The following is a 57671-nucleotide window of genomic DNA, read 5'->3' on the forward strand; positions in this document are numbered from 1 at the left end:
TGGTCATCGACCTCGACCCGGGCCCGCCCGCAGGCCTGCCCGAATGCGTCGAGGTCGCGCAGCTGATCCGCGAGCGCCTCGCCGACGACGACCTGGACGCCGTGCCGGTGACCAGTGGTAGCAAGGGCATGCAGCTGTACGCTCCGCTGCCGAAGCGTCGACCGCCGATGGAGTTGCGCGACTACGCGTACGAGCTGGCGACCTCGCTGGAGAGCGACCATCCGGACCTCGTCGTCTCGAATATGAAGAAGGCGCAGCGCGGCGGCAAGATCCTGCTGGACTGGAGCCAGAACAACCCGGCGAAGACCACCATCACGCCGTACTCGCTGCGCGGGCGTACGCGATCTTGGGTGGCGACTCCCCGCTCGTGGGACGAGCTCGACGAGAACCTCCAGCAGGTGCACCGCACCGAGATCCCCGACCGTCTGGACACGTACGGCGACCTGATGCCCACGTAGCCCCGCCTGCCCACCCACCCCGCTGGGCCGCACGTTTCAGCCCCGAATCGGGCGAATTTGGGGCTGAAACGTGCGGCCCAGCGGGGTGGTCAGACAGACTTCCAGTCCTTGAAGCCGATGGCGATCACCCGCATCTGGCGCTTCGCCTGCTCGGCGACCTGCCGCTCGAGGTCGGGCCTGCCCGGCGGCACCTCGATGATCTCCTCGGCCGTGCCCACCATGTTGTTCACGAACAGCTTCGAGACCATCTGGACATCGGCCGGCGTCCACGCCTCGATGTACGGGAAGCGGGCGAGATCGACGGCGAGCTCGCTCACGAACAGGTCGAGCTCATGGCGGATCGCATCGCGAATCTCCTGCACTCCCCCGAACCGCTCCCGGGCGATGAAGGCGAAGTGCTCGGGACGCTCCTTGACGACCCGCACGATGATCTCGGCCGATCTCGCGATGACGTCCTCGTACGTACGCGGGTCCTGGCGCGCCTCGCGGATCATGGCGCGAAGGGTCTCGAACGACTCCCCGACCAATGCCAGTCCGAGCTCGTTCATGCTCGCGAAATGCCGATAGAACGCGGTCGGCACGATGCCGGACGCACGCGTCACCTGGCGGAGGCTGAGGCCGCCGAACCCGTACTCGCCGGTGAGCTCGAGCGCAGCATCCACGATCGCGCGGTGCGTATGCTCCTTCTGCTCCTGGCGGCTGCGCATGGCCGACACCATATCGATCCCCGTCGTCTGGCTGACGTTGCTCAGTGACCGACGTGATCCGCCTCGCATTGGCCACCTGCCTGTTTGACCACAGGCGATTCACTCGGCACTATTCTCAGTGTACAAATGTTCACTGTCGGAGGTGCATAGTGGCGCGAACCCGCTCGACGCGCGGAGTTGCCCGGCGCTTCCTCGCGTCCTCGTTCGTACACAGCCTGACGACGCCACACACCATCGACCGGTTCCTCGAGCACGTGCACCCGATGCTCGCCGTACACGAGGTACGCGCCCGGGTCATCGAGGTACGCCACGAGACCGGGCTCGCCAGCACGGTCGTACTCGAGCCGAACGACGCGTGGGACCACTTCCTGCCCGGCCAGCACGTCCAGTTCGGCGTCGAGGTCGACGGCAAACGCCGGGTCCGCTGCTTCTCCGTTTCGAGTTCGGCGTACCGCGACGACGGGCGCTTCAGCGTCACGGTCAAGGTGCACCCCGACGGGTACGTATCGCAGTTCCTGCGTAACGAGCTCCGAGCGGGCATGCTCGTGCACCTCTCGCCCGCCGAGGGCGAGTTCGTGCTGCCCGAGACCGTGCCCGACAACCTGCTGCTGGTGAGCGGCGGCAGCGGCATCACCCCGGTCATGTCGATGCTGCGCAGTCTGTGCGACGGCGGACACCGGCGCCCGGTGACGTTCCTGCACTACGCGCGTACGCGCGACGACGAGATCTTCGCCGCCGAGCTCGACGAGATCGAAGCGAGCCACCCGTGGGTACGCATGGTGCGCGTCTACACCCGCGACCCCCGCGGCGGCGACATCGAGGGCCGCTTCACCATCGACCACCTCAAGCACCTCGGCCATGATCCGACCGAGTCGCCGACCTACGTCTGCGGCCCCGCAGGCCTGATCGCCTCCGTGCGTGACACCTACGCCGAGGCGGGCGCCGACGAGCAGCTCCGCCTGGAGTACTTCAAGGTGCCCAAGATCGATCTCAACGCCGCCGACGCGACCGGCACTCTCACCCTCGACGACACCGGACGCGACGTCGACAACGACGGCAACACCATCCTCGAGCAGGCAGAGGCCGCCGGCCTGACGCCGGAGTTCGGCTGCCGGATGGGCGTCTGCCACAAATGCACGACTCGAAAGAAGTTCGGCGCCGTACGCAATGTGATCTCGGGAGAGGTGCGCGCCGACACCGACGAAGAGATCACCATCTGCAACAACGTCCCCGTGGGCGACGTCTCCGTGGCGCTCTGACTCCCCGGCATCGCCACCGCCAACCACCATCAGGAGCAATGAGATGAGCCTCGCTACCGACCACAACATGGCGCCGGCCCCCTTGGTCGCCGACGACGACCGCCGCGCCACCATCGGCCTCGAGTACATGACGTACGAGGAGCTCGAGGACTTCGGTCGTGAACTCGACGAGCTGCGCCAAGAGATCCTCGACGATCTCGGCCAGGAGGACGCCGACTACATCCGCCGGGTGATCAAGGTGCAGCGCGGCCTCGAGGTCGCGGGCCGCGGACTGCTGTACTTCCCGTTCATCCCGCCCCTGTGGCTACTGGGCGTCGGATCCCTGTCGTTGTCGAAGATCCTCGACAACATGGAGATCGGCCACAACGTCATGCACGGTCAGTACGACTGGATGAACGATCCGTCGCTGAACTCCAAGAAGTACGAATGGGACATCGTCGACCCTGCGCACAACTGGCAGTACCAGCACAACTTCCTGCACCACACGTACACCAATATCCACGGCAAGGATCGCGACATCGGCTATGGCCTGATCCGCATCGACGAGGATCAGGAGTGGACGCCGTACTACTTGGGCAATCCGCTTTACGCGTTCGTGTTGATGTTCATCTTCGAGTACGGCGTGATGTTGCACGACCTCGACGTCGATCGCGCCAAGGAGGGCCACGAGACGTGGGCCGAGTTCCGTGAGCGCAACCGGCCGGCCCTGCGTAAGGCCATGCGCCAGCTGGCGAAGGACTACCTGATCTTCCCGGCACTTTCCGGGCCGTTCTTCCTCTCGACACTGGCCGGGAACGCGATCGCGAACGTCACGCGCAATGTCTGGGCGTTCTGCGTGATCTTCTGCGGGCATTTCCCCGCCGATGTCGAGACCTTCCAGCAGGAGGACGCAGAGAACGAGACCCGCGGACAGTGGTACCTGCGCCAGCTGCTCGGCTCGGCGAACATCTCCGGCTCCAAGTTGTTCCATCTGATGACCGGCAACCTGAGCCATCAGATCGAGCACCACATCTTCCCCGACATCCCGTCGCGGCGTTACCCCCAGGTCGCGGAAAAGGTGCGCGAGCTGTGCGAGCGTTACGGCCTGAAGTACAACACCGGACCGCTGTCCAAGCAGCTGGGCAGTGTTGCGAAGAAGATCGTGAAGCTCGCGCTCCCGCCGCGTAAGCAGCGCGCGTAATCCGTCTTCGCGGAGTTCGCGGACTTTTCGGTGTTCTCGTCGCTCTGAGACACCCAAAAGTCCGCGAACTCTCTCAAGCCTGTGCCGTACGCCGACAGATCTCGCCCCACGGCGTCGGCTGCAGACCGAACCGCTCCTCGGCGGCCGACGAGTCGAGTACGTACGGCCGGGTGAACATGTAGCTCATCTCCATCAGCTCATGCACCATCGCGTTGAACCGGCCCACCAACCGCATCGTGCGCATCGGGAACGGCTTGACCGCCACCGCCGGCCGCCCCGCGGCCGCCAGCACATCGGTGAGCGCTTCACGCTGGGTACGCGGGGCATTCGTCGGCGCATGCCACACCCGACCCCACGAATCTTCGTCGTCCGCGGCCGCGGCGAGCGTACGTGCCATGTCGAGCACGTCGGTCCAGGAGTGCGGAACGTCGGGGTCTCCGATCACGCGTGCGACTTTGCCGGCGAGCGCACTGGGGACGTTCCGTGACACGTGTCCGTTCTGGCCGACACCGACGCCCATGTAGTCCGATCCGCGTACCTCGACGGCGCGGATGTCACCCGCCTGATGCGCGGCGAGCGCATCCGACCACATCTGGGCGCGCAACCGGCCCTTCTTGTCGGTTGCAGCGTCGGGCATCCCCTCGACCATGGGCACCTCGACCGGCCCGTACGGGTACAGGCTCGCGGCCGTCACGAGCACCGCGCCGGTCTTGCGTGCCGTGTCCAGAATCGACGATGCGAGCGGCGGCCACACCTCCTGCCAGCTGGTGTAGTCGCCAGGGTTGGCGCAGTTGTAGAGCGCGGCCGCGCCGTCGGCCGCGCTCACGAGCGAGCTCACCTCCGACGCGTCGGCGGCCACCAGCCGGATGCCCTCGCGCTGTGGTCCGCGGCCGGACCTGGTCACAACGGTCACCTGTTTGCCGGCCGTGGCCAGCAAGGTGGCCAGCTCGGTCCCGACGGGCCCGGCACCCACGATTACGTGCTTATCAGTCATCTCTGCTCCTCAGGAATTGGGAGAGCACTGCTCTCGTTTCAGAGCATGACACGCATTGACAGAAAAAGCAAGAGCACTGCTCACTTTTCTTGTCAGTGCTCACATCGTGGGGCACCATGGCAGCCATGAATGCGCCGTCCGCTCCTCGTACCGCCCGAGCGATCGCCCGCGAGCAGCTCACCCGGGCGATCCTCGACAGTGCCCGCCGGCAGCTCGCCGAGACCGGGCCGACGCAGCTCTCGTTGCGCGCAGTCGCACGCGAGCTCGGTATGGCGTCATCGGCGGTCTACCGCTACTTCTCCTCACGCGACGAGTTGCTCACCGCCTTGATCATCGAGGCGTACGACGAGCTCGGGGCCACGGTCGAACAGGCGGACGCCGGCGTGTCTCGCAGATCGTCGTACGCGCTGCGCTGGGAAGAGGCATGCAACGCCGTACGCGGATGGGCGATCGCGCACCCGCACGACTACGCGCTGCTCTACGGCAGTCCGGTCCCGGGCTACACGGCACCGGTCGACACCGTCACTCCGGCGTCACGGGTCACCCGCGTACTGATCGGAATCATCATCGACGCCGCCGTCGCCGGCGTACACCCGGCCGCACCGCAGGCGCCCGTCTCCCGCCGCCTGCACGGTGCGATCTCCGGCCTCCGGGAGTTCTCCGAAGGCGCTCTTGACGACGCCTCGGTGCTCGCCCTCCTGCGCGCGTGGTCGGTCGTGATCGGCACCCTCACGCTCGAGCTGTTCGGGCACATCGTCGGTGCCGTCGACGACTACGACGCGTACTTCGACCACGTCGTCAGACAACTCACCATCGAGCTGGGTCTGCGCTGATACCGTTGGCCCCATGGCGATCAGTCGACGCGAGATCAACAAGGACGTGCTGCAGCAGTCCGCCGAGGCGGCGACCCATACGGCCGCCGAGGTCGGGTCGATTCTGGTCAACGCCGTTCGCGACATCACCCGTTCTGTCGGTGGTCTGGCGACCGAGATCTTCGAGATCCGAGAGGCCGCGGCGCGCGCCGAAAATGACAACGCGGAGCTAAACAAAAACTCCGAATAAGTACTCGCGCCAAATCATTTCTCCGTCAGGTCTTGCACCTTCGTTGAGGTCTGAGTAAGTTCAGGGCTACCTCATCACGCGGGGAGGAGGCCATTCATGGCCAGCATTGCGCGATTGCCGATGCCACTCATTGAGGTGTACGAGTGGCAGTACGAAGGCGCTTGTACAGAAGCAGATCCGGAAACGTTTTTTTCTCCTGAATCCGAACGTGGCCCACGAAGACACGCCCGGGAAGCCGTCGCGAAGAGCTTTTGTGCGAGGTGTCCTGTGCGCAATGATTGCCTCGAACACGCACTTTCAGTACGCGAGCCGTACGGCGTATGGGGTGGTCTCACGATCGGGGAACGCAACAACCTACTGACCCGGCGCCAGGCGGTATAAACGATTTTTACACCGCCGTACTAACCCCAGAAGATTCGCTCAACCACGGCTCGGGCGTGCCGAGTGATGCGGCGGTACTCGTCGATCATGCGTTCGCTCTCGTCGCCATAACCGAGCAGGAATGCCACTCCGGCACGATCATCGGCGTGAGTGGGCAGTGAGTCCGAGGCCTTCGACCGCACCAAGACGATGGCGTTGCGTACGCGGCTGACGAGGCGCCACGCGGCCTCGAGCGCATCAGTGTCGTCGGTGTCGATCAGTCCGGCCTCGCGTGCCGCATGCAGCGCCGGAAGTGTCCGAGGCGTACGCAGCCCGTCGACGCGGTACGCGTGCTGCATCTGCATCAGCTGCACCGTCCACTCGATGTCCGCGAGCCCCCCGCGGCCGAGCTTGAGGTGCAGCGCAGGATCGGCGCCGCGCGGCAAGCGCTCGGAGTCGACACGTGCCTTGATCCGCCGGACCTCGCTCACGTCGTCGTCGCTCACGCCGCCGTCCGGCCAGCGCCGCGGATCGATCAGGACCCGGAAGTCGGCGCACAACTGCTCGTCGCCGATCGTCGGAGAGGCGCGCAGCAACGCCTGCGCCTCCCAAACAGCCGACCAGCGGTCGTAGTAAGCCCGGTACGACGCGAGCGTACGAAGCAGCGGCCCTTGCCGCCCCTCCGGCCGCAGGTCGGCGTCCAGGCCGATTCCCGGATCGTCGCCCGGCGCCGACAGTAGTTCGCGTACGCGCTGGATCACGCCGGTCGCGAGCTCGTGGGCACGCGTCGCATCGGCTTGCGGGTCGGGATCATGTACGAACATGACATCCGCGTCGCTGCCGTAGCCGACCTCGCCCCCGCCGAGCCGGCCCATCGCGACGATCGCGATCCGGGTGGGAAGCGGTCCGCCGTACTCACGCTCGGCGGCGGCAACGCATGCCTTGAGCGCGGCCGAGATGGTCGCGGTGGTGATCGCGGTCAGCGCGTTGCCGACGGCCTCGATCTCGAGGCGTCCGAGTACGTCGGCGATGCCGACGCGGGAAAGCTCTCTGCGCCGCAGTCGGCGGATCGAGCGGACCGCGTCGGCCGGGTTGTCATAGCGTCTGACCGCGGTGTCGAACTCCTTGTGCAGGCGCTCGGCCGTCCGAGGTACGAGATCCTCTGTCTCACCGAGCAACGCAACCGCCTCGGGCGCCCGAAGGATGAGCCCGGTGACGTACGTACTCGAGGCGAGGATCGTCGCGAGTTGTTCGGCGCCCTCGCCCTCGTCGCGCAGCTTGCGGAGGTACCACGGCGTCGTACCGAGCGCATCGGAGACCTTGCGGAACGCCAGCAGGCCGGCGTCGGGGTCAGGCGCCTCGGCGAACCACGCCAGCATCGCGGGCAACAGCTGGCGCTGGATCGCGGCACGCCGCGAGACTCCTCTGGTGAGCGCCTGCAGATGGGTGAGCGCACCCTTGGGGTCGTCGTAGCCGAGCGCGACCAGTCGCTGCTCGGCTGCGTCGGCGGTGAGCCGGAGACCTTCGCGCGGCAGCGCGGCAACGGTCTCGAGCAACGGGCGGTAGAAGATCTTCTGATGCAGCCGCTGCACCTCGCGGGTGTTGGCGCGCCAGACCCGGCGTACGTCGGTGACGGGGTTCTGGCGCATCTCGAGGCTCCGCCCGATGCGACGAAGGTCGGCCTCATCGGCCGGCATCATATGCGTGCGGCGCAACGCGTACAGCTGGATCCGATGTTCCAGTAGCCGCAGGAAGATGTACGCCTCGGCGAACGCCGCGCCGTCCTCGCGGCCGACGTACCCGCCCTGGATCAGCGCGTACAACGCGGTCAGCGTGTTGCCGCTACGCAGCGACTGGTCGGACCGGCCGTGCACGAGCTGCAGCAGCTGTACCGCGAACTCAACATCGCGCAGGCCGCCTGGCCCGAGCTTCAGCTCGCGCTCGATCAGATCGGACGGGATGTGGTCGATGACGCGCCGGCGCATCGCGCGTACGTCGCGTACGAAATGATCGCGGGTGCTCGCCTGCCAGACCAACGGCATGATCGCTTCGATGTACGCCTGACCGAGGTCATCGTCGCCGGCGACCGGGCGCGCCTTGAGCAGCGCCTGGAACTCCCACGTGCTCGCCCAGCGCTCGTAGTACGTCACATGGCTCTGCAGGGTGCGTACGAGAGGTCCGGCCTTGCCCTCCGGACGCAACGCCGCGTCGACCTCCCAGATCGTGCCCTCGCCTGTGTGCTGGGAGCAGATCTGCATCATCCGTGCGGCGAGCCGGCTCGCCGCACGCAACGCCGTCTCATCGTCGGTGTCGTCAGTGGGCTCGTACACGAACACGACGTCGACGTCGCTGATGTAGTTCAGCTCGCCGCCACCGCACTTGCCGAGCGCAATGACCGCGATCCGGCACGCTTCCCGGTCGTCGCCGAGCTCTCCGCGGGCGATCGCGAGCGCGGCGCTGAGCGTACCTGCGGCGAGATCGGCGAGCTCACCACTCGACTCCTCGAACCGCGTCGTGCCGATCAGGTCGCGTGCGCAGAGCTGCAGGAGGAGACGGTGATACTCGACCCGGAGCGCGTCGATCGCAGTCGGGCTGTCCATCGCCGAGACGACCAGCTCCGACGTCGGCTCGGTGCCGGTCGCCTCCAGCAGGGCCGTACGAAAGTCTGCGTGCGTCGCTGCAGCTTCACAGAACTGATCGGTCGACAGCGCGGCCAGCTGCTCCGGATGGTGGATGAGGTACTCACCGAGCGCCCTGCTGGTGCCGAGCACGGCGGTCAGTCGCGAGTTGAGCCCGGGGTCGTTCGCGAGGATCGCCACGAGATCGTCGTCGGACCGCTCGGCGATGCCGACGAGGGATCCGACCGCCAGATCGGGGTCGGCCGCACGAGACCACTCGACGACGAGTTCCTCGGTGACACCCGCCCCGAGCTCATCGAGGTTGGCGAGCGCATCCTGCGGCGCCTGGAACCCGAGTCTGCTCAGCCGGCCGGCGGACAGGCCGTGCGTACTGGAGTCGGAGGTCACGGGACGGAGCGTAGCCCAGTCGGGCGCGTACGGCGGGTACGACCGCCGTCCCGGCGTACCGCTCGGGGGCAAGTTGTCGCCTCTACCGGGCAAGTTTGCCACCGAGCGGCGTGAAATACCACGGGCCCGTGGTATTTCACGGGGCAACGTAGGCACCTTAGACGACCGGAATCGCGGGCGAGTAGGACCTCTAAGGTAGGCCCGCCACGCCAAGATAGGGCGGTTTGCCGATGTGTGGCGCGTACCTTAGCGACGACTCTTGTGGATGTCAGGAAAGAACGCCCAAGGAGTCATCGATGTACACCAGCACCCATCTCAATGCGGTGGCCCGCGAGGCGATCGAGTACCGAGTACGCGACGCCCGCCGGCTCACCAACCGTCGAAGCACCACGCGTACACCACGCACTCGCGCGTCGCGACCACTCTCCCTCGTCCGGCGCGCGGCACATCGACTCGCCTGAGCGCCCACTCAGACGAGTCACCCGGGGGGACAGCCCGTCGGGGTTCGGTTCAAGCCAATGGCTCCCACCTTCATTGGCCCGGATCGGATCCCGACGGGCTTAGAGGTCGCGACCTCTTACTGTGCGGAAGGGTTACAGCAGCGGTAGGAGACGATCGATCTCGAACTGCGTGACCTGACTGCGGTAGTCGTGCCACTCCGCGCGCTTGTTGCGCAGGAAGAAGTCGAAGACGTGCTCGCCGAGCGTCTCGGCGACCAGCTCGCTGCCCTCCATGATCCGGATCGCCTCGTCGAGGTTGCGCGGCAGCGGCGCGATGCCGAGCGCGCGTCGCTCGTTCTCGGTCAGCGCCCAGACATCGTCCTCGGCCTCCCGCGGGAGCTCGTAGCCCTCCTCGATCCCCTTCAGGCCCGCCGACAGCAACAGGGCGTACGCGAGGTACGGGTTGCAGGCAGAGTCGATGGCCCGGTGCTCGATACGTGACGAGGGGCCCTTGTTGGGCTTGTACATCGGCACTCGTACCAGCGCCGACCGGTTGTTGTGACCCCAGGAGACGTACGACGGCGCCTCGCCGCCGTAGATCAGCCGTTTGTAGGAGTTGACCCACTGGTTCGTGACCGCGGTGATCTCCGGCGTGTGCTCGAGGATGCCCGCGATGAACGACCTGCCCACCTTCGACAGCTGGTACTCGGCACCGGGCTCGTAGAACGCGTTCTGGTCACCTTCGAACAGCGACATATGCGTGTGCATACCCGAGCCGGGGTACTCGGAGAACGGCTTGGGCATGAACGAGGCGTAGATGCCGTCGCTCAGCGCCACCTCGCGTACGACGACCCGGAACGTCATGATGTTGTCGGCGGTCGAGAGGGCGTCTGCGTAGCGCAGGTCGATCTCCTGCTGACCGGGAGCGCCCTCGTGATGGCTGAACTCCACGGAGATACCCATCGACTCCAGCATCGTGATGACCTCGCGCCGGAAGTCTTGTCCGATGCCTTGCGAGGTGTGGTCGAAGTAGCCGCTGTCGTCCATCGGCACAGGTCGAGTGCCGGGCTCGGGTTTGCCCTTGAACAGGAAGAACTCGATCTCGGGATGGGTGTAGAAGGTGAAGCCGGCATCGGCTGCGCGGCCGAGCGCGCGCTTGAGCACGTGCCGCGGGTCGGCGTACGAAGCGCTGCCGTCGGGCATCGCGATATCGCAGAACATCCGTGCCGTCGAGGGCGTCTCACCGCGCCAGGGCAGGATCTGGAACGTCGTCGGATCGGGCTTCGCGAGCATATCCGCCTCGTGCACGCGCGCGAAGCCTTCGATCGCCGATCCGTCGAACCCGATGCCCTCCTCGAAGGCTCCCTCGAGCTCGGCCGGGGCGACCGACACGGATTTGAGCGAGCCGAGTACGTCGGTGAACCAGAGCCGGACGAAGCGGACGTCGCGCTCCTCGAGCGCGCGGAGCACGAACTCCTCTTGCTTACCCATGAACTCAGTGTGGACACCCCGTGTTTCCGGTGTGTAACAGGGGTCGGAGAAGTCGCATCCAGACAGTTGACAGATATCTGACATCTTACTACTGTCCCTGCTCATAACGCCTGGAGGAGATACGCCATGAGCAGAGCCCGCAACCCCCGCCGTCGACTCAGTGCGGCCGTCTCGATCGCCGCAATCCTGCCTCTCAGTCTCGCGGCTTGCGGAAGCTTCGGCGGCGGTGATGACTCCGCCGAAGGGTCGTCCGACGGCACGGTCACGTTCTGGCAGTACTACGGCGACGAGAAGATGCCGACCGGTGCACCGCTGTACGACGTGCTGGAGAAGTACGACTCGCGATCCGACGACGTCGAGATCGACATCCGTTACATCCCGTTCGAGGACTTCAACCGCACGCTCACCCAAGCCGCGGCCAGCGGTGAGCTGCCCGACGTCGCGCTGATCAACGCGTTCGACACCCAGAACATGGCCGAGGCCGAGATCATCTCCGACCTCAGCGACCGGGTCAAGAAGTGGGGCGAGCAGGATGCGTACTTCCCGACCAGCTGGGAGACGACGCAGGTCGACGGAGCGACGTACGGAATCCCGCACGTCGCCGACGCGTACGCGGTCTACTACAACAAGGACCTGCTGAAGGCGGCGAACCTGAACCCGCCGACGACCTGGAGCGAGATGGAGCAGACCGCCGCCGAGCTCGGCCGTGAGGGCAAGTACGGCCTCGCGGTCAGCGGTATCGAAGGCGCACAGGGAGCGACCGGTGTGGTCCTTCGTACGCTCGCGGCCGGAGGAACAATCGAGGACTTCGGTGATGGCGGCGGTGCGACGGCACTCGAGTCGTTCAAGACGCTGGTCGACGACGGCGGCATGTCGAAGGGCTTCCTGACGTGGACCGAGGAGGACGCGAAGAACCAGTTCGCGAACGGCGAGGCGGCCATGATGATCAACTCCGCAACGTATGTGAGCATCCTGCGCGATGAGAACCCGGAGCTGAACTGGGGCGTCGCGCTGTTGCCCAAGGACAAGACCCGTGAGACCTTCCTGTCCGCGGAGAACCTCACCATCGGTGAGGGAAGCGATGACGCCGACGCGGCCTGGGATCTCATCACCTACCTGCAGAAGCCGGATGTGCTCGCTGACTACCTGCCGGCACGCAACAAGCTACCCGCACGCGACGACGTACCCGGCACGGACGAGGATCCGGTACGTAAGGTCTTCGCGGAGCAGCTGCAGGACGCCTGGGCACCCCAAGGCGCCCTTGCGACGCACGCCGACGAGGCACTGACGATCGTGCAGGAGGCGCTACAGGCCGCCATCAGCGGCTCGGCGGACCCGGCCGATGCCGCGGGCACGGCACAGTCCGATATCGACGAGGCACTCTCCGCGTCGTGAGTGCCATGGTCACGACCGAGCGCAGCGACGCTTCGGCGGGGGCAGCGACGACTCCCCCGCCGAGGCGCCGCCGGCGTCGCATTCCGGCGGGATACCTATTCCTCGCTCCAGCCATCGCGTTCGTCGTACTCACCGTCGTCTATCCCCTGCTCTACAACATCTCGCAGAGCTTCTTCGACGTCGGCCTTCGCGAGGTGGTCTCAGGCGGAGCGCAGTGGGTCGGGCTCGACAACTACCGCGACCAGTTCGGCCGAGCCGACTTCTGGCACGCGCTGCAGGTATCCCTGATCTACTCCTTCGCGACCGTGATCCTGACCTTCGCGATCGGCCTCGGCCTGGCGCTACTGTTCAACCGCCCCTTCGCGGGCCGGAACGTGATGCGGGCACTGCTCCTGCTCGCGTGGATCCTCCCGACAGTGGTGAGCGCCAACGTGTGGCGCTGGATCCTCGACGGCAGCTATGGACTCCTCAACGCCGGACTGCGCGGCGTCGGCCTGCTCGACAAGGATCTCTTCTGGCTCGGTGAGCCGAACCCCGCCGTCGCTGCTGTCACCGTCGCGACAGCGTGGAGTTTCGCTCCGTTCGCGATGATCCTGCTATCGGCGGGTCTTCAGGGCATCTCGCCAACCTTGTACGAGGCAGCTCGTATCGATGGAGCCGGCGCCTGGCAGCAGTTCCGCCGAATCACGATGCCGGTGCTTCGGCCGGTGAGCCTCACCGCGATGCTGCTGATCTTCATCTTCACGTTCAAGACGTTCGACACGATCTTCCTGATGACCGGCGGCGGACCCGGCGGCGCGACCGAGATCCTGCCGATCTACGCGTACAACGAGGCGTTCGAGTTCTCCCGGTTCGACACCGCAGCGGTCGCGACCACGACGCTGATGGTCGTCCCCATCGTGCTCTCCATCGCGTACTTCCGCACGATGCGTCAGGAGGACCACGCATGAATGTCACGACGAGCCGGCGCCGCTGGCTGTTCGTACTCGGGCTCGCCGTGACGATCGTCTACCTCATCCCCGTGTACTGGATGGTCAACACGTCCTTCAAGGAGGCGGGTGACATCTTCGCCTCGCCACCCGACCTCGTGCCGCTGCCGCCCACCACTGATTCGTACGACAACGCGGTGTTCTCGAACTCCGATATCGCACGCGGGCTTGCCAATAGCGCCATCATCGCCATCGGTACGACGGTGGTCACGTTGCTCATCGCACTGCCCGCGGCGTACGGACTGGCGCGGCTGCGTGTGCGCTTCGTTTCGGTGTTCCTGATGCTGTTCCTGATCGTGCAGATGGTGCCGTCGGTGAACCTCGCACTGCCGATGTTCATCCTGTTCAGCAGCGCCGGTCTGGTGAACAGCTACCTCGGCCTGATCATCGCCAATTGTGCACTCGCCGTCCCACTCGCGGTCACGATCCTGCGACCGTTCTTCTTGAGCGTTCCGGGCGAGATCGTCGAATCTGCCAAGATCGACGGCTGCAACGAGTTCACCGCGTTCTGCCGAGTTGCACTGCCGATCAGTACGCCCGGTGTCATCACCGTGGCCGTTGTGAGCTTCCTCGGGGCGTGGGGCGAGTTCGTCTTCGGCCTTGCGCTCGCGACCAACGAGAAGTTCCAGCCAGTCACCGTCGTCCTCGCCGGGCTCACCAACGCCTTCGGCACGCGCTGGAACGACCTGATGGCTGTCTCCGCGATAATCGCGCTGCCGGTGATCCTGGTCTTCATCTTCCTGCAGCGCTACATCGTGGCCGGCCTCACCGAGGGGGCGACGAAGAGTTGACCACGTACCCGAAAGGACCACCAATGAGCCGACTCGAGATCTGGGCCGCAACAACGACACCGTTCGATGCGGACGGCAGGCTCGACGTTTCGGTGATCCCCGAACAGGCCCGCCACCTCAAGGAGAACGGCGTCTTCGGCGCGTTCGTGACGGGTACGACCGGAGAGTTCCCCGCTCTCTCCGCTGCGGAGCGCATGCAAGTCGTGGAGGCGTGGGCAGACGTACGCCCCGAAGGGTTCGGGCTCGGCGCTCAGGTCGGCTCGAACGACCTCGCGGAAGCGAAGTCCCTTGCCACGCACGCGGAGGAGCACGGCGTTGACCTGATCGCAGCGGTCGCCCCGTACTACGGCGAGGCACCGAGGATCGATCTGTCCGTGCAGCACCTCGGCGGTGTCGCTGCGGCCGCACCTCGTACGCCGTTCTGCTATTACCACATCCCGAGCATGACCGGCTCCACGCTGTTGCCGAGCCAGATCGCCGCCCGCGCAGCCGTCGACATCCCGACGTTCCAGGCGGTCAAGTTCACCGACGAGGACCTGATGGAGTTCGACCGGACCCGCCGGGCACACAACGGCATGACGGTGTTCTTCGGCCGCGACGAGCTACTCCCAGCCGGTCTTGCGTTCGGCGCGACCGCCGTCATCGGCAGCCTGTTCAATGGCCTCGCACCGGTTGCGCATCGCGTCGTCGAAGCATACGACCGCGGGGAACACGACCGCGCGTACGACCTGCACCGTCCGTTCCGTGACATCGCCGAGGTGAGCGGTCGACATGGCGGCCTCGGCTTCGTGAAGGAGCTGATGAACCGGCTGAGCCCGGACGCAGGTCGCCCGCGCCTGCCGTGGGGGCCGCTCGACCAGCCCGCACTGGCAGCGATCGACGACCTGCTGCCGTCGTTGAAGGACGCAGTCGCCGATGCCGTCAATGACGGGGGCGCGGTGTGAAACGCAGCCCGATTTACCTCGAGGCGCAGAGCCGGCTGCGCGATTTCATCCGCGAACGCGGTCTGCGCGCGGGCGACCGACTCCCGCCCGAGGCGACTCTCGCAACGGAGCTCGAGGTCAGCCGGCCGTCTCTGCGTGAGGCGACGCGCAGTCTGCAGACGCTCGGGGTGATCGAGGCACAGCCCGGCAACGGCCTGTTCGTCGCGGAGTTCTCATTCCGGCCGGTCATCGAGCAACTGCCGTACGGACTCGCGGAGCTCGGCCAGGGACTCGAGGAGATCCTCACCGCCCGCGAGGCGATGGAGGTCGGGCTGATGCCGGCCGTCGCCCGGATGGACACCCATGAGGCACTCGACCGTTGCGCCGCGCTCGCCGAGCAGATGATCGAGTTGGAACAGCGTGGCGAGTCGTTCGAGGAGATCGACCGCGACTTCCATCTCACGCTCTACCGGCCGCTGTCCAACCCCCTCGTCGACAACCTGATCGAGCTGTTCTGGGAGCTGTTCGTACGACTCGGCGACGCAATACCCGGCCGACCGGAGAAGGACCGCGGCGAGGCCCATCTGCGAATCGTCCGAGCACTGCAAGCCGGCGACGGCAGTGCCGCAATCACTCATATGCGCGAACACTTCGACGACGTGCGCGACCGCGCCGCGAAGCTCGGCGGCGCTGATTCATGAGCCGACGACCCAACGTGCTCGTAGTGATGAGCGACCAGCAGCAGGCGGCGACGGTCTCGTCGGGCGACCCATGCCTGACGCCACATCTCGACGCGGTTGCCGAGCGCGGCGTACGTTTCCGCCGTTGCTACTCCCCCAGCCCGGTCTGCTCGCCCGCGCGAGCGAGCTTCATGACCGGACTACTGCCCCACCAGCACGGCATGGTCGACGTCGAACACGCGGTCCCGCGGTACCGGGCGGATCTCGTTGACGACCTACCGATGTGGAGCCAGGTTCTGCGCAAGGCCGGCTACCACACCGGCTACTACGGCAAGTGGCACGTGGAGCGTACGTACGACATGCGCGCGTACGGATTCGAGCGGTCCGGCGCGTACCGCGAGCCCGGTGCCGACTACCTCGCGCATCGCACGTCGCTCGGGCTCGGGCCCAAGCCGGCCATCAGCGAGCCGAGTAAGACGGTCACCCAACCCGGCTATCGCGATCTGCCTCTGTACGGCGTCACCGACGAGCCCGAGGAGTCGACACTCGAGCACTTCACTGTGTCGAACGCGCTTTCGTTCCTCGACGACGCGGTCACCGGCGACGACCCGTGGGCGTTGATGGTGAGCACGAAGGCGCCGCACGAGCCGTACGTCGTGCCACGTCCGTACTTCGACCTCTACGAGCCGGGGGCAATCGAGCTACCGGAAAGCTTCGACGACGATCTCGCAAGTCGGCCGGCGATCTACCGTCGCCAACAGACGGTGTGGGCCGACCTGTCGCCGGACGAGTTCCGCACGGCGACCGCCTGCTACTACGCGCTGTGCTCGATGGTCGACGCCCAGGTCGGCCGCCTGCTGCGCCGTATCGACGACGCCGGACAGCTTGACGACACCCTCGTCGTCTTTACCTCCGACCACGGCGACCTGATGGGCGCCCATCGACTTCTACTCAAGGGCGTTCCCGCCTTCGAAGAGGTCTACCGCGTACCGCTCATCGTGTCCTGGCCACGAGGTATCTCCGGTGGTCGAGTCGTCGACGACATCGTTCAGTCCCATGACGTCGCCGAAACCCTCGCGCTGCTCGGCGGTGCGACGCTGGACGCCCACGCCGTCGACCTGATGCCAACCCTGCAAGGCGAGTCGACTCCGCGCGATTCGGCGATCGCGGAGTTGCACGGACAGCGCTTCTCATACACCCAGCGTGTGGTCTGGCACGAGCGTTACAAGTACGTCTTCAACGCGTTCGACTTCGACGAGCTCTACGACCTCGCAACCGACCCGTACGAGCAGGAGAACCTCGCCGACGATCCCGCGTACCGCGACGTGCTCGAACGCCTCACGATGTTGCTTTGGGCGACGGCCGAACAGACCGATGACTTCACCATGACCGGTGCGCAGGACGGCACCTACCGTTACCTGCCTCTCGGGCCGCAATCCGTATCCACCGAAGGGAATGCGCCATGAGATTCACCCATCGACCACTGACGCTCCTCGTCGTCGCGGCATGCGCACTCGCGGTGCCCGCGGGCACCGCGAACTCTGCGTCTCCGCCGACGCAGTGCACCGAGTCCGTCCCGTTCACCTCCGGCGAAGGCGGCTACGAGATCTACCGCATTCCGTCGGTCGTCCGCGCAGACGACGGAACGCTCGTCGCGTTCGCCGAGGGCCGCGAGACGCGCTCGGACGCCGGCTCGATCGATGTCGTACGCCGGCGTTCCCACGACGGCGGGTGCACGTGGGGGCCACAGCAGGTCGTCGCCGATCAGGGCGACAACACGATCGGAAACCCTTCCCCCGTTGTCGATCCGCGTACCGGTGACCTCGTCCTGCTCACGACACGCAACGCCGGTACCGCCAGTGAAGCAGAGATCCTTCGCGGCGAGGTCCCGCCTGAAGACAGCCGCCGGGTGTTCGTACAACGCAGTCGCGACAACGGGCGTACGTTCAGCGCGCTGCGCGAGATCACGTCGACCGCCAAGCGAGCCGACTGGCGCTGGTACGCAACCGGGCCCGGGCACTCGATCGCGCTGACTCGCGGCGAGCACCGTGGCCGGCTGGTCGTACCGGCCAACCACTCCAGCGCCCCGCCTGAGGGTTCGTCCGACACGGGTCAAGAGGCCAAGTACTACGGCGCGCACAGCCTCTACAGCGACGACGGCGGACGCACCTGGCAGATCGGCTTCAGCGACGACACGTTCGACGGCGAGCTGAACACCAACGAGTCGACCGTCGCGGAACGCCGCGACGGCAGTCTCTACTTCAACGCCCGCGACCAAAACGGCACCTCACCCGAGACTCGCGCGGACGGCATCTCCACCGACGGTGGCGAAACGCTCGACACCCCGTACACCCCGCAGGCCGGCCTCGTCGGCCCCGTCGTTCAGGGCAGCGTGCTACAGGTACGAGGAGCCGGGTGGCCGTTGCTGTACGCCGGTCCGTCCGACCCCGACAGCCGCGCCGCGATGGCGATCCGGGTGAGCGACGACGGCGGCACGACGTGGGAGAACCGTTACCCCGTCTCGGATGCGCCCGCTGCGTACTCCGATCTCGTGCAGCTGCGTGGGAATCACGTCGGTCTGCTCTACGAGACGGGCGAGAGCGACACGTACGAGACGATCACCTTCGAGCGCGTCGATCTGAGTGATCTGCGATGACCGCGCGACGTACCGTCCTGGCGGCGAGCGGAGTCGGGATCGGGAGCCTACTCGCGGGGTCGCCCACGTACGCCGGATCGAGCCACCGGGCACCGCACGGCCAACGCTGGGAGCGCCTGCCCGATGTGCCGGCGAACACGACGGACTGGTCGGAGAAGATCCCGGTCGGCGAGTCGTACTGGACCCAGCTCGGTCTCGCCGGCCCGGTGGCAGGCGCGCACGGCGACTATCTGATCGTCGGCGGCGGCGCGAACTTCCCCGAGCCGACACTCACGGCGAGTCGATCACCGGAGCTGGGCAAGGTCTACTGGAACGACGCGTTCGTACTGCGCCGCAAGGGTCGCTCGTACGAGTGGCTGGATGCCCAGCTGCAGCTGCGCGATGCGATCGCGTACGCGGCTTGCGTGAGCACACCGGACGGCGTCATAGTCATCGGCGGCGAAGGATTCCGCGGCGGGCCGAACGGCGCGGCAGTCGCCACCGTTGAGAAGTTCGCCGACGTCTTCCGACTGCGGTTCGACGGCCACGACCTCGTCCGCGAGGACCTGCCACCTCTCCCCCGGCCGTTGTCGTACGGCTCGGCCGCGCTGGTGGGCAGCACTGTGTTCGTCGCCGAAGGTTCGACCTTCTACGCACTCGACCTCGCGAAGCGGTCCGCTGAATGGCGCACGCTGCCGACCTGGCCCGGTGACCCGCGTACCGTCGCCGTCGCCGCATCCGACGGCAAGCGGTTCTATCTGATGTCCGGCCGGGCCAAGCACGACGACGGATCGTGGACGCTCTACCAAGACGCCTACGCCTACGACCCGCGCCGCGCGCGTTGGAGTCGGCTCGCCGATCTGCCGTGGTGCATCATGGCCGGCGTGGCCATCGGCGACCGGCACGGCATCACCGCGTACGCCGGAGACCGTGACGTCGAGCGGTGGAACGAGATCGAGCAACTCACCGCCGACGGCCGCAGCGACGCCGTCACCTGGATCTACGACCACCACACCGGTTTCAACACCGACGTGCTCCGGTACGACGTGCGGCGCGACCGCTGGACGGTCGCCGGGCAGTTCGCCGGACCGCCGCAGGTCACCACACCGGCGATCGAGTGGGACGGCGATCTGGTCATCGCAAGCGGGGAGGTACGCCCGGGTGTCCGCACGCCCGCGGTGTGGCGGATCGGTCGATGACACCACTCACGACGGCCTCGTTGCGCGGGGTGTGGGGCTCGGTGCTGCTCCCGATCGACTCCGGTGACGGTATCGACTGGGACCGGCTCGGCGGCGAGGTCGACGTACTCGCGGCGTCGGAGCTCGACGGTGTGTACGCACACGGCACGGCCGGCGAGTTCCACACCCTTTCGGAGGATGAGTACGACCGGGTCAGCGCGGTCCTCGCAGCCGCGTGCGCTCGTACGGGCAAGGCGTTTCAGCTCGGCGCCAGTCATCCGGTCGCACAGGTAACGATCGAGCGGATCAGGCGTACGCGCCACCTCTCGCCCGGCGCGTACCAGGTCGTACTCCCCGATTGGCTGCCGCTGACTGACGACGAGGTTGCGACGTTCGTACGTCGGATCGCGAAGGTCGCGGCGCCGGTTCCGATCGTCCTCTACAACCCGCCACATGCGAAGACCTCGGCGACACCCGCCCTGCTGACCAGGCTGCTCGACGCCGCACCGTCGCTGATCGGCATCAAGGTCGCCGACGGCGATGCGGGCTGGTACGACTCCATGCACGCGGTGCTCGAACGCTGCGCGGTCTTCGTACCCGGCCACCGGCTCGCGACCGGGATGACCCGAGGAGCGGCCGGCAGCTACTCGAACATCGCGGCCCTCTCCCCTGCTGGTGCGGTCCGGTGGTATTCGCTGCTGCGAGACGACCCGGCCGCCGGCCTCGATGTCGAGCGCAGGATCGCGACCCTGTTCGACGAGCAGATCGCCCCGCTGCAACGTCGTGGACTGTCGAACCCGGCCCTCGACAAGTTCCTCGCCGCGGTCGGCGAATGGGCCGATGTCGGCCTGCGGATCCGCTGGCCGTACGATTCCGCACCCGAGGCCGCCGTCCTGCCTGCGCGACGACGCGCCAACGCCCTGCTGCCCGAGCTGTTCGGAGAGTGATCGTCGTGTCCGTGTCCCATCTGCCCGGTTCGAAGCCGTGGCGCAAGGAGCAACTGGACGCCGTGCTGCGCTTCGCCGAACAATCGGCGCTGCCCGACGGCGGCTTCGGTTGGCTCGACGCCTCCGGCGCGGTCGACCCGTCTCGTGAGCTGGAGCTGTGGATCAACGCGCGTATGACGTACGTGTTCTCGCTCGCGTCGCTGCTCGACGAGCGTACGCATCCCCTTGCGTTGCATGGCGTACGAGCGATCACGGAGCTGTTCGCGGACAAGGAGCACGGTGGCTGGTACGAGTCGGTGACCACGAAGCACGAACCGTCCTCGACGACGAAGTCGTGCTACCCGCATGCGTTCGTCGTACTCGCCGCGGCGACCGCGGCGAGCGCCGACGTCGACGGTGCACACACACTCCTCGAGTCGGCGTTGGACGTACACGCTCATCGCTTCTGGGAGGAGACTGCCGGCCGCTGCCGCGAGTCGTGGACCGCCGACTGGTCGCAGCCGGAGTCGTACCGAGGCGCCAACAGCAATATGCACACGGTCGAGGCGTACCTGGCCGCCGCCGATGCGACGGATGACGGTGTGTGGCGTGACCGAGCGCTGTCGATCTGCGAGCACCTCATCAACAACGCAGCGCGTGCGAACTCCTGGCGCCTACCGGAGCACTTCGACGCCGATTGGAACGTCGATCTCGACTACAACCTCGACGCCCCCGCTGACCCGTTCCGCCCCTACGGCGCAACGCCCGGGCACGGCCTCGAGTGGGCGCGCCTCCTACTCCAGCTCGAAGCAGCGCTCGACGATCCGCCGGCATGGATGGTCGACGCAGCGGTGTCGCTGTTCACGACCGCTGTCAGTGACGGCGCGGTCGACGACACGTTCGTCTACACCACCGACTGGGCAGGCACGCCGGTTGTACGTGAGCGGTTCCACTGGGTGTTGGCCGAGGCCGTCGCCGCCGCGGACACCCTGGCGCGACGCACGGGCGGCTCCATCGGCCCCGAGGAGTCGAACCGGTGGTGGCGCGCCATCGACGAGCACTTCGTCGACCGAGCGACCGGCAGCTGGTACCACGAACTCGGCGAAGACCTGCGCGTGTCGACGCGTACGTGGTCAGGCAAGCCCGACGCGTACCACATCGTCAACGCGATGCTGCTGCCCGACGCACCCCTCGCGCCGACGCTGGCCGAGTCGCTCGCCTGACTCTGTCGGTCCCCGCCGAATCAACTTTGCTGTCGGCTTTCGGCTTCTACTCGTTCGGCCACCCGTCTGCCCGGCTCCGGTTCGCTGCCGACCTTCGTCGCTACTTCCGTTGGGTAAAGACGCGGCGACGCGCGGAGGTGCCACTTCGGTTCGGTTGCTTGGCGGCTTTCCCGCCACTTTCGCGTGGTTGAAGGGTAAAGTCGGGGACTTCCCAAGGACGGTTGGTACTGTCCACGGGAAGTGACCCTTGGGACCGTGACCGTTTGCATTGGGGCGTGCGTCTGCGGGCTGAGGTTTGCCTTGGTCCCAAGGCAAACCGCACGACGGTCGGCGCGAGCGAGTGGACTCCTGCCACGGCAGCCACGTACGTACCAACGAGCACGGCAACCGTTCACTTTGCACGGTGTCCCTGCCATGCAAAGCGGAGTTTCGCCATGTTTACTTGGTAAAGCACCACCCACCGACGCACCGCCCGTTACACCTGCCGACCGACGTAACCAGCGAGCCGGGTGTACGGGTCCGCGTCTGCCGGAACCGCGACGGGCTGGGCGAACGGCCCGCCCTCGCCTCGCCCCTCGGCGGGGACATTCTCGGCGTACCAGTCGAGTGCGATCTGGGCAAGAGTCGGGTCGAGCCGATCGTCGCGGCCCGTCGCTCGGGAGAGGTCCCAGGAGTGGACGGTGAACTCATGGGTGTACGCGTCCAGGAGCTCGCGACCGGACAGCGTGCCCCATGGCATCGTGCAGCTCTTGGCGAGCTCTGAGTCGGGAGCCCAGACGTCCTCGAGCTCGGCGCGTGTTTTGCCGAAGGCTTCGCCCTCCTCGCCGCTGAGGTCGTCGGCCGGGTCGGGCACCTGGGTCGTGTCACCCCCATGGTTCGCGCGGATCAGCTTGCGCATCACAGCGACGAGGTGTGCGAGGAGGGTCCGGACGTCGTACTCGGCGCACGGCGTCGGTCGACCGAGGTCGTCCGGTGTCAATGCCTCGATCTGACGCTCGACCTGGTCGAGCACGGCGGTGAACTGCGGCCGCGGATCAAGGCTGTCGGACGTGGCAGGCATGAGACTCCTTCGGTTCGTCAGTGGTGAGTTGCAGTCTGCAGGTAGGTACCGACAGCGCTTCCCGGGCAACCGTGCCGCTCACCGAGCGGTCATCCGCTGTGCACGATCTCGGTCGACCACTCGTCACGAGGTTGGGCGTGTAGGCGCCAGTAGTGTTCGGCGATGTCGTCCGGGTCGAATGCGGTTCCGGGCGCTACTGTCCCGGCCACCGTGACGGTCGCTGCGTGGATCCCATGGTCGCGGTGTTCCTGGTCGATAACCTCGACCAGTGCGCGGACCCCGGCCTTGCCGAGCGACAGCGAAACGTACCGGTGGTTCACTTCCGGCATGCCGCCGGTGATGATGAACGTACCGCCCCCACCGTCCTGCATGGCGGGTACGACCCGCGCCGCCGTGGTGATCGCGCCCGCGACGTTCACGGCCCATGCCGCTTGATGCTCGGCTATCGACAGGTGGCCGATGTCGTCCGCGCGGATCACTGCCGCGTTGTAGACCACCACCTCGGGCGGGCCGAGCTCCACGACGACGCGGTCCAGCGCGGTGCGCAGTGCCGGCTCGTCGCTCGCGTCCGCCGGCTCCGCGACCACCGTGCCGCCGAATCCGCTCAGCCGCCCCCGTACGGAGTCGAGGGTCCCCTGCGAGCGGGCGACCAACCCGACCGAGAATCCCTCCTTCGCGAACCGCACGGCCACCGAGGCGCCGATACCGACCCCCGCGCCGACCACGATCAGGCCTGCCATGGAACACCTCCGGGTACTGAACTGTTGTCAGTTGCGAACGTAAGCCGTCACATCGGTGTGAAGGTCAAGTACGAGTGGGGATCGCCATGCACATCGGAACGCTCGCGTCGCGCACCGGCGTCAGCAGACGTCTGTTGCGCTACTACGAGGAGCAGGGGCTGCTGCGGCCGGCTCGCTTGCCCAACGGATATCGCGAGTACGCGGAGAGCGATGTCGACGCGGTGCACCGGATCCGCCACCTGCTCGGCGCAGGGCTGCCCACCGACGTCATCGGCACGATCCTGCACTGCGTCGAACACGACGGCGATCGCGTCGTCGCGTCACCATGCCCTGGCGTGACCGCGCAGTTGACCCGCGAGCGTACGCGGATCGACGACGAGATCAGCCGACTGAGCGGATCTCGCCGTGCGCTGGACGCCCTGCTCGGCTCCGCGGCAAGCCATTAGGCTCAACTCGTGCCTCAGCTTCGTCTCGCTCTCGCCCAGATCGACACTCACGTCGGCAACCTCGATGCCAATGTCGAGTCGGTTGTCGCCCAATGCCGAGCGGCGTCCGACCGCGGCGCGCATCTGATCGTCTTTCCCGAGATGACGCTGACGGGATATCCGATCGAGGACCTCGCCATGCGCGCATCGGTGATCGAAGCATCGCGTACCCGGATCGAGGCGCTCGCCGTCCGGCTCGCCGACGAGGGCCTCGGCGATCTCGTCGCGGTCGTCGGCTTCCTCGACCGTGCGACCGACGTCGCCGACTCGTTCGGTATCCCCAAGAACGCACCCCAGAATGCCGTCGCCGTGATCCACGGCGGCCGGATCGTTGCGCGTCAGGCGAAGATCCACCTCTGGAACTACGGCGTCGGCGACGAGCTGCGTAACTTCGTACCGGGTGACACGATCAACGTCGTCCAGGTGCAGGGCGCCGACGTCGCGATCGCGATCTGCGAGGACCTGTGGCGCACGGGCCCTCTTGCAGCGGTACGTGCCGCCGAGGCAGGGCTACTGGTCGTACCGAACGGTTCGCCGTACGAGGCCGACAAGGACGACGTACGACTCGACCTCTGCTCGTCGCGCGCCGTCGAGGGCGAATGCGCACTCGCGTACGTCAATCTGGTCGGCGGCCAGGACGAGCTCGTCTTCGACGGCGACGCACTCGTAGTCGACTCGTCCGGAGAGCTGCTCGCGCGATCTCAGCAGTTCGTGGAGGAACTGCTCGTCGTCGACCTCGACCTGCCGGCCGCAACTCCTGCCATGCCGGGCTCGGACGAACGTTTCGGCGGCCTCAGAATCGCGCGTACCGTCATCTCGGCCGATCCCGTGCCTACCTACGACGCCGACATCGCCAGTGTCGCGCCTCGGCTCGACGACCACGAGGAGATCTGGTCGGCGCTCGTGACGGGCCTGCGCGACTACGTACGAAAGAACGGGTTCTCGTCGGTGTTGCTGGGTATGTCCGGCGGCATCGACTCGACGCTGGTCGCGGCGATCGCGGTAGACGCGCTCGGAGCCGAGAAGGTCTACGGAGTGTCGAACCCGAGCGAGTGGTCGACCGAGCACTCACGCACCGATGCCGCCGAGCTCGCCCGGCGCACCGGCCTGCACCTCGACACGGTCGCGATCGCGCCGATCAAGGACGCTTACGACGCCGCGATCGCCGTCGACGGACTCGCGGCGGAGAATCTCCAGGCCCGCATCCGCGCGGTGATCTGGATGGCGCTGTCCAACCAGCATGGGCACCTCGTGCTCGCCTGCGGCAACAAATCCGAGCTCGCCACGGGCTACTCCACCATCTACGGTGACGCGGTCGGTGGGTACGCCCCGATCAAGGACGTACCCAAGACGCTCGTCTGGCAGCTCGCGCGGTGGCGCAACGCTGCGGCCGAACAACGCGGCGAGACCCCACCGATCCCGGAGAACACGATCAGCAAGCCGCCGTCGGCAGAACTTCGGCCCGGGCAGCTCGACACCGACTCGTTGCCGCCTTACGACGTGCTCGACGCGCTGCTGGACGCGTATGTCGAGCGCGACCTCGGCACCGCCGCAGTGATCGCCGAGGGCTTCGACGCCGAGCTCGTCGAGCGCGTCGTGACTCTCGTCGACCGGGCGGAGTACAAGCGGCGTCAGTACCCGCCAGGGCCGAAGATCTCCCGCCGCAACTTCGGCCGCGACCGCCGCGTGCCGATCACGAACGCCTGGCGCGAGCAGGTCTGATTCTTCGCAACGCGACGTGGCACACATTCGCTTGCCCGCGCGGCGTACGTACGTGGCAGGCTGAGCACATCCGGGGACTCCACTCGGGAGCCTCGAGATGTGGAGGTTTCAGCCATGCCAGAAGCAACCGGTACGCAGGGCGAGGAGGCCGCACCGTACGGCGGCACTCCCAAACCCCGTAAGCGAATTCGGACCCACACGCTGCAGCAGCTGAAAGCACGTGGCGAGAAGTGGGCGATGCTCACGGCGTACGACCAGTACACCGCGCAGATCTTCGATGAGGCCGGCATCGAGGTGGTGCTCGTCGGCGACTCGGCGTCCAACAACGTATTCGGCAACGAGACGTCCCTGCCGGTCACGGTCGACGAGCTCATCCCCCTTGCTCGCGCCGTCGCGCGATCGGTGACCAGCACGTTCGTCGTCGCCGATCTACCGTTCGGCTCGTACCAGGGGTCGCCGCAACAGGCCTTCGACACGGCCGTGCGGTTCATGAAGGAAGCCCAGGTGCACGCGGTGAAGCTGGAGGGCGGCCTCTCGGTCGTACCGCAGGTCGAGATGCTGACGAACGCAGGCATCCCCGTGATGGCCCACATCGGCTTCACACCTCAGTCCGAGCACACCCTCGGTGGCTACCGGATCCAGGGGCGCGGCGACGCCGCCGCTCGTACGATCGAGGAGGCCGAAGCGCTGCAGGAGGCCGGCGCGTTCGCGCTGGTGATGGAGATGGTTCCCTGCGACGTCGCCGCCGAGGTGACCAAGCGCCTGACCATCCCGACGGTCGGAATCGGCGCGGGACCCGACTGCGATGCCCAGGTACTCGTCTGGCAAGACATGGCGGGTCTGCGCACGGGCCGGATGCCGCGGTTCGTCAAGCAGTACGCGGCGCTGCACGACGTACTCCTCGATGCGGCGAAGACCTACGCACAGGAGGTACGCGGCGGGTCGTTCCCCGGTCCGGAGCACACGTTCGAGTCCTGACCCGTCAGACGTTGACCGCGGGCACCGCCGCGGCAGGATTCGACCCGGAGAACGCGGCCGCGATCACGAAGCCCGCGACCTCCTCCAGCTGCCGGTAACGACTCGGCCCGCCGAACGCCATCGGCGTCGCGTTCGCATCCGTGACCAGGCGGGAGACGACGCGAACTGCGGCGCCGTCACCGGCAAGCGGCACGAGCGGCCGCGTGCCGGTGGGCGGAATCGGCACGGACCAGGTATCGGCCGGCAAGAGGTGGAACGCCTTCACCACATGGGATTCGGGAGCCAGGTCAGCGATGCGCCCCGCAGCGGAGACACCGGGTGGCGTCAGAATCTCACCGATGCCGTGCTCCACCGCGTTGGTCGGGTCTATCAGCGGTTTGCCCGCGAGCACGCCGTCGGACGCTCCAGCCGCGCCAAGGGCGTCCTCGACGCCGGGCCAGAGAACCGCAAGTAGCACGACGTCACCGAAAGCGGCCGCGTCCCGCAGCGTACCGGCGCGGCCGGTCTCGCCGAGTCTGTCGGCGAGGTCCCGCGCCTTTGTCGCACTTCGACCGCCCACGACGATCTCGTGACCGGCGCCTGCCCAGACAGTGCCCAACGCCGACGCCAGCGTCCCTGTGCCGAGAATGCCAATCCGCATAGCTGTCTCCCTTACCTCCGTGAATCTGGCTGGAGATGACTACGCTAGACAGCCCGTTACGCACCGATCGGTTCATAACGCACGGAGGAGGATCGAGCCATGGCACAGGAGCGACGGACGTCGGAGCCCCTCGTCGCAGACTGCATGGTTCGCGCGGTTGCCGACCTGTTCACACACACGTGGGACCCGGTCGTACTGGCAGCGCTGCGTGCCGAGCCGCTTCGGCGCCGCGACCTGCGCGCAGCCATCGGCGGGGTGAGCGACAAGGTACTCACACAGGCACTTCGACGGCTCACCCACGCGGGTTTGGTCGAGCGCCGCGCACTCGCCGGGGCACCGCCACGGGTCGACTACGCGACCACCGACCTCGGCAACTCCTTGGTCGACGGTCCGATCACCTCGATGGGTGACTGGGCCGTCGAGCACGGCCACCGACTGCTCCCGCCCGAGTAGCCCGCGCGAGATTCTCAGACGTCGGTGATGCGCACCCCCGCGTGTGCCTTGTACCGCCGGTTGATCGCGATCAGGTTGGCCGTGAGCGCCTCGACCTGATGCGCGTTGCGGAGGCGCCCGCCGTAGATGCCGCGCATGCCGGGGAGCAGGTCGACCAGCTCGATGATCTGCCCGATCGCTTCGCGGTCCTCACCCAGCACGAGTACGTCGAGCGCCAGGTCATCGATGGACAGGTCTGCGAGCGATACCGCCGAGACATGGTGGAAAGCCGCCGTGACCGTCGACCCCGGCAGCAGTGCCGCCGCCTGCTGGGCCGCGCTGCCCTCGGGTACGTCCAACGCGTACGGACCCTGCTTGTCGAAACCGAGCGGGTTGACCGAGTCGACCACGAGCTTGCCGCGCAGCGCGGGCTCGAGCTCGGCCAACGTGTCGGCGTGGCCGTCCCATGGCACCGTGATCACGACGATGTCCGCCTGTGCCGCGCACTCGACGTTCTCAGCCCCGCGTACACCGTGGCCGAGCTCGGCGGCAACCGACTCCGCGCGTTCCGCCGAACGCGAGCCGATCACCACCTCACGCCCCGCGACGGCCCAGCGAAGTGCGAGTCCGCGTCCTTGGGGTCCGGTGCCGCCGATGATGCCGATTGTCTGTGTCATGAAGGGCATCGTCTCGCGTCCGTCTGCGGACTCGGCAGGGAGGTCACTTCGCGGTGGGGCCCTCGTCTCGTACCCGCTCGACCTCGGACATCGCCTCCCGCAACTTTCCGAGCCACTCCTCTGTGTTGTCGCCGACCAGACGTACGCACCAGGCAAGCGCATGCGACCGGCTCCGCGCGACGCCAGCGTCGACAAGCGTGTCGAGCACGATTCGCTGCGGCTGTCGCAGCCGGGTCATCACCGGGACGGACAGGTTCGTGAAGACATCGCGCTGCGATCCGCACTCGACGCCCCACGCGACCTTGCGCTGGAAGCGTCGTTCGGCCTCGCGGGCGACCGCGATGCGGTCGTCGCGGGTGTCTTCACGAAAGCGCGAGATGCGGCCCGCGATCGCTTCCAACGCCTCGCCGCTGTCATCGTCGGCCGCAACGCCGTCGGGCGGCGCGATCGTACCGACGATCGTGATCTCCTCTCGATCTGTCGTCACCTCTGCGGGCCCGGTGAACCACTCATCGGGCAACCGGCCACGGACCCAGCCCGCGACCTCATCTTGACCAACCATGAAAGAACCTCCGTGTAATGATGTAATCATTACTCGGAGCGCAGGCGATCACAAGCCGATCGAAACGGTGCCGGAGCCGGGCTACTTGCGCGTTTCGTCGTCGTTCCAGTTCGGGTCGTGCTCCCACTCCTCGTTGCGCTCTTCGACCTTGTCGAGCGCATGCTCGGCCTCGGCTCGCGTGTCGTAGGGACCGAGGCGGTCGGCTGCCTTACAGCCGCGCTTGCCCTCGACGGCGTGGTGCTTGAGGCAGTAGAAGTACTTCTCGGCCATCTCGGTGCTCCTTGTCCGTCGGGCGTTCGTACGACCATCCTGCCTCAGTCACCGGCGAATGCGCGCGGGCGAGCGGCGCCGGGCGCTTTCCGGCTCACTCCGGTCGTCGGACCCGCTCGGCCACGGCTCGACCTCCGACCTAGACTCGCCGGGTGACCTCACTCGTCCCGTACCCGATCTCGCCGATGCGCGACGTACCCGCCTCGATCGAACGCCCCGAGTACGTAGGTAATCCCGGTCCGGCACCGTTCACCGGCTCGAACGTCCAGGACGCCGACACCATCGAGCGCATGCGGGTCGCGAGCCGACTGGCTGCACAAACCCTCGACGCCGTCGAAGCGGCGATCGCACCGGGCGTCACCACCGACGAGCTCGACCGAGTCGGCCACGAGTTCATGACCGAGCACGGTGCGTACCCGTCGACGCTCGGCTATCGCGGCTTCCCGAAGTCGTTGTGCACGAGCGTCAACGAGGTCATCTGCCACGGCATCCCCGACGCGCGCCCGCTCGAAGACGGCGACATCGTCAACGTCGACGTGACCGCCTACATCGGTCGAGTGCACGGAGACACGAACAAGACCTATCTCGTCGGAGCTGTCGATGAGGAGTCCAAGCTCCTCGTCGAACGCACCCGCGAGGCGACGATGCGCGGCATTCGCGCCGCGAAGCCCGGTCGCCGGATCAACGTCATCGGCCGGGTCATCGAGTCGTACGCGAAACGCTTCGGCTACGGCGTCGTACGCGACTTCACCGGGCACGGCGTGGGACCGGCATTCCATACGGGCTTGGTCATCCCGCACTACGACGACGAACGCTTCGACACCGTGATCGAGCCGGGCATGACGTTCACCATCGAGCCGATGCTGACGATCGGCACCCACGAGTGGGACATGTGGGACGACGACTGGACTGTCACCACCAAGGACAAGTCGCGTACCGCACAGTTCGAGCACACCCTCGTCGTCACCGACTCGGGTCCGGAGATATTGACGCTCAGCGACGCATGACGCGATCTGCCCACCGAGAGCAGTTTCGCCATTCATCTGCGCCTGGACATCGCCGTCGCTAGTGTCCTGTGTTTGAAGTGGCTTTACGGAAGGCGTCGTCCAGGTGGATGCATCCGCAAGAACGAGGAGGACAGTCATAGTCGGTCCTATTTCCGACGACGAGGACGCCGCGGGGCGCCGCCTGGGCGGCGAAAGACGTCAAGGTACTTCAAACGCAGGGCACTAGCATCCTTGCGACCGAGCCGACTCCCGAGAGGGGCCTCTGGTGGCCAACCCGTCCAAGTTCGCAGGAACCCTCGTCGCGACCGCATTGGTCGCCGCGCTGGCACCGACGGCACCGGCCGTCGCCAACGACCCCGAAGCACGCTTCGCTCTTCCCGGCACGTACAAGATGAAGAAGAGCAAGGGCCATCTGTCGTTCAAGGTCACCCGCAAGGGCAAGTACATGAAGGGGTGGAAGGCGATGCTCTTCACCTCCTGCGGCGGATTCCCTGACCCGATCACCTACCAATGGGCGTGGTACGACTTCCCGACCACGAAGATCAAGCGCAGCGGCTGGGTGCGGCGTACCTGGAAGAAGAAGAACTTCACGATGAAGATGCGTGTGCACTTCGTCGGCAAGCGCGCGAAGAAGGGCTACACCTCATACAGCGGGCCCGGACGATGCAGCGCTTCGGAGAAGTGGACCGCACGCCGCGTACACAAGTAGTGCGTACCGCCTCAGAGGGCCGAGACCAGCGCGATCACGAGGCATACAACGCCCGCAACGCCTGCTACCCCGGCTCCGATCGTGTACAGCGCGCCGGTCTGACCGTGTGACTCGCTGAGCTCCTCCTCCGTACGAGTGGAGATCAGCTGCTTCGAGCCGTCGGCCGGCCCGCCGACCACCAGCTCGCCGTCGCGATCGGAAGCCTCACCGAGTACGTAGACCCGCGCTCCGTCGGCGAGAACCCACTCACGACGGCGGAAGCCGATCGTGTTCTCGTCGTCGAACGCGTCTTTCGCGACTCGTGCAACGGTGGCAAGAAAGCCGCCTTCCTTGGGGGCCTTGCCTGCCTTGGGCTCCTCGAACTCGTCGAGTACCTTCTTCGGCTTGTCGACGATCACCTCGGGGCGGACCAGGACGCGACCGCTCGAATCCTCGACATAGAACAGATCCTTCGTACGGTGCGACGTCAGCGTCTCGGTCTTCGTACGAGTGCGGCGGTGGCCGTCCTTGTCACGGTACGACTCGCGATACTTCCGCTCGACCTTGTGCCGATGCCAGGCGCATTTCGTGTCACTCATCTGCGAGGACAGCGGTCCGCCCGGGCCGATGCGTACGACTCCCTTGACTTCGACGGTCGTCGAGAACGACCCCTCGCCTCCCGCAGAGACAGCCGCCTCGCGCAGCGACTCGAGGTCGCGCGCGAGCACCGTCTGTGTGCTCGTCATGCGCTGGATCGCCTTACGAGCGGTGAAAACCCGGTATCCGAGGAACCCCGCAACGCCCAGCAGTACGACGCCGACAATCCACATTCCCACACGCTCGCTCTCTCGACCCACATCGACCGGCGTACATCTTGCCGTATGGGGAGGTCGGTTCGCAGGCGATTTGGGCACACCGAAGTCACCTTGCCCAGGGTGCGGATGAGTCGGCTTGTAGGCCGGATCCTGTAAGTGCACGGGCACCCAGCGACCATCTATCTACGCGCACCGTTGCCGATGCGCTCCAGCAACCTACCCGCTGACTCGGGCGAGCAGCCCTCGAACGTCAGCGCAGACCCGCGTACGGGTCCTCTTGGTCTTGCTCCAGGTGGGGTTTACCAAGCCGCCTCGGTCACCCGAGGCGCTGGTGGTCTCTTACACCACCGTTTCACCCTTACCCGTTCCGTACCGGCGAACCGGCGCGGCCGTTGGCGGTCTGTTTTCTGTGGCACTGTCCCGCGGGTCGCCCCGGGTGGGCGTTACCCACCACCCTGCTCTGTGGAGTCCGGACCTTCCTCGTCGAGTGGCAAGCCACCCCACGCGGCCGCCCCGCCGACTCATCCGCAGGCTCAGCGTACCCTCTCCCGGGGATCAACTGACGCGAGAGGAGCCGGCACTGTCCGATGCGATCGCCGTCGCCGCACTCGTGGCGACGGTCTTGACCGCGATCCGCTGGCCGCACGCACGTGGTGAACTCGTCACCGGAAGTCTCGCCGCCGTCGCGGTACTCCTCGTCGGTGCAGTGTCGCCCGCCGACGCCGTCGCACAGGTGCGCGAACTTGCGCCCGTCGTCGGATTCCTGGTCGCCTTGCTCGTCCTCGGCGCGGCCTGCTCTGCGGCCGGGTTGTTCGACGCACTGGGGTGGATGCTGTCGGCTGCCGCCTGGAGGCGGCCCGCGTTCGCGCTGCCCGTCGCGGGTGGTGCCGCGGCGCTGACCAGTGTGGCACTCAGCCTGGACACGACCGTCGTCCTGCTGACTCCCGCACTCGCCATCGCCGCTCGCAGGATCGGCCAAGGTGCGCGGGCGTACGAGTTCATCTCGGTACGAATGGCGAACTCCGCCTCGCTGCTCCTCCCGGTGTCGAACCTGACGAATCTGCTCGCCATCTCGGCGACCGGCCTCGGCTACCTCCAGTGGGCCTGGCTGATGCTGCCGGTCTGGCTATGTGCCGTCGTGCTCGAATGCGTTGTCGTACGCCTGGCGTTCGGCCGTACCGTCGAGCCGACCAGGCTGCCCGCGACGCCCCCGAGCCCGCCCGACGTGGCACGCACGAAGCTGACCCGCGCGGCAGCGTTGGTCGTGGTGCTGGTCCTGGTCGGGTTCGTCGCAGGGTCGTACGTGGGCATCCAACCGGTCTGGGTCGCAGCGACCGGTGCAGTCCTACTCGCGCTCGTCGTGGTGCGCAAACGTCCGGTGGCGGCGCGCACCCTCGCGGCCTCCGCGGGCCTGCCGTTCGCGTACTTCGTAATGTGCTGGGGCATCGTGGTCGCCGCGGTAGCCCAGACCGACCTCGTACGCGAGGTCGAGACGCGGCTACCGTCCGGCAGCGGGTTGGGCTCGCTCATCGGCCTCGCGCTGATCGCGATGGTGGCGGCGAACCTGCTGAACAACCTGCCGGCGACGCTGCTGCTGGTGCCGCTCGTCGCCCCGGGCGGGACGGTCGCGGTACTCGCCGTGATCGTCGGCGTCAACGTCGGTTCGAACCTGACGTACGCGGGCTCGCTGGCGAATCTGCTGTGGCGCAAGGTCGTCCGTCGACTGCATGACCGAGATCCGACCGGTGACTTCCACCGCCTCGGGGTCTTGTCGACACCGCCGCTGGTCATCGCGTGCACCACGGTCTTGTGGGCATGGACCTCGCTGGTCCGCTGACCGTACCCGGCGCATAGAGTCGCCGTTATCGGCCGCGCGGAAGACGACGGCGGCCGCACGGGTCAGCGGCAGATCGAGGTGAGGCGTCGATCGTGTCCAGGTCGTGCGCGGCGTTCGGTGCTGAGCACGTGACATCCTCGCCCAACGGAGTCGACGCGAAGGTAGCCGCCCTCGCGCTTCGCACGGACTCGCCGCCCGTCGACGTAGACGATGTCGTGGCTCGGGCCGGAGGCAGGCACGTACACGGTCGCGGCGGTGTTGCCCGGTACGTCGACCGCGACGTCGGTCCGTCGCTCGCGGGTGTGGAACGCCGCGCCGATGTCGCCCTTGAGTGTCGGCACATTCACGTTCGCCCAATCGACGCCGGCCGGTTGCGGCCGCACCTCGTACGTCGCGTAGCCGGGTGTCGTCGGCGTGATGCCGAACATCCCCTGTGGCACGTTGTACGCCGGGGACGCGGCCCATGGGTGCGAGTACGTCATGTTGCCTTTCAGCGACGCGTCCCACGCTTCGGCAGTGGCGCCGGAACCGTCGGCGATCATGTTCATCCAGCTGCGGAGCCCGGTGTCGGTGAGCAGGTCATGGGCAAGACCGCCACGGTCGCCGTTGTACAGCGACTCGATCAGGAACGCTGCGCAGTACACACTGCACTGCATGCCGCGACTTCCGATGTAGTCGGCTGCCCGCTCGGCACGCTCCGAGTCTGCGACGCCGAATGCGCTGGCGAAGACGCTCGCGTGCACCGCCCAGTGCTCGACCGGCGTTCCGTCCGCATCGAGGCCGTCGCGGTACGCGCCGACCTCATCGTCCCAGAGCCGCTCATTCATCGCGGCGCGCAGTCGCGTCGCGGTCGCCTCGTACGAATTCGCGTCGGCGTCCTTGCCGAGCGCGGACGCGATCTCGGCCATGTCCATGAAGCTGCGGTAACCGATTGCGTTGATGACCGTGTTGTACGGCCGGTACACATATCCGTCGCGTTCGGAAGTCGGCCAGTCGACGATGTCGCAGTCGGTCCGGCTGCTGCAGCCGTCGGACCCGTGGTCTTTGCGGATCAAGCCCGTGCTCTGTTCGACCCATTCGGTCGGGAGCTTGTCGACGAGCTGGTCGTACCCTCGCTCCAGCGCAGCCATGTCGCCCGTCTGCTGGTAGCTGTCGTGCATGGCCAGGATGGTGTACATCGGCCACTCTGTCGGCCACGTACGCCGCGTCAGTAGGTAGTCGACCGAGTAGTTGCCCAATGTCGGGTCGGACGACGTGTAGAAGTTCGCCATCATCTGCAGGTAACTGTCCGCCTCGTACGGCTCCCGTTCGCGGGTCCACGAGTCGACGTACAGGTTGTGATTCAGTGCCTCCAGCGTGTCGTGCGAAAGCCGCCAGACCTTGTTCAGCGCGTCGTCGGAGGATCGGAAGCGCGCGGCGTCCGCGTCCATGGGATAGATCTGCGCCAACGCCGGAAAGTCCTCGGCGCTCAGCCCGGACGGCGCGCCGATCACCTCGGCGTACCGGAAGACCCGCATACCCCACGTCTCGAGGTGCAGCGGCTTGTCGGTCAGCGTCCAGCGGTCCTGGTAGTGGTTGCCCGTACGCATGGCATAGCGGACCTGCTGCGGGCCGGACAGTTCCTCACCGAAGCGCAACTCGACCACCTGGCCGGCTTCGCCATCGAGGTCGAGGCTGAGACCGCCAGCCCAGGTCCTGCCGTAGTCGATGAAGTAGTGCCCGGGAGCCTTCTCGACCACCTCCACCGGGTACTCGAGGCGTTGCGTCACCTTGGCCGTAGGGGTCGCGACCAATTCGTCGTACGCCGGTCGTGCGTCCGCCCGTGGCCACGTCGAGTCGTCGAAGCCGGGTCGTGCGAATCCGACAGGGTACGCAGCCGCTTGGAGGTTCTCCTTCGGCGCAGTGAAGAACCCGGTGCCGATCGAGCCGACAGACGGGTACACCGCGTCTCCGGGTAGCGCGCGCCAGTCACGGCCGGTGCCGAACGTCTGCCGGGTGCCGTCCGCGTACTCGACGACCAGCTGCGCCTGGAACGCTTGGTCGCGCGTAGACCAGGCGATCGCCCCGAGGGTGTTCTCGCGGCCCCGGCGCACCAGGTCCGTCACGTCGTACCCGTCATAGCGGGTCTCGCCACCGATCAAGCGCACGGGCCCGAGACCGACGAACCGTCCGTTGAGCCACAGCTTGTAGACGTACTGCCTGCCGGGCTCGGGTGAGCTGCCAGTGGCGTACACGTTCGCCCAGGCGATCGGTTTGTTGGCCGTGTCGAAGTCTCCGCGGAGGAACGCCCAGTCGTTCCCGCCGACGCCGTAGACACAGTTCTGGCTGGTACCGATGTGCAGGCGGCCTCCGTCGACGGAGCCACAGACGAAGTCGCGGGTCGGACCCTCGAAGTCATTGTCGTACAGCACCGTTCCGTCGGCCGCGGTCACGGTCAGATCGTCCCAGGTGTTGCGTTCACTGCCGCCGGTACGAAAGCCGATCGAGCCTTCGGTGAACGCCACTCCGTCGGTCGTATCGATGTGCCGGTCGTCCAGGTACGTACGGACCGAGTCGCCTTCCACCTCGATGCGCAGCCGGTAGTCGGTGTCGCGTTCGAGGTCGATGTCGAGCGGGACGGCTTTCAACTCACGGAAGGTCCCGTCGACGCGGTCGTGGGGAGCGAGCTCGTCCACGCCGTCGCCACGGAACTGCCACATCAGGTAGTTGTCCCGGTCTTGGGCGTTGAACACGATGGTGGCGTTCTGCGAGGTGATCCGGAACGTGGTCTCGATCGTGTAGTCGTGCCATCGCACGCTGTCGGGATCGCCCAGCCAGATCGGCTCGCTCGCACCCCACTCGGCGCCGAGCGCCGTTCCGAACGTGGCGGTCCGTGACCACGACGAGCGTCGTCCGTGGTCGTTCCAGGTACGAACGCGCCACACATAGCGTTCGCCGCGTTCGAGCTTCGGCCCGGCGTACGCCACGTTGGTGCTGGCGTCGGACACGGACTTGCCCGAGTCCCACGTCCGCGACCTGCCCGACATCAAGTCACGGTGGCTTGTAGCGACCTGTACCTGGTACGCGGTCTGCCGATCCGATGCCACCTGCCATCCGAGCAGCGGGGCCACCACGTCGTCGACGTCTGCGGGCTCGGTGCGCTGGCCGACGGTCAGATCCGTCGGTCGCCAACCGAAGGCGGGTTGCGTCGCTTGTGCGGCGGTGACGGTCTGCCCGGCGCCGGAGGTCGGGGCGGTACGTCCGGTCGCCGTCGGCGCAAGGAGGCCGAGTACGACGGCGACCGACGCGAGTAGCGGGAACGTAGGCCGGTGGAGGAGCGACATCGGCAGTCCTGTCGTCGAATGAGCTATATGAAACGATTCAGATAGCGAGACGTTAAGCCACGGAGGCCATCCCCACAACCCCATGTCCGGATCCGGCCGCCTACGCATAGAGTCGCCGCATGCTCGTACTGCTGCCGCCCTCGGAAGGCAAGACAGTTCCCGTCAGAGGCAACCCGCTGGATCTGAAGCGGCTGGCTCTCCCGGAGCTGACTCCCGCTCGCGAGCGAGTGCTCGATGCGCTGGTCGAGCTGTGCGAGTCGGATCCCGAGGCGGCCGCCACCGCACTCGATCTCGGGCCGACCCAGTCCGATGCGATCGCGCGCAACGCCGTGCTGCCGTCGTTGCCGACCGCACGCGCCGACCGGATCTACACCGGGGTGCTCTACGAGGCGCTCGATCTGGCGACCCTGGACGCATCAGCCAAGCGGCGCGCCACGAGCCGGCTCGCCATCGCCAGTGGGTTGTTCGGCCTCGTACGAACCGGTGATCGGATCCCGGCGTACCGACTGTCCGGAGACGTCACCCTGCCCGGGCTGGGCCCGGTGGCTGCCGTATGGCGCGACGCGCTTGCCGAGGTGGTACCGCAACTCGTCGGCTCCGGCCTGCTCATCGATCTCCGCTCGCAGACGTACGCGAGCTACTTCCGGCCGAAGGGACGACTCGCGGATCGCACCGCGACCGTGCGGGTGATCCACGAGCACGCGGGCGTGCGCAAGATCGTCAGCCACTTCAACAAGGCGACCAAGGGCAGGATCGTACGCGCGCTGCTCGACTCGGGTGCCAACCCGCGCACTGTCACGGCGCTGGCCGACACGCTGCGCGACCTCGGCTGGACCATCGAACGTGACGGTGGTCGACTCGACGTCATCGTCGCAGAGGTATGACCTGTCGGGTGGCTCAGCGGCCGAATGCCGTATCGAAGCGCTGCCGCACGTCGGCCAAGCGTTCTACCGGTTCGTTTGCGAACACCAGCCGCAGATAGCGCGCTCCGGACGGGCCCCAGCCGTCCATCGGCGTAGCGGCGACGCGACCGTGTTCGAACAACAGCCGCGCGGCGTCTGCTGGCGGCATCCCCATCGCCTCGGTGTCGATCAGCAACGACCAGCCGCCGTCGGGTGGTACGACCGGATAGTCGCTCAACTCGCGTACCAGCAGGTGGGCACGCTCGGCCCAGGCACGTGCCGCCCGGTCGACGTCGGCGTCAGCGTCGGGCGCCGTCAGCGCGGTCGCCACCGCCTCCTGCGCGAGTCCGACCTGACAGACGACGTTACTCAGCCCGACCAGATCGACGTCGCGCATGATCTGGGAAGGGCCGACAACCCAGCCGACACGCCACCCGATCATGCGCAGCTCCTTCGACGCCGAACCGACCGTGATCGTGCGGTCGGCGAGCTCCGGTAGCGCCGCCGGATGTGCCGGAGCCACGCCGTCGAACCGGATGCGTTCCATGGCGGCGTCATAGATCAACCAAGCGTCGTGTCGCTCCAAGGACTCGGCGAGCGATCGCCAGTGCTCGTCGCCCAAGACGGCGCCCGTCGGCATCGACGGTGACATCAGCAATACGGCCGCGGTGCGATCGCCGACGGCAGCGGCGAGCTCGGCCGGATCGGTACGCCAGCCATGCGTGGTCGGCCGTTGCGGAACGAACCGCGGAACCCCACCTGCGAGACGTACGCGATTGACGAGACCCGCGTAGATCGGATCGCAGAGCACCACCTCGTCGCCTGGCTCGACGACGGCGAGAAGGACGTTCAGGATGCCGTTGAGGCCGCCGGCGGTGATGAGGCACTGCTCCGCCTCGTAGGACCGGCCGGCCATTCGAGAGACGTGTGCGGCCGCCGCCCGTCGAAGCGAGACTCCGCCTTGGAACGGCAGATAGCTGTTCGCGGCATCTTCGAGCACCGCCTGCCGGGTGCGCTCGAGAGCCGCCGGCAACGGCCGTAGGTCGGTGTCGAGGTTCTCGAGTCGCAGCATGCCCGCATCGGCCACCTCGTCTGCGGCGTCACCCACCCGGTCGACGCCGATTCCCGGGATGTCGCGGACACGGCTGACGCTCATGAGGCTCTCCTACTCGGGAACGTACGAAAACGACCGCAACGACGGCGTGCCGTCGGGCCACCACTGAATCGTCGTGAGCGAAGCCGGCGCCAGCTCCATCCGGTAGATCACCGGCATGGGCGCGTCGAGCGCCTGTCGTACGAGCATCTTGATCGGCGTGACGTGGCTGACCACCACGACGGTCTTGCCGGCGTACTTCTCGACGAGGCGTTCGCGTGCGGCGCGTACGCGTTTGTGCACCGCGTCGAACGCCTCACCGCCACGGGGTGCTACCGCCGTCGACGACAGCCACTTCTCCAGTTCGGCGGGCCAGCGCTCCTTGACCTCGCCGAACGTGAGGCCGTCCCACTCGCCGAAAGCCGCCTCGGCAAAGCCGTCCTCGATGCCGACCGGGAGGTCCAAAGTGTCGGCAACGATCTGCGCGGTCTCGCGCGTACGCCGCAGGGGCGAACTCACGATCGCGTCGACTCCCCCACGACGAGAGAGGTACGCGGCCGCGCGCGCCGCTTGCGCCTCACCCTCCTCGACCAGACCGGGGTCGCTGCCGCCGGATCCGCAGAAGCGCTTCTCCAGCGTGTTCGGGGTGATGCCGTGACGCAGCGCAATGACCGTGACCGGCTCCCCGAGGGTTGCGTCGCGCCAGCCGACGAGAGGGTTCTTCGGCTTGGGCGCTGTCGGCTCGGCCGGGGTCTTGCCTTGCACCTCGTCGAGTACGACGTTGAGCAACGCGTCGGCGGCGGTGTTCTCTGCCCGCGGTACCCAAGTCCACTCGGTGCCGAACGGCGCCAGACCCTGTGCCTTGACCGCAAGCGGGCGCAAATCGGGGTGTTTGACCTTCCAGCGGCCCGCCATCTGCTCGATGACCAGCTTGGAGTCCATGCGTACTTCGACCTCGGCCTCGGGTACGTGCTCGGCGACCAGCTCGAGCCCGGCGATCAGGCCGTTGTACTCGGCGACGTTGTTGGTCGCGACACCGATCGACTCGGCGCGCTCCGCGATGATCTCGCCGGTGTCGGCATCACGGACGAGAGCGCCGTACGCGGCGTCGCCCGGGTTGCCCCGAGACCCGCCGTCGGCCTCGATGATGACCCTGCGGGCCGCCATCACAGACCCGACTCGCGCGTACGAACGAGGATTCGACTGCACTCGGGGCACCGCACGACGGCGTCGTCGGGCTCGGCCGCGATCTCTCGCAGGTCGGCAGCGTTGAGCTCCAGACGGCAACCCTCGCAACGCCTCTGCTGCAACGCGGCCGCGCCGACGCCGCCCTGCTGAGCACGTAGCCGGTCGTAGAGCGTGAGGAGGTCGTCGGGCACTGACTTCACGGTCAGGTCTCGCTCGGCGGCGACTTCACTGCGCTTGCCCTCGAGCTCCTCGAGCGATTTGTCGCGCGTCGTCTCTGCCTCGGTGATCTGCGCCGCGACCTCGCTCAGCTCGGCGGTGACGGCATCGAGATCGCGTTGAGCGGTCTCCACCTGCTCCATCACCTCGAGCTCGTCGTCTTCGAGCGTGGAGATACGACGCTCGAGTGCCGTGAGCTCGTTCTGGAGGTTCTCGAGGTCCTTGGGGTTGGTGATCATCCCCGACCCGAGCCGCTGCTCGTCGCGCTCGCGACGAGCCTTGACCTGCTCGACCTCACCATCGGCCTTGCGCTGTGCGCGTTCGAGATCGGAAACTGCCGTCTCCGCCTCGATCCGGCGGCCGTCGAGCTCGTCGCGGCGCGCGGTGAGCTCCTTCAGCGTCGCCAACTCGGGAAGGGACTGCATGCGCCGCTCGAACTGGGCGAGGGAGGAATCATGACTCTGGAGGTCCAGCAGAACGAGCTGCGCGGACGGATCGGCTTTCAGCGTTGACTCCTCAACTCGGATCGGTCGGTGCCCACGGGAGGTGCATCGTCCAGGGATCTGTGACGGTGCGCGACACGCGGGTCTCCACCGTAGCGCCCTGTGCGGACATACGGTCGGCGAGCGTACGTGCGGCAACGGGCAGCCAGGTCCACTCCGCGGACCAGTGCGGTACGTCGATCACGGCGGGCGCGTCTGGTTGTTCCAACAGCTCACTCACCGGGTGGTGCCGCAGGTCGGAGGTGACGTACACGTCGGCGCCCTGGGCGCGTGCCCGGTCGAACAGGAAGTCGCCGGCGCCGCCACACAGCGCGACCTTTCGTACAACTCGATCGGGGTCACCGGCGACCCGCGCAACGCTTGCGGTGGCGGGCAGGGAGTCGACCACCAATGCGGCGAAGTCGCGCAACGACAACGGCTCTGCAATCTCGCCGATCCGACCGCTCCCCCGCTCACTAGGCAATGCCGCTAGCTCGAACAGGTCGTACGCGGGCTCCTCGTACGGATGCGCCGAACGCAGAGCAGCAAGGACGGCGCTGCGACGTGCGCGCGGCAGGATCATCTCCAGCCGGGTCTCGGCGACCTCCTCTACGCGACCGGCCGAGCCGATCGTCGGGTTCGCCAACGCACTCGGGCGGAACGAGCCCGTGCCCTCGCCGGCGAAGAAGCAGCGGTCGTACTCGCCGATGTTGCCCGCTCCGGCCGCGCTGAGCGCATCGACGAGCGACGATGCATCGGCACGGGGTACGAACACCACGATCTTGTCGAGCGGATCTGCCGGGTCCGGATCCAGCGGCGCCGCGTCGTGCAGTCCGAAAACCTCGGCCATCGCGGCTGAGACACCACCGGGTGGTGCATCGGCGTTCGTATGGCAGGTGTGCAGGGCGATTCCTGAGCGGATCAGCTCGTGCACGACCCGACCCTTCGGCGTTGTCGCCGCGACGGAGTTCACGGCTCGCAACAGCAGCGGGTGATGCGTGACGATGAGATCGGCACCCCAGTCGACGGCCTCGTCGACGACGGCGGCGACCGGGTCGACGGCGAACAACACCTTCGACACCAGCTCGTCGGGGTCTCCGACCACGGTGCCGACGGCGTCCCAATCGTCGGCCCACCGTGGGTCGTACTGCTCATCGAGAACGGCGATCACGTCGGCGAGGCGGGGCGTACTCACGCAAGCGAGGCTAGCGCGAACGGGCGCGGGCTCCGCGCAGCCCACCGACTCTCGGCGTGAACTGACGGCTTTGCCGCTTTCCTTCGGTTCGACTACTCGCCGCTTCGCTTCTCGTCGCTGTCGGCTTTGCCGCTTTCCTGCGGTTCGACCACTCGCCGCTTCGCTTCTCGTCACTGTCGGCTTTGCCGCTTTCCTTCGGTTCGACTACTCGGCGCTTCGCATCTCGTCGCTGTCGGCTCTCCGTACTTCTTTCGGTACGACTGCCCAACTGCCCGATTCCTCGTCGCTGTCGGCGTTCCCTACTTCCTTCGGTTGGGGAAAGACGCGGCGACGCGGGAGCCGCAGCTACGACCTCGGGTTGCTTGCCGGCTAACCCGATTCGGTTGGCTTATGCGGGGTCGGTGGGTGGTGCTTCACCAAGTAGACATGGTGAAGTACCGCTTTGCATGGCAGCGACACCGTGCAAAGTGACAGGTTACCGAGCCCGCTGGTACGCCAGTGCGTTAGCGGTACGGATGGTGACGCCGACACCAACGTTACCCCGATCCCATATTAAGGTTCCGGGAAAGCCGCCAAGCGACGGAACCGAAATGGCCGCTCCGCGCGTCGCCGCGTCTTTTGCCCAGCCGGAGTACGCGGGAAAGCCGACAGCGAGCCGGGATCGGGCATGCGGGTGGTCGCACGGCAGAAGCAAGTGCGCCGGCACGGCCGAGCCGGGCGAGCGAGCCGCAGACTGCACACAGAGCCGCTCAGTTCTTGATCCCGTCGAGCACAACTCGCTGGAGGCGACGCGCCTGATCGGTGCCGACGTTCGGGGCGCGCAGGACTCCGCCGATGAGTTGCAGTAGGTCCGTGGTGTCGATGTCGGCGCGCGCGACGCCGGCCTCCTGAGCATTCGACAGTACGAGGTCGACGCACTGATGCAGGATGTTCCGGCAGTACGAAACGGTGTCAGAGTCCTTGCTCACCGCATCGGCCAGCTCGGCGAAGATCACCCGCTTGCTCAAGGCGACATCGGTCCACTCATCGACCCAGGCGGTGAGTGCGTCCCACGCCGGTAGGTCACGAACCAGTTCCTTGGTGACGACGGCGAGCTCGTCGACGGCTTCGCGATAGACGACCTCGGCGAGGACGAGTCGGGTCGGGAAGTGCCGGTAGAGCGTCCCGATGCCCACTCCGGCCGCGCGTGCGATCTCGTCGAGGGTGGCATCACTGCCCTTCGTACGGAACGCGTCTCGAGCAGCGGCCACCAAAGCGTCGTAGTTGCGACGCGCGTCGGCCCGCTTCGGCCGCTGCCCGGGGGTCGCTTCGCCACCCATCCTGAATCCTTCCGCAAATCGGCTTGCATAACCGGAGGATGCCTCCGTATAGTTCCGGAGGAAGCCTCCGCTTCAGTCTACTCATCTCATCATGTCCCAGGGGGAATCACTGTGACCAGTCATGTCACAACCCAATCGGGCAGCGGCTCGGCCGAACCCCGCAGTCCCTCGCCCATCGCACTCCTGCTCATCTTGAGCACCCAACTCATGGTCGTACTCGACCTCACCGTCGTGAACGTCGCGCTCCCAACGCTTCAGGACGACCTCGGGTTCACCCCGGCCGGACTCTCGTGGGTCATCAGCGCGTACGCCCTCACCTTCGGCGGACTGTTGTTACTCGGCGCACGACTCGGCGACATTCTCGGCCGGCGTCGTGTCCTGGTCGCCGGTATCGCCGTATTTGGTATCGCCTCGCTCCTCGGCGGGCTCGCCCCGAGCTCCGAACTTCTGCTGCTCGCTCGCGGTCTCCAAGGCGTAGGCGCCGCTGTGGCAGCGCCGCAGGCACTAGCGCTCCTGACCATCTCGTACCCCGAGGGAACCGCCCGCCACCGCGCGCTCGCCTGGTACAGCGCCGTCTCGATCGGCGGCTCGGCAATCGGGCTGGTACTCGGCGGTGCTCTCACCGAGTTGCTGACGTGGCGTTGGGCGTTCTTCATCAACGTGCCCGTTGGCGTAGCGATCATCGCCCTGGCACCCACGTACCTTCCGTCCTCGCCGCGCAGTACGGGTCGTTTCGACTTCGCCGGCGCGGTTCTGGCCACCCTCGGCGTGGGCGCGATCGTGTACGGGTTGGTCCAAGCGGCCGAACACGGGTGGCAGAACTCCACGACGTTCGAGGCGTTGGCTCTCGGCTTCGTACTGCTTGCCGGCTTCATCGCGGTCGAGCGCCGATCGGGACAGCCGATCACGCCACTGGGTCTGTTCGCCCACCGCGACCGCGTCGTCGCATACGTCTCCCGGCTGCTTCTGAGTGCCGCGATGATCGGTCTGTTCTTCTTCCTCACCCAGTTTCTGCAGGTCGTGCACGGCTACGGCCCGGTCAAGACGGGGCTGGCGTTCCTGCCGCTGACCGTCATGCTGTTCACCTTCTCGCAGGTTTCCGCCCGGGTTCTGCTCGACCGGCTGGGTAGCCGAACCGTGATGATCATCGGCCTGTCCATCTCAACCACAGCGCTCATCCCGCTTGCCCTCGTCGACGCGAACACGGGATACGTGTCGGTGCTCGTCTCGCTGGTGCTGTTCGGCGTCGGCAACGGGCTCGCCTTCGTGCCTCTGACGGCGTTGGGTCTGACCGACGTACCCCATGAGCACGCGGGCGCGGCGTCGGGCCTGCTGAACGTCACGCAACAGGTCGGCGGCGCACTCGGGTTGGCCGTCCTGGTGTCCGTCTTCGGGTCGGCCGTACGCGGTGCAGACCCGACGGCTGCGACGGCTATCGGCCGCCAACACGAGGTCCTGACGACCGGCATGGCCGCGGCGTTTCTTGTTGCGCTGTTGTTCATCGCCACCTCGGTCGCCACGATTGCTGTCGGCGTGAGGCGTACGAAAGCGGCAGTCGAAACGGCAGCCTGAACGAGGCGATCGGGGGGGTCGCTCAGACCTGCACGACGGTCCCGGGACGCGCGACGTCGATCCGGCCGGCGAACTCATGGCCGGCCACCCGTCGCGCGTCGTCGTGGTTCTCCCCCGGCCACAGATGCGTCAGCATCAGCCGATCCACACCGGCCTGACTCGCCACCCGACCGGCACCGGCGGCGTCGTTGAGCAGGCCACGAAGATCGTCGGGCACGTAGTCGACATGGGTCGCTTCGGCGAGCAGCAAGCTGGTGCCGCTGGCAAGCTCGACCAGCGCATCGGTCGGTCCGCAGTCCCCGGTGTACGTCAAGCTGCAAGTCTCGGTGCGCAAACGCACCCCGGCATTCGGCACGGAGTGCGGCAGCAATCGCGTCTCGACGTCGAAGCCCTCGATCGAGAACTTGTCGTCCGGACCGAACTCGTGCAGCTCGTACGCCGCGTCGTACGACGACGTCGGCTCGAGTGCGAGGACTCTCGAGACTGCACCTGTCGGACTGTAGATCGGTAATGGAGGGGCGGCGTCGCGACCCAGAACTCGCATGCGGAGCAGCGGATTGAGGTCGGCACAATGGTCCGGATGGCCATGGGTGACGAACACCGCGTCTACGTCCACCACCCGACAGTGCTTGAGCAACGCCACCGCTGTCCCGTAGCCCGGGTCGATGAGCAGCCGGAATCCGTCGTGCTCGACCAGATAGCCGCTACACGGCACACCCCCGGCTGGGATGCCGCCGCTTCCGCCCAGCACGGTCAGCCACATCCCGGATCATCCCCTCGCTCGGCTGAGTGCGGCAGCCTACGCCCCTGGCCGGCTCGAATCCATAGCTCGCGCGGGGCGTTCTGATCGGGTCCCGGCGAGGCGAAGCGCCCAGGGGATCTGACGTTGGTGTTGGAACGCGGCACCGCCCTCGTGCCCGTTGTGGCTGTACTCGACGATCTCCTTCGGACCCGCCCAAGCGTTGCACGCGGCGTACACGGTCGACGGCGGACACGTCGGGTCCATCAGCGCGACGGAGAACAGCGCAGGAGCCGTTGCCCGGGCCGCGTGATGGGCGCCGTCGATGTACGCGAGTGTCTGTGCGACACGATCGGCTGAGTCTCGGTGCGCTGCGAGGTAGTGGGTGATCTCGTTGTACGGCGGGCGTTCCACGATCCACGTAGCGCGGGGAAAGTCGCATAAGAACGGTACGTCGGGCATGACGCCGAGGAGTCCGTCGACCAGCCCGCCAACGGCGATCGCCAGCCCACCGCCCTGACTCGTACCGGTGACGAGGATGCGGTCAGGGTCGACCTCAGGAAGCTCACGTGCGACGTCGACGGCGCGCACGGCGTCGGTTATCAACCGCCGGTAGTAGTAGCTGTCGAAGTCCTCGATCCCGCGCGTCATCACGCCCGCATACGCGGGCCCGCTGCCCGCCGGATCGGGAGTGTCTCCGACGACGACGTTCGAGCCTTGACCGCGCGTGTCCATGACCAGGTGTACGAATCCCGCACTTGCCCAGAGCAACCGTTCGATCGGCAACCCGCGGCCACCGCCGTACCCGACATACTCGACGATGCACGGCAGCGGCCCGTCCCCCACCGTGTCGGCCGGGCACTGCAGCCATGCCCGGATCGGATCTCCGGCATGACCGGTGAAGGAGACATCGTCAGTCGTGATGGTGGCCAGGCCGGTGTCGACTCTGCGCCGCTCGGTCGGAGTCGCGCGTACGCGAGCATCGGCGAGAGCCGCATCCCATCGTCGGGTGAAGTCCGACGGTGCGGTACCGCTGGTTGTGTGCGTACGCAGCTCATCGAGGGGAAGGTCGGAGTACGCCACTCTCAGCCTTTCAGTCCGGTCTGCGACAGGCCCTCGACGAAGTGCCGCTGCGCGAGGACGAACACGATCAGCACAGGTATCACAGTCGTCGCCGACGCGGCCAGCTGGATGTTCCACAGATGCGTTCCGTACGCGTCGGTGTACTGCGTGAGAGCAAGCGGCAGCGTGAACTTGTCCTTGCTGGTGAGGTAGACCAACGGCTCGAGGAAGTAGTTCCACGTGTTCATGAAGGTGAAGATCGCCACCGCGGCGAGCGCCGGACGAGCGAGGGGCAACGCCACCCGCCAGAAGACGCCGAACGGGCCGAGCCCGTCGAGGCGACCCGCGTCCTCCAACTCGTCGGGCAGCGTGAGGAAGAACTGGCGCATGACAAACGTGCCCAACACACTCGGAGCTCCGAGCATGGGCACCAGGATGAGCGGCCAGTGTGTGTCGATCAGCCCGAGTCGGTCCGCGAGCCGAAACAACGGAATGATCGTCACCTCGCTCGGGATGAGAAGTCCGGTGAGGACGACGAGGAAGATCCAGCTCGCACCAGGCAAGCGCATCCGCGCGAACGCGTAGCCGCTGAACGACGCGACGATCATCGTCCCGATCGTCACGAGGACGGCGATGTAGAGGCTGTTGAAGTACTGCTCGGCCAGCGGGTAGTCGGCGAACGCCTTGCGATAGTTGTCCCACTCGGGATCGAGCGGCAGCAGCTTCGGCGGGTACGCGAGTACCTCGTTCGCCGGCAGGAGCGAGCTCGTCACCATCCACCAGGTCGGGAAGACGAACGGCACCGCCAGCAGGACCATGACGAGGTAGTACGGCCACCGACGACGTCGCGTACCGCGGCTTCGTCGACGATCGCGCGCCGTACGGTCGGTCGGCGCGTCCTTCTCGTCGGCGACGGTTGTGGTTCTAACGCTCATGGACGACCCACCTCTTGCGAAGCTGCCACTGCAGAACGGTGAGCAGCAGGATGATCAGGAACAAGATCACCGCGATCGCGCTCCCGTAGCCGAAGTCTCGGTTCTCGAATGCCTGCTGATAGAAGAAGTAGACGAGCACGTTCGTACTGTTGCCGGGACCGCCGCCGGTCAGGATCTGAATCTGTGCGAACACCTGAAGCGACCCGGCCACCGTGATGATCGCAGCGAGCAACGTTGTCGGACTGATCATCGGAAGCGTGATGTGCCAGAAGCGGCGAAGTGCACCCGCCCCGTCAACCGCGGCCGCCTCCACGATGTTGCGCGGAACGCCCTGCAGGGCGGCCAGGAACAACACCATGTTCAGACCGACGTTCTTGAACACCTGCACCACGATCACCGAGAGCATCGCGGTGTTGTCGCCGCGGAGCCAGTTCGGCCCGTCGACGCCGATGGTTCGCAACAGCGCGTTGACCCCTCCGTTGTCCTGCAGCAGGAAGTTCCAGGTGATCGTCCACGCGACGAGCGACACGACGACGGGCGAGAAGAAGATCGTACGAAAGACGGTCGTCCCACGTAGTCGCTGGTTGAGCAGCAACGCCAGCCCGAGCGCCAAGGCGAGGTTGAGGATCACCAGACCGACGCTGAAGAACGCGGTTGCCTTGAACACTTCGGGAGTCACCGGATCCGAAGCGATGTCGCGGTAGTTCTGCGTACCGACGAACTCGGAGGTCCCCGCCAGGAGGTTCGTGCTGCGTAGGCTCGACCAGATCACGTCGACCAGCGGCCACAGTACGAATACGGCGAACCCGACCAGTTGTGGCGTGATGAACAGAAAGCCGACGATCCGCTCGCGCCGACGCCACCCACCGCGCCGTGCCGGCGCCGAGCCGGAGTCCCGGCGAGGCCGGGACTCCTGCCGGGCGGTCGGTTCGGTGGTCACGGAACTCATGACAGTGACGGCTCGATCGCAGTGCAGACGTCATCGAGTACGGCCGAGACATCCGCGTCGGCCTTCCACATCGGGTCGAGTGCGGCCTGGACCTGGTTGGTGATCTCGGCCGAGTCCGTGTGCGACGGGAGTACGGTCCCGGTCTTGATGCCGTCGACGACGACTGCGTCGAGCTGCTCCTTGGTGAACATCGGATTGGCCTTCGCAAGTGTCTTCGCGTTCAGCAGACTCTCCCGCGGCGGCGGGAAGTACTGCGCCAGCTTGGCGGAGTTCTCGGCGTTCGAGAAGTACGCGAGGAAGTCCGCGGCCGCGTCGGCATGCTCCCCCTTGGCAACCACGCCGATTCCGGCCTGCCCGATGACCTGAGCGTCGCCATCGGGCCCCGACGGGAGCGGCACGATGCCCCACGAGAACGGGTCCTCCGCGAGGAGGCTCGCTCGGCTGATCTGGGTGACCGTCATCCCCGATTCGCCCGCGAAGAAGTCGGCGGTCGTACCGGGCGCCGGCAGCGCCTCATCCTCGAAGATCGCGCTGTGCAGGAAGTCCATCGCGTCGTTCATCTCCGGCGAGTCGAAGCCGCAGGTCTCGCCGTCGTCCGACCAGGCATCGGCACCGAAGCCACGCCAGACGGCGGCCAGGTTGATCCAGTTCTTGTAGTCCCAGTCGCGCACCACCAGCCCGGTCGCATCCGTCTTGGCCGCGACCTGTTTGGCGATGTTGCCGGCTTCGTCCCACGTCCACTTTCCGTCGGCCGCGAGCTGGTCGGGCAGCTTACTCACACCTGCCTTCTTGAGCAGGTCCTTGTTGAAGAAGACGCCAAGCGGTGACGTCGAGAACGGGTACGCATACAGCTTGTCGTCGGACTTCCACAGCTCTGTCGCTGAGGGAGCCAGGTCCCCGTAGTCGTACCCTGATGTGTCCTCCAGCGTTGGCGCGATGTCGGCGAGAGCGCCAGAGTCGACGAAGTCCGGAGCGTCGCGCTCGAGGATCCAGGCGAGATCCGGCGGGCTGCTCCCGGAGACCTGCGTCGTGAGCGCGGTCGTGTAGCCCTCGAAGGGAATCGTGTCGAACTTTATGTCGGTGACCTCCGGATTGTCGGCCATGAAGTCAGCCGCGATGTCGTCGAACATCTTCAGCTGGTCTTCTTCGCCGGTCCATACGGTCATCCGCAAGGTGATGTCGCCGTCGTCGGCCTCCGAGCCGCTGCATGCGGCCAGACCGCCCGCCAGTAAGGCAAGGCAGGCAATGCCGGCCACCGGTCGCAGCTTTCGGATCGGATACTTCATTGTGTCCTCCAGAGGTGTTGCCGCCGTTGATGTTGGCAGTCCGGCGAGGGCAGCGCCGTACGCAGGTCTGCGGTCAGTAGGAGTGGGGACGAGGCCATGCGAGCTCGACCCCGCGGTCGACGAGTAGTTTCTGGAAGGCATCCAGCCTGGCCGGCTCGTTGCGCACGGTCTGAGGCGCCGAGTCAGTGGTCACGCAATGCGCCGCGAGGGCGCCCGCAACCTCGCCGATGTTCCACTCGACCGGATGCAGCCGGTAGGCGCCGTTCGTCACGTGGGTGGTGCCGATGTTCTTTGCGCCGGCGATCAGGTTTCCCCCTGCCGCAGGCAAGAGCGCGCCGAGCGGGATCTGGAACGGGCACGACGCGACATCGAGATAGTTGTCGCCACCGGTCGACGGGTGCAGGTCGATGCGATACATGCCCACCCCGACGGAGTCGGCGTAAGCCACGGCGCCATGCTCGCCGCGCACCGCGTACGAGAGATCCTGCTCGACGATGGTGGTCATGGCGCGGATGCGTCGCGACTCGCGGTGGTACGGACGCTGGGCGAGCCCGTCAGCGGTGCCCATGATGTCGGGTCGGAGCCGAAGCCCCGGGAACCCGGTGCCGCCGTCCGGTCGGGGAGCCTCCGTCTGCATCCAGTACAGCGCAGAACGGGACAGCTCTCGGGCCCCTTCTGCATGCTTGGCAGCGGCGTCGACCGACACCTCGAACAGCGGACCGTCGAGATAGTCGATCATCGGCCAGTTGACGAGAGTGACATCGCTTTCCATGAAGCCCGGGCGGAAGTTGTCCCGGGCCAGCGCCCGGCGGAAGCGCCAAAGGTCGTCCGTACCCGGCTCTTTGCTCTGGTCCGCGACGACCAAGGTGGGGTCGTCGCCTGGGTTCGGCGCGAGCCAGCCGTTCGACGGTTCGAGGGTTCGAGGGCTCGGCCAAGAGAATCCGAGGAGCGGCCCAGGCCAGAAGTCCGGCTGCTGACGACGCCAGTAGTCGTACGTCTCCGGCCGATCGATCACATGGTCCCCGTCCACGTGATCCATTGCGAAGCACCACGAAACCGCTTGCATGTTGAGGGGTTGCGCCTCGGCGGGCGCGCTGGGTTCTCCCGTTTCACTCGCGGCCTCGGCCCCCGTGACGTAGTCGATGCCCGCCAGCGGCAGCAGGTCACCGGTCTCGGTCGCGTCGACGACGTAGCTGCAGGCGAGTTGGAGATCGGCGACACCGGGTCCGCCGAGCGTGACACCGGTGATCTGCTGACCGTCCGTGGCGACGTTCGTGACCGTGCGGGGTCGCAGCACGACGAGGCGGCCCGAGGCGATAGCGGGTGCGAGCATCGACTCCAGTACGGCGACCGCAACCCGCGGCTCGTGACACAACCGACTGACGAGGCCGCCGCCAGGGTTCAGCTCGCGCCATGCCCGCGCGCTCGGCGTCAACGGGTAGTGATCGCGGTAGTACGCGCGAATCCCGTCGCGCAGAGCGCGGTAGCTCGCGGTGACCCCGAACCGCTCGACCCACGGGTGCTCGTCCGGCGGGACGGCCTGCGACGTGAGCTGACCGCCGATCCACTCCTCGTCCGTGACGAGGGCTACCGAGGCCCCCATGTCTGTGGCAGACAAGGCTGCAGCGACCCCACCGAGGCCGCTACCGACGACCAGAACGTCATATCGACTCTCCACCAAGACCTCCTGCTAATTCGTATTAGATCGATACCGAACCAGATGGCCAGAGCCGTGTCAACCATCCGGAGTCGATTCGGTGATCGACCTGCTCCGCGACTGTGCGGCTCAGGAGCGCAATGACCGGATCGTCGCGCCCTCGTCGAGCTCGCACGGCAGCAGGACCTGGCGCCGACCCTCACCCGCGGTACGACTCTCGAGGTCGTCGACCAGTAGGCGCACTGCCTCGACGCCCATCTCGCGCCGCGGAATGTGGAACATGGTCCACGGCAGCTCCTCCCCGACCCGGGTGGAGGGCAGGGCTTGGCTCGGGTCCCGATCGCCGAGAACCCCGATCGACAGGTCTGCCGGCACCTCTTTGCCGTCCGCACGCACCAGAGTCGTCAGCGCCTCGGCCATCGGCACGGTTTCGACGAGCACCATCGTGAGGTCGAGGTCTTGGATACGGGACCAGACCTCGGCCGGGTCCTCACCGTCGATGATCTCGGCGCGCCGCCGGTGGGCGCGTGCGGCCCGCTTGTACCCGGCGCGGCGGTCGACCGTCGCCTCGTTTGACTCAGCGAGTCCGACGAGACCGATCCTGCGATGTCCGCGTGACCAAGCCAGTTCGTACAGATCTCCGGTCGCGGCCGCATAGTCCGCACTCACCCAGCTGACCTCACCCGCGGGCGACTCCCGGCGACCGATGAACACGAACGGAAACCGCTCATGGAGCAGCCGGGCCAACTCGTCGCGGTCGGTGTGACGGCCGAGCAGAATGCTGCCGTCTGCTATACCGAGTCGGTTGCCGCCGGCCTCGTAGACGTGGCGTCGCCCCTCGCGACGACCAGGGCTCGTGAAGAGCAGCAGGTCATAACCGGCACGCTCGGCCTCCTCCTCGATCCCGCCGAGGAACGGGACATAGAAGTCCGCCGAACCGGATGGGAAGACCGACTCGTACGTGAACACACCGAGCAGCCGGTTGGCCTTACCGCGGAGTCGCCTGCCGAGGACATCGACGGAGTAGCCGGTCTCGCGAAGGGCGTCTTCGACACGCCGGCGCGTCTCCGGCGTCACCCGGACGGAGTCCGAGCCGTTCAACACCAGCGACACCATCGCCTGTGACACGCCGGCCCGACGCGCCACCTCGACCTGAGTCACCCGCCCGGAACGCTCCACGACATCGCACCCTAGCGTGCCGGACGCCCCGGCGCCGACAGCAGCGCGAGTCGCAAGCCGATCTCAACGCATCTCTTGCATTAATACGAATTAGCATTATGGTGATGGACGCCACATCAGTCGGCAACGGCGCCGATCCCTCTTCACCGAAGGAGTACGACCGTGTCTCCGAGCATCCAGCACAGACGTCCGCGACGAGCGATAGCAGCGATCATCGCGTGCCTCGGCCTGGTCCTGGCGGGCCTTTCCACCGGACAGGTGGCAGCAAGCCCAGCGCCGGCCGACTCGAACGCCGCCGATTCGCATCGCTCCGACGGCCCCGACGAGTTACCGCTGTTCCGATCGACCGGCCAGATCGTCGATCCGCTCGACGAGTCGCTGCCGTGGAACCCCACCAAGGAGTTCATTTTTCCGAGCGTGTTCCATGCCGGCAAGCACCTCGACGACCCGCTGGCCGAGTGGTACATCTACTACGCACCGCACGATCGGCCGGGCGGCATCAACCTCATGTACGCCGACAGCCTGAAGGGGCCGTGGAAGCAGTACGAGGGCAACCCACTGATCACGAACAAGTGGGACGGAATCTACGACGTCTCGCACATCTCCTCCCCCGACACCGTGTGGAGCCAGCGCGACGGGAAGATGTACCTGTTCTTCCACGGCGAAAACACCGTCACCCGATTCGCGACGTCCAAGGACGGTCTGGACTTCAAGTACGGCGACGAAGTCATCACGGCCGACGCCGTAGACGAAGCGCAGCACGACTTCGAGTTCCCTGCCGACGACACGGTGCCCGCACCGGGCCGTGCGACCGAGACGTCCTATGCACGCGTATTCCGCCATCCCGGCCCGTCAACGGGTTACCGGTGGGGCATGTTCTTCATGACGAACTACAAGCAGGACGACTCACGCAGGATCAGCGTGGCGTACTCCAAGGACCTCCGAAACTGGGACATCGCACCGAAACCGATCATCGAGCCGGGCAAGGCCGAGGGCACCAACGTCTCTGCAGCAGACCTGTGGCGGTCGAACGGACAGAACTACATCCTCTACCACGGCACGACCGGCACGATTCTGGCGCGACCGGTCAACCGTGCACTGACTGAATCCGGCACGCCCGAGAAGCTGTTCGTCCCCGAGGCGGCGCCGCCCGATGCCGGCCGCGCCGCGTCACCGCAGCTCGTGCACGAGAACGGCAAGCTGCACATGTTCTACGAGTACGGCGAGCGGTCGCATACGACGATCGGCCATGCGGTCGAAGACCCCGACGCCGTACGCGACCCGCTCAACCAGAACCCCGAGGACCCGCTGTACGAGTCATGCCCGGGCGCGGGAAGCGACCAGTTCGAGGGCGACACGCTCGACGACAGCCTGTGGTCGGGCAGCGTCCGCCTCGATGGATCCGGTGTGACTGTTGCCGACAATGGACTACACATGCCCACGGTGACGGGCAACTCGACGAGTGCGCCGCAGGTGCTCCAGCCAGTACGCGACGGCGCATTCGAGGTGACCACGGAGCTCACAATCAAGCCGGAACAGAAGTATCAGCAGGGCGGCCTGATCGTCCGCCGTGACGACGCGAACTCTCTTCGCGCAATGCTCGAGCAGTCGTCCAAGGGCCCGCGCATCGACTTCATCTGGCGCCGCAACGGTGTCGATCGCATCGACACGCACACCTCCGAAGACTACGTGTACGCTCCGGACGAGCTCGGCGACAAGATCTGGCTACGGATCACCAGTACCGGCGAGCATCTCACCGCGTCGTACAGCATCGACGGCAAGGAGTTCTTGACCGTTGGCCGCTCGGTACCGGTGGCCGAGCTCCTGCCCGAGACAGTCGGAACCGTGGCGTACCGCGGCCCGGAGTCCGCGCCCGAGATCGACGCGGCGTTCGACTGGGTTCGGTTCACCCCGACCGACGAGGAGGCCGCCGCCTGCGGCTGAATCGTCGCAAGAGACCTCTCGCGCCGGGTGCAATCGTGACCTTCACGGCCGCACCCGGCGCGAAGGCCTGGTCTGGCGAGCGCACTATCGAGGTGGGCGGAGTACGGCGAAAGGATCGGTCACCGTCAGTTCACGGGCAACGAATTCGTAGACCGTGGCGGGCCGACCGCCGGATTGCCCGGGCGGGGCGGTGCGCTCCGTCGGGCAGATCACCTGCCGCCGGGTCAATACTCGGGTCAGATTGGTCGCGCCGAGCTCGTAGCCCAGCGCCGCACCGAACAGGTCGCGCAGCTCCGCGATCGTGAACTCGGTGGGAGCCAACGCGAACCCGATATTCGTGTACGAGAGCTTCGCACGTAGCCGCCCCACCGCCGCGTCGATGAAGTGGTGATGGTCGAACGCCGTACGTGGTAGCTCGTCCACCTGATGCCAGGCGGTGTCGTCCGGCAGGTTCGGCTGTACGTCGGAAGGGACCAGGCCGAGGTAAGCCGTCGCCAGGACGCGTGTCCGCGGATCGCGGTCGATCGCACTGTGGGTGGCCAACTGCTCCAGATGGGCGACGTCACGTACATCGACCTTCGCAGCGAGATGGCCGGTGATCGCCTCTCTCAGTCGTTCCGTTGCCTGGACTCCCCCGCCAGGCAACGCCCACCGAGACCGGAACGGAGTCTGCCCGCGCCGCCAGAGCAAAACGCACAGCTTGCCGTCACGAACCGACAGGACGACGGCCAGCACTTCGTGCGGATAGCTGGGAACGTGGACCGGATCACTCTCCTTGGCGGCAGGCATGGCGCTGATGGTACCGTCCAGATTAGTTATCGCCTCTCAGGCGAAAACCTGATCGGAAGAAGGTACAGATCATGTCCGTAGCCCCGAGCACCACGGAGATCTGGCAAGAGGAGGTACGGCGTCTCGCGCGTGAGCGAGACGCCGCACTGCTCGCGCACAACTACCAGGACCCCGCCATCCAGGATGTTGCCGACCACGTCGGCGACTCACTCGAACTGTCGCGGATCGCCGCGACCACGCAGGCATCGACGATCGTCTTCTGCGGTGTGCACTTCATGGCCGAGACCGCGAAACTGCTGAGTCCGGACAAGACCGTGCTGATCCCCACCGCTCAGGCGGGCTGTTCGCTGGCGGACACGATCGATGCCGACCAGCTGAGGGCTTGGAAGGCCGATCATCCCGGCGCCGTCGTCGTTGCCTATGTCAACACCAGTGCTGCAGTGAAGGCGGAAGCCGATATCTGCTGCACCTCGTCGAATGCCGTGGCCGTCGTGGAGTCGATCCCTGCAGACCGGCCGATCCTGTTCCTTCCGGATCAGTTCCTCGGCAACCACGTACGACAACAGACCGGACGGGACAACGTGCACGTGTGGATGGGCGAGTGCCATGTCCATGCGGGCATCACCGCGGCGGATCTTCGCGAGCAGGTCGCGGCCGATCCCACGGCGGAAGTTCTCGTACATCCCGAGTGCGGGTGTGCATCGTCGACGGTCTGGCTCGCCGGCGTCGGCGACCTTCCGGCCGACCGGACCCGGATTCTGTCCACCTCCGGGATGCTCGACGCCGCTCGCGGCATGACGGCGAAGACCGCGCTCGTCGCAACGGAGGTCGGAATGCTTCACCAGCTGCGCAAGGTCAACCAGCAATCGGAGTTCCAACCGGTGAACCCGAAGGCGTCGTGCCGTTTCATGAAGATGATCACGCCTGAGTTGCTGCTTCGGTGTCTCCGTGAGGGTCGCGATGAGATCGAGCTACCGCCCGACGTGGCCGACCGTGCTCGGCAGTCGGTCGAGCGAATGATCGCCATCGGAAAGCCCGGAGGCGCCCGGTGAACCGGGCCGCGGACGTCGTCGTCATCGGGACCGGCGTTGCGGGGTTGTCCACCGCTGTGGCGCTGGCGGTCACGCGACGCGTACTCCTCGTCAGCACCGGTTCCGGAAGTACGCCATGGGCGCAGGGCGGGATCGCCGCCGCATACGGTGCCGACGACCCACTCGGCCATGCCCACGACACAGAGGTAGCCGGTGCCGGATTCTGCGACTCCCGCATCGTTCGCGCACTGGTCGAGGAAGGGCCACAGCGCCTGGCGGAGTTGATCGGTCTGGGCGCTCGGTTCGACCGCAATGCCGACGGTTCGTTGTCGAGAACCCTCGAAGGTGGCCACGACCGCAGCAGGGTCGTGCACGCGGACGGTGACGCAAGCGGCGCCGAGGTTCAACGCGCGTTGCGCAGGGCGCTGGATCTGACCGACGTACAGACGGTGCATGGACGGGCCGTCGGCCTGATCAAGTCAGCATCCGGGTCGGTCATCGGCGTACTCGTCGAGGACGACACGGGCACCGACCAAATCGACGCCCGGGCCGTCGTACTGGCGACCGGAGGGATCGGCAACGCCTACTCGGCGAGCACCAATCCGTCGACCGTCCGTGGTGACGGTATAGCCCTGGCACTACGGGCCGGAGCGTCGCTGGTCGACATGGAGTTCGTGCAGTTCCATCCGACCGCGCTCTTCACCGGTGACGCAGCCGGTCAGCTGCCGTTGGTCACCGAGGCATTGCGGGGCGAAGGCGCCGTCCTTCGTGACGTTCACGAGCGCAGAATCATGCCTGGCGTACATCCACGCGCCGATCTCGCGCCGAGAGACGTCGTCGCCCGGGCCATCGAGTCGACGATGCGACGCGACGGCAGTGACCACGTATGGCTCGATGCCCGATCGATCCCCGAAGACACCGTGCGACGACTATTCCCGACCGTTCTGGCGTCCTGCCGGCAGATCGGCGTCGACCTGCTGCGCGAGCCGATCCCGGTCGCTCCGGCCGCGCACTTCTCATGCGGTGGCATCCGGACGAACCGCGACGGCGCGACAGATGTCCCCGGCCTGTACGCCGTCGGCGAAGCCGCGGCAAGCGGAGTCCACGGAGCCAACCGGCTAGCGTCCAACAGCCTCCTCGAGGGACTGGTCTTCGGGCGACGCGCTGCCACCGCTCTCAC

Annotated in this window: 54 protein-coding genes and 1 other RNA gene (2 of these 55 running past the window's edge); 29 read left to right on the top strand and 26 right to left on the bottom strand. The window is 66.7% G+C overall.

Annotation, left to right across the window (positions count from 1 at the left end; translation table 11 throughout):
* A protein-coding gene (gene ligD / locus MU582_13755) for a non-homologous end-joining DNA ligase (protein UPK73501.1) crosses the window boundary here: on the top strand, positions 1-458 show its 3' portion. It extends 418 nt beyond the left edge of the window; the window shows 458 of its 876 coding nt (coding positions 419-876); its start codon lies beyond the left edge, outside the window; its stop codon occupies positions 456-458.
* Positions 459-547: 89 nt separating this feature from the next.
* Here the strand turns inward: ligD and MU582_13760 are convergent, their stop codons facing one another.
* Positions 548-1165, bottom strand: coding sequence for a TetR family transcriptional regulator (locus MU582_13760; GenBank protein ID UPK73502.1), 618 nt, complete (start codon positions 1163-1165; stop codon positions 548-550).
* A 149-nt stretch (positions 1166-1314) separates the two neighbouring features.
* Here MU582_13760 and MU582_13765 point away from each other — a divergent pair, with 149 nt between their 5' ends.
* Both MU582_13765 and MU582_13770 read left to right on the top strand, forming a co-directional pair.
* The gene (locus tag MU582_13765; protein UPK73503.1) at positions 1315-2424 is read left to right on the top strand and encodes a ferredoxin reductase; all 1110 of its coding nucleotides are present in this window, start codon (positions 1315-1317) and stop codon (positions 2422-2424) included.
* Between the two features lie 43 nt (positions 2425-2467).
* Entirely contained in the window at positions 2468-3604 is a 1137-nt protein-coding gene (locus MU582_13770) for a fatty acid desaturase (GenBank protein UPK73504.1), read from the top strand.
* 73 nt (positions 3605-3677) lie between these two features.
* Here MU582_13770 and MU582_13775 read toward each other — a convergent pair whose 3' ends face one another.
* A complete protein-coding gene (locus MU582_13775; protein ID UPK73505.1) occupies positions 3678-4598 on the bottom strand; it encodes an NAD-dependent epimerase/dehydratase family protein in 921 nt (306 codons plus the stop codon).
* Between the two features lie 125 nt (positions 4599-4723).
* On the opposite strand from MU582_13775, the gene MU582_13780 reads away from it, so the two are divergent.
* The 3 genes from MU582_13780 to MU582_13790 all read left to right on the top strand — a co-directional run bounded on the left by MU582_13780 (position 4724) and on the right by MU582_13790 (position 6041).
* Positions 4724-5431 (top strand): TetR/AcrR family transcriptional regulator, encoded by a 708-nt coding sequence (locus MU582_13780; GenBank protein UPK73506.1) that lies wholly within the window; start codon positions 4724-4726, stop codon positions 5429-5431.
* Positions 5432-5444: 13 nt separating this feature from the next.
* Positions 5445-5660, top strand: coding sequence for a hypothetical protein (locus MU582_13785; GenBank protein ID UPK73507.1), 216 nt, complete (start codon positions 5445-5447; stop codon positions 5658-5660).
* A gap of 96 nt (positions 5661-5756) precedes the next feature.
* Positions 5757-6041: a WhiB family transcriptional regulator gene (locus tag MU582_13790; protein UPK73508.1), complete on the top strand. Its 285-nt coding sequence runs from the start codon at positions 5757-5759 to the stop codon at positions 6039-6041.
* 20 nt (positions 6042-6061) lie between these two features.
* Here MU582_13790 and MU582_13795 read toward each other — a convergent pair whose 3' ends face one another.
* On the bottom strand, positions 6062-9046 hold the full coding sequence (locus tag MU582_13795; GenBank protein ID UPK73509.1) for a bifunctional [glutamine synthetase] adenylyltransferase/[glutamine synthetase]-adenylyl-L-tyrosine phosphorylase: 2985 nt from the start codon (positions 9044-9046) through the stop codon (positions 6062-6064).
* A gap of 296 nt (positions 9047-9342) precedes the next feature.
* On the opposite strand from MU582_13795, the gene MU582_13800 reads away from it, so the two are divergent.
* Complete coding sequence (locus MU582_13800; protein ID UPK73510.1) at positions 9343-9507, top strand: hypothetical protein; 165 nt, start codon at positions 9343-9345, stop codon at positions 9505-9507.
* Positions 9508-9639: 132 nt separating this feature from the next.
* Here MU582_13800 and glnA read toward each other — a convergent pair whose 3' ends face one another.
* Positions 9640-10977, bottom strand: a complete 1338-nt coding sequence (gene glnA / locus MU582_13805; protein UPK73511.1) for a type I glutamate--ammonia ligase — start codon at positions 10975-10977, stop codon at positions 9640-9642.
* Positions 10978-11103: 126 nt separating this feature from the next.
* Between glnA and MU582_13810 the strand changes: the two genes are divergently transcribed.
* From MU582_13810 to MU582_13855, 10 genes are read left to right on the top strand one after another with little or no spacing between them, the layout of a single operon-like run.
* A complete protein-coding gene (locus MU582_13810) occupies positions 11104-12372 on the top strand; it encodes an extracellular solute-binding protein (protein ID UPK73512.1) in 1269 nt (422 codons plus the stop codon).
* Between the two features lie 5 nt (positions 12373-12377).
* Positions 12378-13322 (top strand): sugar ABC transporter permease, encoded by a 945-nt coding sequence (locus MU582_13815; GenBank protein ID UPK77174.1) that lies wholly within the window; start codon positions 12378-12380, stop codon positions 13320-13322.
* Positions 13319-14152 (top strand): carbohydrate ABC transporter permease, encoded by an 834-nt coding sequence (locus MU582_13820; GenBank protein ID UPK73513.1) that lies wholly within the window; start codon positions 13319-13321, stop codon positions 14150-14152. The genes MU582_13815 and MU582_13820 overlap by 4 nt, the downstream gene beginning before the upstream one ends.
* A gap of 23 nt (positions 14153-14175) precedes the next feature.
* Positions 14176-15096, top strand: a complete 921-nt coding sequence (locus MU582_13825) for a dihydrodipicolinate synthase family protein (protein ID UPK73514.1) — start codon at positions 14176-14178, stop codon at positions 15094-15096.
* A complete protein-coding gene (locus MU582_13830; GenBank protein UPK73515.1) occupies positions 15093-15776 on the top strand; it encodes an FCD domain-containing protein in 684 nt (227 codons plus the stop codon). Before MU582_13825 ends, MU582_13830 begins: the two co-directional genes overlap by 4 nt.
* Positions 15773-17221, top strand: a complete 1449-nt coding sequence (locus MU582_13835) for a sulfatase-like hydrolase/transferase (protein ID UPK73516.1) — start codon at positions 15773-15775, stop codon at positions 17219-17221. Before MU582_13830 ends, MU582_13835 begins: the two co-directional genes overlap by 4 nt.
* Entirely contained in the window at positions 17218-18411 is a 1194-nt protein-coding gene (locus MU582_13840; protein UPK73517.1) for a glycoside hydrolase, read from the top strand. The genes MU582_13835 and MU582_13840 overlap by 4 nt, the downstream gene beginning before the upstream one ends.
* Positions 18408-19589, top strand: coding sequence for a galactose oxidase (locus MU582_13845; protein ID UPK73518.1), 1182 nt, complete (start codon positions 18408-18410; stop codon positions 19587-19589). The genes MU582_13840 and MU582_13845 overlap by 4 nt, the downstream gene beginning before the upstream one ends.
* Positions 19586-20515, top strand: a complete 930-nt coding sequence (locus MU582_13850; GenBank protein UPK73519.1) for a dihydrodipicolinate synthase family protein — start codon at positions 19586-19588, stop codon at positions 20513-20515. Before MU582_13845 ends, MU582_13850 begins: the two co-directional genes overlap by 4 nt.
* A 5-nt stretch (positions 20516-20520) precedes the next feature.
* On the top strand, positions 20521-21717 hold the full coding sequence (locus MU582_13855; GenBank protein ID UPK73520.1) for an AGE family epimerase/isomerase: 1197 nt from the start codon (positions 20521-20523) through the stop codon (positions 21715-21717).
* Between the two features lie 475 nt (positions 21718-22192).
* On the opposite strand, the gene MU582_13860 is transcribed toward MU582_13855, so the two are convergent.
* Positions 22193-22777, bottom strand: coding sequence for a TIGR03086 family metal-binding protein (locus MU582_13860; GenBank protein ID UPK73521.1), 585 nt, complete (start codon positions 22775-22777; stop codon positions 22193-22195).
* An 89-nt stretch (positions 22778-22866) separates the two neighbouring features.
* A complete protein-coding gene (locus MU582_13865; GenBank protein ID UPK73522.1) occupies positions 22867-23517 on the bottom strand; it encodes an SDR family NAD(P)-dependent oxidoreductase in 651 nt (216 codons plus the stop codon).
* An 86-nt stretch (positions 23518-23603) separates the two neighbouring features.
* Here MU582_13865 and MU582_13870 point away from each other — a divergent pair, with 86 nt between their 5' ends.
* The 3 genes from MU582_13870 (at position 23604) to panB (ending at position 26702) form a co-directional block, all read left to right on the top strand.
* On the top strand, positions 23604-23963 hold the full coding sequence (locus MU582_13870) for a MerR family transcriptional regulator (protein UPK73523.1): 360 nt from the start codon (positions 23604-23606) through the stop codon (positions 23961-23963).
* Between the two features lie 9 nt (positions 23964-23972).
* Positions 23973-25724 carry an NAD+ synthase gene (locus tag MU582_13875; GenBank protein UPK73524.1) on the top strand — a complete coding sequence of 584 codons (1752 nt, stop codon included), beginning with the start codon at positions 23973-23975 and terminating at the stop codon, positions 25722-25724.
* 114 nt (positions 25725-25838) lie between these two features.
* Complete coding sequence (panB, locus tag MU582_13880) at positions 25839-26702, top strand: 3-methyl-2-oxobutanoate hydroxymethyltransferase (protein ID UPK73525.1); 864 nt, start codon at positions 25839-25841, stop codon at positions 26700-26702.
* 4 nt (positions 26703-26706) lie between these two features.
* Here the strand turns inward: panB and MU582_13885 are convergent, their stop codons facing one another.
* Positions 26707-27342, bottom strand: coding sequence for an NAD(P)-binding domain-containing protein (locus MU582_13885; protein ID UPK73526.1), 636 nt, complete (start codon positions 27340-27342; stop codon positions 26707-26709).
* Between the two features lie 99 nt (positions 27343-27441).
* Between MU582_13885 and MU582_13890 the strand changes: the two genes are divergently transcribed.
* Positions 27442-27795, top strand: a complete 354-nt coding sequence (locus tag MU582_13890) for a helix-turn-helix transcriptional regulator (protein UPK73527.1) — start codon at positions 27442-27444, stop codon at positions 27793-27795.
* A gap of 14 nt (positions 27796-27809) precedes the next feature.
* Here MU582_13890 and npdG read toward each other — a convergent pair whose 3' ends face one another.
* From npdG to MU582_13905, 3 genes are all read right to left on the bottom strand, one after another.
* A complete protein-coding gene (gene npdG / locus MU582_13895) occupies positions 27810-28451 on the bottom strand; it encodes an NADPH-dependent F420 reductase (protein UPK73528.1) in 642 nt (213 codons plus the stop codon).
* A gap of 43 nt (positions 28452-28494) precedes the next feature.
* Positions 28495-29013 carry a hypothetical protein gene (locus tag MU582_13900; GenBank protein UPK73529.1) on the bottom strand — a complete coding sequence of 173 codons (519 nt, stop codon included), beginning with the start codon at positions 29011-29013 and terminating at the stop codon, positions 28495-28497.
* 81 nt (positions 29014-29094) lie between these two features.
* Positions 29095-29283, bottom strand: coding sequence for a hypothetical protein (locus tag MU582_13905; GenBank protein UPK73530.1), 189 nt, complete (start codon positions 29281-29283; stop codon positions 29095-29097).
* Between the two features lie 185 nt (positions 29284-29468).
* Between MU582_13905 and map the strand changes: the two genes are divergently transcribed.
* Entirely contained in the window at positions 29469-30290 is an 822-nt protein-coding gene (gene map, locus MU582_13910; GenBank protein ID UPK77175.1) for a type I methionyl aminopeptidase, read from the top strand.
* A gap of 265 nt (positions 30291-30555) precedes the next feature.
* Entirely contained in the window at positions 30556-30999 is a 444-nt protein-coding gene (locus tag MU582_13915) for a hypothetical protein (GenBank protein UPK73531.1), read from the top strand.
* Between the two features lie 11 nt (positions 31000-31010).
* On the opposite strand, the gene MU582_13920 is transcribed toward MU582_13915, so the two are convergent.
* On the bottom strand, positions 31011-31808 hold the full coding sequence (locus tag MU582_13920) for an E3 ubiquitin ligase family protein (protein UPK73532.1): 798 nt from the start codon (positions 31806-31808) through the stop codon (positions 31011-31013).
* A 108-nt stretch (positions 31809-31916) separates the two neighbouring features.
* Positions 31917-32317, bottom strand: an RNA gene (gene rnpB / locus MU582_13925) — RNase P RNA component class A.
* Positions 32318-32415: 98 nt separating this feature from the next.
* On the opposite strand from rnpB, the gene MU582_13930 reads away from it, so the two are divergent.
* Positions 32416-33630: an arsenic transporter gene (locus MU582_13930; GenBank protein UPK73533.1), complete on the top strand. Its 1215-nt coding sequence runs from the start codon at positions 32416-32418 to the stop codon at positions 33628-33630.
* A gap of 62 nt (positions 33631-33692) precedes the next feature.
* Here the strand turns inward: MU582_13930 and MU582_13935 are convergent, their stop codons facing one another.
* Positions 33693-36953 (bottom strand): glycoside hydrolase family 78 protein, encoded by a 3261-nt coding sequence (locus tag MU582_13935; protein ID UPK73534.1) that lies wholly within the window; start codon positions 36951-36953, stop codon positions 33693-33695.
* A gap of 119 nt (positions 36954-37072) precedes the next feature.
* Here MU582_13935 and yaaA point away from each other — a divergent pair, with 119 nt between their 5' ends.
* Positions 37073-37837: a peroxide stress protein YaaA gene (yaaA, locus tag MU582_13940; protein UPK73535.1), complete on the top strand. Its 765-nt coding sequence runs from the start codon at positions 37073-37075 to the stop codon at positions 37835-37837.
* A gap of 13 nt (positions 37838-37850) precedes the next feature.
* Here yaaA and MU582_13945 read toward each other — a convergent pair whose 3' ends face one another.
* The 5 genes from MU582_13945 to MU582_13965 form a co-directional block, all read right to left on the bottom strand.
* The gene (locus MU582_13945; protein UPK73536.1) at positions 37851-39011 is read right to left on the bottom strand and encodes a pyridoxal phosphate-dependent aminotransferase; all 1161 of its coding nucleotides are present in this window, start codon (positions 39009-39011) and stop codon (positions 37851-37853) included.
* 9 nt (positions 39012-39020) lie between these two features.
* A complete protein-coding gene (locus MU582_13950) occupies positions 39021-40157 on the bottom strand; it encodes a bifunctional RNase H/acid phosphatase (protein ID UPK73537.1) in 1137 nt (378 codons plus the stop codon).
* Positions 40115-40777: a C4-type zinc ribbon domain-containing protein gene (locus tag MU582_13955; protein ID UPK73538.1), complete on the bottom strand. Its 663-nt coding sequence runs from the start codon at positions 40775-40777 to the stop codon at positions 40115-40117. Before MU582_13955 ends, MU582_13950 begins: the two co-directional genes overlap by 43 nt.
* Before the next feature lie 91 nt (positions 40778-40868).
* Positions 40869-42029 carry a Nif3-like dinuclear metal center hexameric protein gene (locus MU582_13960; GenBank protein UPK73539.1) on the bottom strand — a complete coding sequence of 387 codons (1161 nt, stop codon included), beginning with the start codon at positions 42027-42029 and terminating at the stop codon, positions 40869-40871.
* 749 nt (positions 42030-42778) lie between these two features.
* Complete coding sequence (locus MU582_13965; protein ID UPK73540.1) at positions 42779-43348, bottom strand: TetR/AcrR family transcriptional regulator; 570 nt, start codon at positions 43346-43348, stop codon at positions 42779-42781.
* Positions 43349-43540: 192 nt separating this feature from the next.
* Between MU582_13965 and MU582_13970 the strand changes: the two genes are divergently transcribed.
* On the top strand, positions 43541-44920 hold the full coding sequence (locus MU582_13970) for an MFS transporter (GenBank protein UPK73541.1): 1380 nt from the start codon (positions 43541-43543) through the stop codon (positions 44918-44920).
* A 22-nt stretch (positions 44921-44942) separates the two neighbouring features.
* On the opposite strand, the gene MU582_13975 is transcribed toward MU582_13970, so the two are convergent.
* From MU582_13975 to MU582_14005, 7 genes are all read right to left on the bottom strand, one after another.
* Complete coding sequence (locus MU582_13975) at positions 44943-45683, bottom strand: MBL fold metallo-hydrolase (GenBank protein ID UPK73542.1); 741 nt, start codon at positions 45681-45683, stop codon at positions 44943-44945.
* Between the two features lie 36 nt (positions 45684-45719).
* Positions 45720-46742 carry an acetylxylan esterase gene (locus MU582_13980; GenBank protein UPK73543.1) on the bottom strand — a complete coding sequence of 341 codons (1023 nt, stop codon included), beginning with the start codon at positions 46740-46742 and terminating at the stop codon, positions 45720-45722.
* A gap of 2 nt (positions 46743-46744) precedes the next feature.
* Positions 46745-47656: a carbohydrate ABC transporter permease gene (locus MU582_13985; GenBank protein UPK73544.1), complete on the bottom strand. Its 912-nt coding sequence runs from the start codon at positions 47654-47656 to the stop codon at positions 46745-46747.
* Positions 47646-48605, bottom strand: coding sequence for a sugar ABC transporter permease (locus MU582_13990; GenBank protein UPK73545.1), 960 nt, complete (start codon positions 48603-48605; stop codon positions 47646-47648). Before MU582_13990 ends, MU582_13985 begins: the two co-directional genes overlap by 11 nt.
* Positions 48602-49891, bottom strand: coding sequence for a sugar ABC transporter substrate-binding protein (locus MU582_13995; GenBank protein UPK73546.1), 1290 nt, complete (start codon positions 49889-49891; stop codon positions 48602-48604). Before MU582_13995 ends, MU582_13990 begins: the two co-directional genes overlap by 4 nt.
* A gap of 73 nt (positions 49892-49964) precedes the next feature.
* Positions 49965-51569, bottom strand: coding sequence for an FAD-dependent oxidoreductase (locus tag MU582_14000; protein UPK73547.1), 1605 nt, complete (start codon positions 51567-51569; stop codon positions 49965-49967).
* A 108-nt stretch (positions 51570-51677) separates the two neighbouring features.
* A complete protein-coding gene (locus MU582_14005; GenBank protein ID UPK73548.1) occupies positions 51678-52727 on the bottom strand; it encodes a LacI family transcriptional regulator in 1050 nt (349 codons plus the stop codon).
* 162 nt (positions 52728-52889) lie between these two features.
* Here MU582_14005 and MU582_14010 point away from each other — a divergent pair, with 162 nt between their 5' ends.
* The gene (locus MU582_14010; protein ID UPK73549.1) at positions 52890-54671 is read left to right on the top strand and encodes a DUF1349 domain-containing protein; all 1782 of its coding nucleotides are present in this window, start codon (positions 52890-52892) and stop codon (positions 54669-54671) included.
* 84 nt (positions 54672-54755) lie between these two features.
* Here MU582_14010 and MU582_14015 read toward each other — a convergent pair whose 3' ends face one another.
* Positions 54756-55460 carry an NUDIX domain-containing protein gene (locus MU582_14015; GenBank protein ID UPK73550.1) on the bottom strand — a complete coding sequence of 235 codons (705 nt, stop codon included), beginning with the start codon at positions 55458-55460 and terminating at the stop codon, positions 54756-54758.
* Positions 55461-55531: 71 nt separating this feature from the next.
* Between MU582_14015 and nadA the strand changes: the two genes are divergently transcribed.
* Together nadA and nadB are read left to right on the top strand one after the other, a co-directional pair.
* Entirely contained in the window at positions 55532-56512 is a 981-nt protein-coding gene (gene nadA / locus MU582_14020) for a quinolinate synthase NadA (GenBank protein ID UPK73551.1), read from the top strand.
* Positions 56509-57671, top strand: partial view of an L-aspartate oxidase gene (gene nadB / locus MU582_14025; protein ID UPK73552.1) — the 5' portion only. It continues 1246 nt past the right edge of the window; only the first 1163 of its 2409 coding nucleotides appear in the window; it begins with the start codon at positions 56509-56511; its stop codon lies beyond the right edge, outside the window. Before nadA ends, nadB begins: the two co-directional genes overlap by 4 nt.

Source organism: Nocardioidaceae bacterium SCSIO 66511 (assembly GCA_023100825.1).
In the GTDB taxonomy this organism is placed as follows: Bacteria; Actinomycetota; Actinomycetes; order Propionibacteriales; family Nocardioidaceae; genus Solicola.

Bases quoted from the DNA above. Each gene is read 5' to 3' on its own strand.
- MU582_13760 (UPK73502.1), bottom strand. From the start codon at position 1,165: ATGCGCAGCCGCCAGGAGCAGAAGGAGCATACGCACCGCGCGATCGTG.
- MU582_13770 (UPK73504.1), top strand. From the start codon at position 2,468: ATGAGCCTCGCTACCGACCACAACATGGCGCCGGCCCCCTTGGTCGCC.
- MU582_13775 (UPK73505.1), bottom strand. From the start codon at position 4,598: ATGACTGATAAGCACGTAATCGTGGGTGCCGGGCCCGTCGGGACCGAG.
- MU582_13780 (UPK73506.1), top strand. From the start codon at position 4,724: ATGAATGCGCCGTCCGCTCCTCGTACCGCCCGAGCGATCGCCCGCGAG.
- MU582_13785 (UPK73507.1), top strand. From the start codon at position 5,445: ATGGCGATCAGTCGACGCGAGATCAACAAGGACGTGCTGCAGCAGTCC.
- MU582_13790 (UPK73508.1), top strand. From the start codon at position 5,757: ATGGCCAGCATTGCGCGATTGCCGATGCCACTCATTGAGGTGTACGAG.
- MU582_13800 (UPK73510.1), top strand. From the start codon at position 9,343: ATGTACACCAGCACCCATCTCAATGCGGTGGCCCGCGAGGCGATCGAG.
- glnA (UPK73511.1), bottom strand. From the start codon at position 10,977: ATGGGTAAGCAAGAGGAGTTCGTGCTCCGCGCGCTCGAGGAGCGCGAC.
- MU582_13810 (UPK73512.1), top strand. From the start codon at position 11,104: ATGAGCAGAGCCCGCAACCCCCGCCGTCGACTCAGTGCGGCCGTCTCG.
- MU582_13815 (UPK77174.1), top strand. From the start codon at position 12,378: ATGGTCACGACCGAGCGCAGCGACGCTTCGGCGGGGGCAGCGACGACT.
- MU582_13820 (UPK73513.1), top strand. From the start codon at position 13,319: ATGAATGTCACGACGAGCCGGCGCCGCTGGCTGTTCGTACTCGGGCTC.
- MU582_13825 (UPK73514.1), top strand. From the start codon at position 14,176: ATGAGCCGACTCGAGATCTGGGCCGCAACAACGACACCGTTCGATGCG.
- MU582_13835 (UPK73516.1), top strand. From the start codon at position 15,773: ATGAGCCGACGACCCAACGTGCTCGTAGTGATGAGCGACCAGCAGCAG.
- MU582_13840 (UPK73517.1), top strand. From the start codon at position 17,218: ATGAGATTCACCCATCGACCACTGACGCTCCTCGTCGTCGCGGCATGC.
- MU582_13845 (UPK73518.1), top strand. From the start codon at position 18,408: ATGACCGCGCGACGTACCGTCCTGGCGGCGAGCGGAGTCGGGATCGGG.
- MU582_13850 (UPK73519.1), top strand. From the start codon at position 19,586: ATGACACCACTCACGACGGCCTCGTTGCGCGGGGTGTGGGGCTCGGTG.
- MU582_13860 (UPK73521.1), bottom strand. From the start codon at position 22,777: ATGCCTGCCACGTCCGACAGCCTTGATCCGCGGCCGCAGTTCACCGCC.
- MU582_13865 (UPK73522.1), bottom strand. From the start codon at position 23,517: ATGGCAGGCCTGATCGTGGTCGGCGCGGGGGTCGGTATCGGCGCCTCG.
- MU582_13870 (UPK73523.1), top strand. From the start codon at position 23,604: ATGCACATCGGAACGCTCGCGTCGCGCACCGGCGTCAGCAGACGTCTG.
- panB (UPK73525.1), top strand. From the start codon at position 25,839: ATGCCAGAAGCAACCGGTACGCAGGGCGAGGAGGCCGCACCGTACGGC.
- MU582_13885 (UPK73526.1), bottom strand. From the start codon at position 27,342: ATGCGGATTGGCATTCTCGGCACAGGGACGCTGGCGTCGGCGTTGGGC.
- MU582_13890 (UPK73527.1), top strand. From the start codon at position 27,442: ATGGCACAGGAGCGACGGACGTCGGAGCCCCTCGTCGCAGACTGCATG.
- npdG (UPK73528.1), bottom strand. From the start codon at position 28,451: ATGACACAGACAATCGGCATCATCGGCGGCACCGGACCCCAAGGACGC.
- MU582_13900 (UPK73529.1), bottom strand. From the start codon at position 29,013: ATGGTTGGTCAAGATGAGGTCGCGGGCTGGGTCCGTGGCCGGTTGCCC.
- MU582_13905 (UPK73530.1), bottom strand. From the start codon at position 29,283: ATGGCCGAGAAGTACTTCTACTGCCTCAAGCACCACGCCGTCGAGGGC.
- map (UPK77175.1), top strand. From the start codon at position 29,469: ATGCGCGACGTACCCGCCTCGATCGAACGCCCCGAGTACGTAGGTAAT.
- MU582_13920 (UPK73532.1), bottom strand. From the start codon at position 31,808: ATGTGGATTGTCGGCGTCGTACTGCTGGGCGTTGCGGGGTTCCTCGGA.
- MU582_13935 (UPK73534.1), bottom strand. From the start codon at position 36,953: ATGTCGCTCCTCCACCGGCCTACGTTCCCGCTACTCGCGTCGGTCGCC.
- yaaA (UPK73535.1), top strand. From the start codon at position 37,073: ATGCTCGTACTGCTGCCGCCCTCGGAAGGCAAGACAGTTCCCGTCAGA.
- MU582_13945 (UPK73536.1), bottom strand. From the start codon at position 39,011: ATGAGCGTCAGCCGTGTCCGCGACATCCCGGGAATCGGCGTCGACCGG.
- MU582_13955 (UPK73538.1), bottom strand. From the start codon at position 40,777: ATGCAGTCCCTTCCCGAGTTGGCGACGCTGAAGGAGCTCACCGCGCGC.
- MU582_13965 (UPK73540.1), bottom strand. From the start codon at position 43,348: ATGGGTGGCGAAGCGACCCCCGGGCAGCGGCCGAAGCGGGCCGACGCG.
- MU582_13975 (UPK73542.1), bottom strand. From the start codon at position 45,683: ATGTGGCTGACCGTGCTGGGCGGAAGCGGCGGCATCCCAGCCGGGGGT.
- MU582_13985 (UPK73544.1), bottom strand. From the start codon at position 47,656: ATGAGCGTTAGAACCACAACCGTCGCCGACGAGAAGGACGCGCCGACC.
- MU582_13990 (UPK73545.1), bottom strand. From the start codon at position 48,605: ATGAGTTCCGTGACCACCGAACCGACCGCCCGGCAGGAGTCCCGGCCT.
- MU582_13995 (UPK73546.1), bottom strand. From the start codon at position 49,891: ATGAAGTATCCGATCCGAAAGCTGCGACCGGTGGCCGGCATTGCCTGC.
- MU582_14015 (UPK73550.1), bottom strand. From the start codon at position 55,460: ATGCCTGCCGCCAAGGAGAGTGATCCGGTCCACGTTCCCAGCTATCCG.
- nadA (UPK73551.1), top strand. From the start codon at position 55,532: ATGTCCGTAGCCCCGAGCACCACGGAGATCTGGCAAGAGGAGGTACGG.